The organism is Thiomicrorhabdus sp. Milos-T2, from assembly GCF_000702325.1.
Taxonomy (GTDB): domain Bacteria; phylum Pseudomonadota; class Gammaproteobacteria; order Thiomicrospirales; family Thiomicrospiraceae; genus Thiomicrorhabdus.
This window is the reverse complement of the sequence record NZ_KL370891.1, coordinates 1-57671: the sequence shown is the minus strand read 5'-3', so window position 1 is coordinate 57671 and position 57671 is coordinate 1. Positions and strand designations below refer to the sequence as shown.

General features: G+C 38.8%; 49 protein-coding genes (1 of these 49 running past the window's edge). 21 read left to right on the top strand and 28 right to left on the bottom strand.

Translation table 11 applies throughout. The annotated features are described in order from the left end of the window. The 7 genes from glp to BS34_RS0100220 form a co-directional block, all read right to left on the bottom strand. Positions 1-749, bottom strand: partial view of a molybdopterin molybdotransferase MoeA gene (gene glp, locus BS34_RS0100250; protein WP_029406553.1) — the 5' portion only. 457 nt of this gene lie to the left of the window's left edge; only the first 749 of its 1206 coding nucleotides appear in the window; it begins with the start codon at positions 747-749; its stop codon lies beyond the left edge, outside the window. Positions 750-847: 98 nt separating this feature from the next. Beyond that, the gene (gene moaE, locus BS34_RS0100245; RefSeq protein ID WP_029406552.1) at positions 848-1315 is read right to left on the bottom strand and encodes a molybdopterin synthase catalytic subunit MoaE; all 468 of its coding nucleotides are present in this window, start codon (positions 1313-1315) and stop codon (positions 848-850) included. A gap of 3 nt (positions 1316-1318) precedes the next feature. Continuing rightward, on the bottom strand, positions 1319-1567 hold the full coding sequence (gene moaD / locus BS34_RS0100240; protein ID WP_029406551.1) for a molybdopterin converting factor subunit 1: 249 nt from the start codon (positions 1565-1567) through the stop codon (positions 1319-1321). Positions 1568-1592: 25 nt separating this feature from the next. Then, the gene (gene moaA, locus BS34_RS0100235; protein ID WP_029406550.1) at positions 1593-2594 is read right to left on the bottom strand and encodes a GTP 3',8-cyclase MoaA; all 1002 of its coding nucleotides are present in this window, start codon (positions 2592-2594) and stop codon (positions 1593-1595) included. Between the two features lie 504 nt (positions 2595-3098). Further along, positions 3099-4169 (bottom strand): c-type cytochrome, encoded by a 1071-nt coding sequence (locus BS34_RS0100230; protein ID WP_029406549.1) that lies wholly within the window; start codon positions 4167-4169, stop codon positions 3099-3101. Next, the gene (gene soxC, locus BS34_RS0100225) at positions 4156-5517 is read right to left on the bottom strand and encodes a sulfite dehydrogenase (RefSeq protein WP_029406548.1); all 1362 of its coding nucleotides are present in this window, start codon (positions 5515-5517) and stop codon (positions 4156-4158) included. Before soxC ends, BS34_RS0100230 begins: the two co-directional genes overlap by 14 nt. A gap of 254 nt (positions 5518-5771) precedes the next feature. After that, entirely contained in the window at positions 5772-6221 is a 450-nt protein-coding gene (locus BS34_RS0100220) for a hypothetical protein (protein WP_233993120.1), read from the bottom strand. A 103-nt stretch (positions 6222-6324) separates the two neighbouring features. Here BS34_RS0100220 and hemB point away from each other — a divergent pair, with 103 nt between their 5' ends. The 3 genes from hemB (at position 6325) to BS34_RS0100205 (ending at position 9496) form a co-directional block, all read left to right on the top strand. Next, entirely contained in the window at positions 6325-7335 is a 1011-nt protein-coding gene (hemB, locus tag BS34_RS0100215; RefSeq protein ID WP_029406546.1) for a porphobilinogen synthase, read from the top strand. A 5-nt stretch (positions 7336-7340) separates the two neighbouring features. Further along, positions 7341-8174, top strand: coding sequence for a shikimate dehydrogenase (gene aroE, locus BS34_RS0100210; protein WP_029406545.1), 834 nt, complete (start codon positions 7341-7343; stop codon positions 8172-8174). Between the two features lie 167 nt (positions 8175-8341). Next, a complete protein-coding gene (locus tag BS34_RS0100205) occupies positions 8342-9496 on the top strand; it encodes an IS4 family transposase (RefSeq protein ID WP_051640592.1) in 1155 nt (384 codons plus the stop codon). 96 nt (positions 9497-9592) lie between these two features. Here BS34_RS0100205 and BS34_RS0100200 read toward each other — a convergent pair whose 3' ends face one another. Then, a complete protein-coding gene (locus tag BS34_RS0100200) occupies positions 9593-10852 on the bottom strand; it encodes an MgtC/SapB family protein (protein WP_051640591.1) in 1260 nt (419 codons plus the stop codon). Positions 10853-10879: 27 nt separating this feature from the next. Next, positions 10880-11410 (bottom strand): gamma carbonic anhydrase family protein, encoded by a 531-nt coding sequence (locus BS34_RS0100195; protein WP_199774085.1) that lies wholly within the window; start codon positions 11408-11410, stop codon positions 10880-10882. 209 nt (positions 11411-11619) lie between these two features. On the opposite strand from BS34_RS0100195, the gene BS34_RS0100190 reads away from it, so the two are divergent. The 3 genes from BS34_RS0100190 (at position 11620) to BS34_RS0100180 (ending at position 15045) form a co-directional block, all read left to right on the top strand. Next, positions 11620-11961, top strand: coding sequence for a PilZ domain-containing protein (locus BS34_RS0100190; RefSeq protein WP_029406541.1), 342 nt, complete (start codon positions 11620-11622; stop codon positions 11959-11961). Between the two features lie 107 nt (positions 11962-12068). After that, positions 12069-12425 (top strand): PilZ domain-containing protein, encoded by a 357-nt coding sequence (locus tag BS34_RS0100185; RefSeq protein ID WP_029406540.1) that lies wholly within the window; start codon positions 12069-12071, stop codon positions 12423-12425. A gap of 346 nt (positions 12426-12771) precedes the next feature. Further along, the gene (locus BS34_RS0100180; RefSeq protein WP_029406539.1) at positions 12772-15045 is read left to right on the top strand and encodes a bifunctional diguanylate cyclase/phosphodiesterase; all 2274 of its coding nucleotides are present in this window, start codon (positions 12772-12774) and stop codon (positions 15043-15045) included. A gap of 141 nt (positions 15046-15186) precedes the next feature. Here the strand turns inward: BS34_RS0100180 and gorA are convergent, their stop codons facing one another. The 6 genes from gorA to BS34_RS0100145 form a co-directional block, all read right to left on the bottom strand. Further along, complete coding sequence (gene gorA / locus BS34_RS0100175) at positions 15187-16542, bottom strand: glutathione-disulfide reductase (protein WP_029406538.1); 1356 nt, start codon at positions 16540-16542, stop codon at positions 15187-15189. Between the two features lie 152 nt (positions 16543-16694). Beyond that, on the bottom strand, positions 16695-17432 hold the full coding sequence (locus BS34_RS0100170) for a glutathione peroxidase (protein WP_029406537.1): 738 nt from the start codon (positions 17430-17432) through the stop codon (positions 16695-16697). A gap of 215 nt (positions 17433-17647) precedes the next feature. After that, on the bottom strand, positions 17648-18097 hold the full coding sequence (locus tag BS34_RS0100165; protein ID WP_029406536.1) for a hypothetical protein: 450 nt from the start codon (positions 18095-18097) through the stop codon (positions 17648-17650). A 437-nt stretch (positions 18098-18534) separates the two neighbouring features. Further along, entirely contained in the window at positions 18535-19170 is a 636-nt protein-coding gene (locus BS34_RS0100160; RefSeq protein WP_029406535.1) for a histidine phosphatase family protein, read from the bottom strand. A 153-nt stretch (positions 19171-19323) separates the two neighbouring features. Next, complete coding sequence (locus tag BS34_RS0100155) at positions 19324-20508, bottom strand: BaiN/RdsA family NAD(P)/FAD-dependent oxidoreductase (protein WP_029406534.1); 1185 nt, start codon at positions 20506-20508, stop codon at positions 19324-19326. Positions 20509-20733: 225 nt separating this feature from the next. After that, positions 20734-21477, bottom strand: coding sequence for a competence/damage-inducible protein A (locus BS34_RS0100145; RefSeq protein ID WP_029406532.1), 744 nt, complete (start codon positions 21475-21477; stop codon positions 20734-20736). A 159-nt stretch (positions 21478-21636) separates the two neighbouring features. On the opposite strand from BS34_RS0100145, the gene thiD reads away from it, so the two are divergent. Then, positions 21637-22470, top strand: coding sequence for a bifunctional hydroxymethylpyrimidine kinase/phosphomethylpyrimidine kinase (gene thiD / locus BS34_RS0100140; protein ID WP_029406531.1), 834 nt, complete (start codon positions 21637-21639; stop codon positions 22468-22470). Positions 22471-23093: 623 nt separating this feature from the next. Here thiD and BS34_RS0100135 read toward each other — a convergent pair. The 3 genes from BS34_RS0100135 to mnmC form a co-directional block, all read right to left on the bottom strand. Beyond that, the gene (locus BS34_RS0100135; protein ID WP_029406530.1) at positions 23094-23327 is read right to left on the bottom strand and encodes a hypothetical protein; all 234 of its coding nucleotides are present in this window, start codon (positions 23325-23327) and stop codon (positions 23094-23096) included. Between the two features lie 9 nt (positions 23328-23336). Further along, entirely contained in the window at positions 23337-24188 is an 852-nt protein-coding gene (locus tag BS34_RS0100130) for a hypothetical protein (RefSeq protein WP_158660949.1), read from the bottom strand. 99 nt (positions 24189-24287) lie between these two features. Beyond that, positions 24288-26306, bottom strand: a complete 2019-nt coding sequence (mnmC, locus tag BS34_RS0100125) for a bifunctional tRNA (5-methylaminomethyl-2-thiouridine)(34)-methyltransferase MnmC2/FAD-dependent 5-carboxymethylaminomethyl-2-thiouridine(34) oxidoreductase MnmC1 (protein ID WP_029406528.1) — start codon at positions 26304-26306, stop codon at positions 24288-24290. Between the two features lie 61 nt (positions 26307-26367). On the opposite strand from mnmC, the gene msrB reads away from it, so the two are divergent. From msrB to BS34_RS0100100, 4 genes are all read left to right on the top strand, one after another. Further along, on the top strand, positions 26368-26793 hold the full coding sequence (msrB, locus tag BS34_RS0100120) for a peptide-methionine (R)-S-oxide reductase MsrB (protein WP_038126207.1): 426 nt from the start codon (positions 26368-26370) through the stop codon (positions 26791-26793). Positions 26794-27107: 314 nt separating this feature from the next. Further along, on the top strand, positions 27108-27983 hold the full coding sequence (locus BS34_RS0100110; protein WP_051640590.1) for a sulfurtransferase: 876 nt from the start codon (positions 27108-27110) through the stop codon (positions 27981-27983). A 20-nt stretch (positions 27984-28003) separates the two neighbouring features. Continuing rightward, the gene (locus BS34_RS0100105) at positions 28004-30010 is read left to right on the top strand and encodes an EAL domain-containing protein (protein ID WP_029406525.1); all 2007 of its coding nucleotides are present in this window, start codon (positions 28004-28006) and stop codon (positions 30008-30010) included. 71 nt (positions 30011-30081) lie between these two features. Further along, entirely contained in the window at positions 30082-32367 is a 2286-nt protein-coding gene (locus tag BS34_RS0100100; protein WP_029406524.1) for a GNAT family N-acetyltransferase, read from the top strand. 128 nt (positions 32368-32495) lie between these two features. On the opposite strand, the gene purU is transcribed toward BS34_RS0100100, so the two are convergent. Next, a complete protein-coding gene (purU, locus tag BS34_RS0100095; RefSeq protein WP_029406523.1) occupies positions 32496-33353 on the bottom strand; it encodes a formyltetrahydrofolate deformylase in 858 nt (285 codons plus the stop codon). Between the two features lie 348 nt (positions 33354-33701). Here purU and xthA point away from each other — a divergent pair, with 348 nt between their 5' ends. The 3 genes from xthA (at position 33702) to BS34_RS0100080 (ending at position 36742) form a co-directional block, all read left to right on the top strand. After that, a complete protein-coding gene (gene xthA, locus BS34_RS0100090; RefSeq protein WP_029406522.1) occupies positions 33702-34523 on the top strand; it encodes an exodeoxyribonuclease III in 822 nt (273 codons plus the stop codon). A gap of 9 nt (positions 34524-34532) precedes the next feature. After that, positions 34533-35222 carry an FAD-binding oxidoreductase gene (locus BS34_RS0100085; RefSeq protein WP_051640589.1) on the top strand — a complete coding sequence of 230 codons (690 nt, stop codon included), beginning with the start codon at positions 34533-34535 and terminating at the stop codon, positions 35220-35222. Positions 35223-35374: 152 nt separating this feature from the next. After that, positions 35375-36742 carry a GGDEF domain-containing protein gene (locus BS34_RS0100080; RefSeq protein WP_029406520.1) on the top strand — a complete coding sequence of 456 codons (1368 nt, stop codon included), beginning with the start codon at positions 35375-35377 and terminating at the stop codon, positions 36740-36742. A 216-nt stretch (positions 36743-36958) separates the two neighbouring features. On the opposite strand, the gene BS34_RS0100075 is transcribed toward BS34_RS0100080, so the two are convergent. The 4 genes from BS34_RS0100075 to hemC form a co-directional block, all read right to left on the bottom strand. Next, positions 36959-38134: a heme biosynthesis HemY N-terminal domain-containing protein gene (locus BS34_RS0100075; protein ID WP_029406519.1), complete on the bottom strand. Its 1176-nt coding sequence runs from the start codon at positions 38132-38134 to the stop codon at positions 36959-36961. 70 nt (positions 38135-38204) lie between these two features. Further along, positions 38205-39683, bottom strand: a complete 1479-nt coding sequence (locus BS34_RS0100070) for a coiled-coil domain-containing protein (RefSeq protein ID WP_029406518.1) — start codon at positions 39681-39683, stop codon at positions 38205-38207. Positions 39684-39750: 67 nt separating this feature from the next. After that, positions 39751-40596, bottom strand: a complete 846-nt coding sequence (locus BS34_RS0100065) for a uroporphyrinogen-III synthase (protein WP_029406517.1) — start codon at positions 40594-40596, stop codon at positions 39751-39753. A 28-nt stretch (positions 40597-40624) separates the two neighbouring features. Continuing rightward, on the bottom strand, positions 40625-41569 hold the full coding sequence (gene hemC / locus BS34_RS0100060; protein ID WP_029406516.1) for a hydroxymethylbilane synthase: 945 nt from the start codon (positions 41567-41569) through the stop codon (positions 40625-40627). Between the two features lie 530 nt (positions 41570-42099). Here hemC and BS34_RS0100055 point away from each other — a divergent pair. From BS34_RS0100055 to BS34_RS0100035, 6 genes are all read left to right on the top strand, one after another. Continuing rightward, positions 42100-42660, top strand: coding sequence for a thioredoxin family protein (locus tag BS34_RS0100055; protein WP_029406515.1), 561 nt, complete (start codon positions 42100-42102; stop codon positions 42658-42660). Between the two features lie 101 nt (positions 42661-42761). Further along, the gene (gene argH, locus BS34_RS0100050; protein WP_029406514.1) at positions 42762-44150 is read left to right on the top strand and encodes an argininosuccinate lyase; all 1389 of its coding nucleotides are present in this window, start codon (positions 42762-42764) and stop codon (positions 44148-44150) included. Between the two features lie 321 nt (positions 44151-44471). Further along, complete coding sequence (locus BS34_RS0100045; RefSeq protein ID WP_029406513.1) at positions 44472-45422, top strand: IS110 family RNA-guided transposase; 951 nt, start codon at positions 44472-44474, stop codon at positions 45420-45422. Positions 45423-45546: 124 nt separating this feature from the next. Continuing rightward, complete coding sequence (locus tag BS34_RS0100040) at positions 45547-46248, top strand: pseudouridine synthase (protein ID WP_029406512.1); 702 nt, start codon at positions 45547-45549, stop codon at positions 46246-46248. Positions 46249-46350: 102 nt separating this feature from the next. Then, the gene (locus BS34_RS13190; protein WP_369699479.1) at positions 46351-46476 is read left to right on the top strand and encodes a hypothetical protein; all 126 of its coding nucleotides are present in this window, start codon (positions 46351-46353) and stop codon (positions 46474-46476) included. Further along, positions 46430-46642: a peroxiredoxin family protein gene (locus tag BS34_RS0100035; RefSeq protein ID WP_029406511.1), complete on the top strand. Its 213-nt coding sequence runs from the start codon at positions 46430-46432 to the stop codon at positions 46640-46642. Before BS34_RS13190 ends, BS34_RS0100035 begins: the two co-directional genes overlap by 47 nt. Before the next feature lie 66 nt (positions 46643-46708). On the opposite strand, the gene BS34_RS12415 is transcribed toward BS34_RS0100035, so the two are convergent. From BS34_RS12415 to BS34_RS0100020, 3 genes are all read right to left on the bottom strand, one after another. Beyond that, a complete protein-coding gene (locus tag BS34_RS12415) occupies positions 46709-47914 on the bottom strand; it encodes a diguanylate cyclase domain-containing protein (RefSeq protein WP_051640588.1) in 1206 nt (401 codons plus the stop codon). A 148-nt stretch (positions 47915-48062) separates the two neighbouring features. Further along, positions 48063-49448: a sensor domain-containing diguanylate cyclase gene (locus tag BS34_RS0100025; RefSeq protein WP_029406509.1), complete on the bottom strand. Its 1386-nt coding sequence runs from the start codon at positions 49446-49448 to the stop codon at positions 48063-48065. A gap of 23 nt (positions 49449-49471) precedes the next feature. After that, complete coding sequence (locus BS34_RS0100020; RefSeq protein WP_029406508.1) at positions 49472-49990, bottom strand: adenine phosphoribosyltransferase; 519 nt, start codon at positions 49988-49990, stop codon at positions 49472-49474. Positions 49991-50225: 235 nt separating this feature from the next. On the opposite strand from BS34_RS0100020, the gene BS34_RS0100015 reads away from it, so the two are divergent. After that, positions 50226-50633 (top strand): hypothetical protein, encoded by a 408-nt coding sequence (locus tag BS34_RS0100015; RefSeq protein ID WP_029406507.1) that lies wholly within the window; start codon positions 50226-50228, stop codon positions 50631-50633. 362 nt (positions 50634-50995) lie between these two features. On the opposite strand, the gene BS34_RS0100010 is transcribed toward BS34_RS0100015, so the two are convergent. Further along, positions 50996-52360, bottom strand: coding sequence for a Sel1-like repeat-containing protein kinase family protein (locus tag BS34_RS0100010; RefSeq protein ID WP_029406506.1), 1365 nt, complete (start codon positions 52358-52360; stop codon positions 50996-50998). A 122-nt stretch (positions 52361-52482) separates the two neighbouring features. Further along, positions 52483-57657: a beta strand repeat-containing protein gene (locus BS34_RS0100005; protein WP_233993119.1), complete on the bottom strand. Its 5175-nt coding sequence runs from the start codon at positions 57655-57657 to the stop codon at positions 52483-52485. Positions 57658-57671 lie beyond the last annotated feature (14 nt).

Below are 57671 nucleotides of genomic sequence, written 5' to 3'. Positions count from 1 at the left end.
ACAGAAACGCCTCCTGTTGTAATCACAACATCCGCAAGTGAAGCGGCTTTTTTCATGGCTTCAATGGTCGCTTCAATAGTATCCTCAACTCTTCCAAGATCAACCAATTTAAAGCCTAACTGAGGAACCAGGCCTGCTAATACATAACGGTTAGCATTATAGATTTTACCTGGTTGAGCTACCTCACCTGGTTCTAAAAGTTCATCACCGGTGGTAAATGTAGCAATGGTTAAGGGTTGATAAACGGTAACTTTATCAAAGCCTATAGAGGTGATTAAACCCAAATCTTGGGGACGTAGTTTATGACCCGGTTTTAAAATGGTGGCATTCTCTTGAATATCTTCCCCAATCACTCGAATGTTTTGCCCTAGTTTTGTTGATTTGGCGGTGATTTTTATATAATCATCAGAAAGCACTTCTGTCTCTTCTTGCATTACAACAATATTGGCACCTTCTGGAATGGGTGCGCCAGTAAAAATTCGTGCGGCTGTGCCAGTTTTTAGCACTTGGGGAGTCGTTCCCGCTGGGATTCGCTGACTCACTTCAAAATCGGTATTATGCTCAAGATCAAAACTATGCAAAGCATAGCCATCCATCATACTGTTATCATGCGGAGGAACATTAACTGGTGAAACAATGGGCTTAGCCAATACTCGACCTAATGCATCAAAAATCGAAATCGTTTCCGTTTGATTTGTTGGTGTCGCTTGGGTAATTAAAAAATGCAGCGCTTCATCAAATGTTTTCATAGTATACCTTGGAGATATTTTCTTAAAAAAATCCCTGCTTAAGCAGGGAGATATAAAGTTTATATAAATTTTTATAGGGTTTGGACTATTTCAGCCAGCTATTTCATCCAACGTTTTTCAGCTTCTTTGTCGGTGACTCGGGCATCAACCCAACGCTCTTCACCATCAGGAAAGGTTTCTTTTTTCCAAAATGGCGCATTAGTTTTTAAATAGTCCATTATAAAATGTGAGGCATAAAAAGCATTTTCACGATGTCGACTGGAGACTGCAACCAACACAATTTGGTCCGTTGGATACATTTTGCCAATTCGATGGATTATTAGACTCGATTCTAACTCCCAGCGTTGATGTGCTTCTAGTCTAATCTTTTCTAGCGCTTTTTCAGTCATTTCGGGATAATGCTCGAGCTCTAAAATGCTAACTTCATCACCTTCATTTATATCTCTAACGGTTCCAACAAAACTCACCACAGCACCGATATCTTTATGCCCTTTTCTTAAAGCGGCAACTTCTGAAGTTAAATCAAAATCTTCTTCTTGGATTTTGACGTATGGAAATTCGCTCATCGATTAACCGCCAGTAACAGGTGGGAAAAAGGCGACTTCATCACCGGATTTAATCTGTGTATCTCTTTGCGCTACATCATGATTAACCGCTATTTGTAAATTCTTATTTTCTAGTAACGCTTTTTGCCAGTTTTCGCCACGTGTTGCTAGGCTTTCAATTAAACATTCTACCGTGCTATGCTCCGCATCAATCTGCTCGTTGGCTTTACCTAACATCTCTCTAAAGCTTGCAAAATATAATACATTTACCATTTTATTTTCCTATTCAAAACTGCGGTTAACCGCCTAGTTGAACCATTTGTCTAAATTCTATATTGTGAACATTTTCATTAAAGAAGTGCTTTTCTGGTTTTTTAAGCATGGCATCAGTAATGATTTTTTCTAGCTCTTCATCCGTTACACCATTTCGTAATGGCGTTCTTAAATCTACTGAATCTTCTTGCCCTAAACAGAGTGCTAACACGCCTTTTGCGGTTAACCGAACACGGTTACAGGTTTCGCAAAAATGCTGTGATACCGCCGAAATAACCCCAATTTTGGTATTAGTACCCGATATTAGAAAATTACGGGAAGGTCCATCATGGCTTTTACCAGAAGAGGGAATTAAGTCTGCTCCTACATGTTTTTTAACTCTGGCTAAGATCTTATCTGCAGGATAATGCTGATCCATCATGCTCACGCCAGCAGGGCCAATTGGCATGGTCTCAATAAAACGGACTTCCACCCCTTTTTCTAACCCGTAATCCACCATTGCTTCAATTTCGTCGTCATTGGTACCTTTCATAACGACCATATTGAATTTAACCGGTTTCATGCCAACTTCTAAAGCTTTATCCACACCCGCTAATACCTTAACTAAATCACCGCCACGAGTAATTTTGTTAAAACGCTCCACTTTAAGCGAATCAATTGAAATATTACAACGAGTGATTCCGGCTTTAGTCAAAGCTTCAGCTTCTCGTCCCAAGTGATGCGCATTAGTCGATAACGCAATATCTTCTAACCCTTCATACTCGCTTATTTGTTCAACTAAACTGGATAAATTTTTACGAACTAAAGGTTCACCACCTGTGATTCGAACTTTAGCAACACCAAGATTAACAAACGCTTTAATAATTCTAGCAAGTTCATCATAGGACAGATATTCAGTGTGTGTACCATCTGGATGCACACCTTGTTCAGGCATACAGTAACCACAACGGTAATTACATTTATCCGTTACTGAAACTCTTACATACTCAATTTTTCTGTTAAAGGGATCTATCAATTCTTTACGCATAATTATATCTTTTTTCGTCAGCGTTATAGCCAAGAGGGAATAACGCATTTTACACGAAATTTACATTAGAGTTCAATGATTTATTTTGAGACCTTTGCACGAGATAGGTGCGAAAGAAAAATGAGAGAAAATTTGCCTGGTTGCGGCGAGAAACGCAGTGAATAGCTAGCTATTCACAAGTTTTTCAACAAAAAGCAGGTGAATTTTAACCATTTTTACTCGTACATACTCTCGTGCAAAGGTCTCATTTAAATTAAAACCTTGTTTTTATTGAATTTAGAATCTTACCAGGCCTGGTAACTTAGAAAAGAATACAGAAACAGCAGACATAAAAAAACCCGCAATTACAAAAGTAATAGCGGGTTCTTAAAAAATGTTTTTTAAACTAGCTGAAAGGGTCTTAGTACCGTAAGATCAAGGCAGAATCTAGGAGCTGACATTGGTCAGTGACTAGATTCTAACGATGAGATTGCGGTACTAAGCGACTTTTCAGCCGCTTAAAAATTACATTCCGGCGTGACCTACACCTGGCTTATCTTCATGTAAACGCTGAGGAACGTTGTACTGAGGGGTTCCATCAGGTAGTTTACGTGCTTGACGATAGCTGTGAATATCACCTTTACCGTTACCAACAAGAGCGTCGTCACAGTTCGTCATACAACGAGCATTATGGATAACTGGACGGTGATCACAGAAGAAGTTACCTTGGTTCTTCATGAATTTGTTCATTTTCATAAGAACGTCAGCGTTGAAGAAAGTATCATCTTCTAATTCAGTACCTTCTGCATCCATTGGAACATAGTTAGACTGCAGAATGTAACCAACCATGCCCATGTAACCAGCATCGCCGATGTAAGGCGCATTTGGTGTCCAGAATGGCATTGTACGACGAATGTAATCAAACAATGTCGTAGCATAAGGCCAGTAGTTACCTACTGCTTTCTGTGGTGCTGGATCAGTAAAATCTGAAGTCACTAAATCTTCATCTACTGCTAAAGCTAAATAACCCTTAGCTCCCTCACCAAATTCACCGTGACACATCGCACAGAACTGAACGTAAACCTTACCACCTTCTTCTACAGTCATACCAACTTTAGAATCAGGTAAACCTTTACCATCACCATCAACGCTAATATTCCATTTTGATAAAGCTGCTTCAGCGATTGGCGTACCAAACCCTTTGGCAACAAACTTAGAATCATTGTGGAAGTGTTTATTAGCTGAATCATGCACGTCAACGAAAGCCGCAGGAACTTTACATTGAGAATTACCGTGGTTACCACCATCGATACTGTCTTCAACTTCAAATGAATAAGGGTTAGCAGGATCTAACTTACCTTCTAAACCATTACGACCGTAAGCGGCATCTTTACCAAGAATCGCTTCGATAACTTGAGAATCAAGGTATTTACCGTCTGCATCTTTAATGATTTGCTCATAATTTGCAGCGTATTTACCATCAATTTTTTCACCCGATGCTGCATTAGTGTCTGAATTTCCAGACATAGCTAAAACAGAACCTGAGAATAATGCTGTAACCATAGTTACAACTAACGTTTTTTTAGTACTGAACATTTTCTACCATGCCTCCGCTTTTACCATTTTCCCATGCGTGCACACGCCATGTAACCATAGCTGTACGGTGATAAACGTTGTTAGTACCTTCTAAGTTACGCATTTGCGGCATAGGAGGTTGTACATAACCAGTTTCATCAGTAACACGGCTCATTAAGAATGCTTCTGAACCATCCCATTCCCACTCAACTTCGAAACGTGTCCAAGCTTTATCTAATACAGGAGATGTGAAGTGAGCTTCTTTCCAGTTTTTACCACCGTCAAATGAAACATCAACGTGAGCAACTTTACCACGACCTGACCAAGCTATACCACGAATATAGTATGTACCAGGACCTTGCATTTTAAAGTCCGGAGATGGGTAGGTAATTACTGAGTTTGCTTCCATATACCATGAGAAACGCTGTGCAGTTCCATCAGGCATTAACTCTGTATATTTAGAAGTTTCTTCACGGTGTTGTAAAGGAACATCGTGAACCATGATACGACGTAGGTATTTAACCCACATGTTTGCTTCACAACCAGGAACAACTAAACGAATTGGGTAACCTTGTTCACGACGTAACGCTTCACCGTTCTGAGCATAAGCTACGAAACAATCATCCATAGCTAACTCAAGAGGAAGTGAACGAGACATACCAGATGCATCAGCACCTTCAGGAATAATCCACTTACCTTCTGGCTTAATACCCGCTTCTTTCAATAGGTCAGATAGACGAACACCTGTGTATTCAACACAAGACATCATACCGTGAGTCCACTGAACTGAGTTCAACTGAACACCTTTCCACTCTAATGCTCCGTTAGCAGGACATTCGATGAAGTGAATACGTGATACTGAAGGGAAACGCTTAAGATCATCCATAGTAAAGATTAATGGACGTTCAACAAGACCGTGAATAACTAGACGGTGCTCTTCAGGGTTAATAGTTGGTACACCACCATGGTAACGTTCAAAGTGCAAACCGTTTGGCGTGATAATACCATTTAACTGGTGAATTGGAGACATTGTGATAGACGCCATTGAATCTGGTGTTAACCACTCAAGTGTACGACGCTGAACTTCTTTTTCAAAAGGAGAAGGCATTCCGTATGGATACTTACGAACACCAAAACCAAGAGACTTTCGAGCCGCTCCATCTTGTAATACGGTTGTAATTTCTTCTTTACCAGCATAAGGGGCTACTGCTTTCTTAGCATCATAACCAGCACCTTCTGCTGCACTAGCTGCTTTAGTGAACATCACACCACCAGCTACAGCCGCACTACCTTTTAAAAAGGCGCGTCGACCTTGGTTGCGACTGTCATCAGTCTGTACTGCAACCTTTTCTACGATTTGATCTGTCATTTATTGCTCCTTGATGGCCTTACTTCTTAATTAAGTAACACCCCAGATTCAAGAGTTTACATTATCTTAATAGCCTGATTGCCAATTAGTTGAAAACAACCAAGCCAATACAGTTATTGCTGGCTAGCTATAATAAATATTAAAATTTACAACTGCAAGTCCAAACACAAGAAAAATTAGGATTCTCTTATATAATTTTTTTATAAGGTGTTTGTGTAGTTTCTATAATGTTTAAAATTTACCCTAAAAACACACTATGTAGTGGGTAAGTCTTTGCGAGAACATATTGGCCCCATTTTTGGATTTTCAATATCTTCAGCCACTTGACTTAAAAATTGCTGCAATTCATCAATCGTTAGTACCGATAGAATTTTATTCATAACCTCTGGGTGAATCGCTACTGTGGTAAATTGACCTGACTGAAGCTGAACCTGAACTCCGCAAGCATCAGCAATGGCTCCAGCATCATCATTGCCTTCCACCATCGAAGCTTGTTCTCCAAACAGCATTTCACCATATTCTTCTTCTATTTTTTCAGTCGTCTCTTCACTTAATTCTTCTACAATTTTAATGGTAAAAGAATCATCATCCGTATGAGTCACGTCGGCTTCTAAGTCAGTTTTTATTCCTAATCCATTACAATACTGCTGAAAACGTTTGGCTAAACTTTCATCAAAAAAAACGTATTCCATTAAATTATCCACACTCAGGTTCCTTTATTTTTAATGCTGTGAAAGGTATCATTTGCTTCACAATAAAATCTATTCACTCCAATACAGCCATATATAAAAAAACAAGGTGCAAACCATGATTGATCGCCAATTCCCTATTACGCGTATGCGTCGCATGCGAAAAGATGAGTTCTCTCGCCGCTTAATGCGCGAAAACGTACTGACTAGCAACGACCTGATTTTGCCTATGTTTGTTATCGAAGGTCACAATAGTCGTGAACCTGTCAAATCTATGCCTGGAGTTGAGAGACTGAGTATAGACCTTTTAGTAGCAGAAGCCAAAGAGATTCATGCATTAGGCATTCCAATGATTGCGCTCTTTCCCGTCACACCAACTGAGGTTAAATCTTTAACTGCAGAAGAAGCATACAATCCCGAAGGTTTAGCTCAAAGAGCAGTACGTGCGGTTAAAGCGGCTTGCCCTGATCTAGGGGTTATGACCGATGTGGCTTTGGATCCATTTACTACTCATGGTCAAGATGGCATTATTGATGAAAGTGGCTATGTCTTAAATGACGATACGATTGATGCATTAATGCAACAAGCATTGTCACACGCCGAAGCGGGAGCGGATGTGGTTGCCCCATCAGATATGATGGATGGACGTATTATTGAGATTAGAGAATTGCTTGAAGAACATGGGCATATTAATACTCGCATTATGGCCTATTCTGCCAAATATGCTTCTTCTTTTTACGGCCCTTTCCGCGATGCCGTGGGCTCAGCAGGCAACTTAGGTAAAGGCAATAAAAACACCTACCAAATGGACCCAGCCAATCGTAACGAAGCGCTTCATGAAGTCTCTTTAGATTTAAACGAAGGTGCGGACATGGTGATGATTAAACCCGGTATTCCGTACTTAGATATTGTGCGTGATATTAAAAATGAATTTAAAGCGCCTACCTATGTGTATCACGTAAGTGGTGAATATGCGATGTTAAAAGCGGCATCTCAAAATGGCTGGCTTGATGAAAAAGCAGTGGTGTTAGAAACCTTATTAAGCTGTAAACGTGCTGGCGCAGATGGCATTTTAACTTACTACGCCAAACTAGCTGCGATTTGGTTAAAAGAAGCGCAACAAGGTTAATCATAATGACAGATAAATATGCAGTCGTTGGTTTTCCAATTGGCCATTCAAAGTCACCTCTTATCCATCGGTTATTTGCTGAACAAACTCAACAAGATTTAGTTTATGAAGCCATTTTAATCGATTCTGAAGAAACCTCCTTTAGATGGGAAGTGGCCAATCTTAAAAACCAAGGCTATAAAGGCCTTAATATTACCGTCCCTTACAAATTAGATGGGTTTGAGTTTGCTGATAAATTAAGCAGCCGGGCACAAACAGCTCACGCTGTTAACACCTATACATTTAATGAGGATGGAACCATCTCTGGTGAGAACACTGATGGTATTGGCTTAGTCAATGACATTGAAATCAATGGTCAAACCTCATTTAAAGATAAAAAAGTACTCATTTTAGGCGCAGGAGGTGCCGTTCAAGGTATTTTAGAACCGTTGCTAGAAAAGCAACCAGGCCTGGTACATATTGCAAATCGTACCGCTAAACGGGCTCAAGTTTTAGGTGAGCGTTTTAAAACCCCAACACCCATTACGGCAAGTGGCTGGGAGGATATTCCAGAACACACGTTTGATATTATTATTAATGGAACATCTGCAAGTTTAGAGGGTAAACTGCCACCAATTTCAGATACCGTTATTGGTCAAGATAGCTTAGTCTACGACATGATGTATGGCGCTAAACCAACCATTTTTATGGATTGGGCAAAACAAGCGCAACCTAGCTGTAAAACCATGGATGGTTTAGGCATGCTAGTGGGTCAAGCGGCCGAGGCATTTTATATTTGGCGTGGTGTCAGACCTGAAACAGCAACAATCATAAAACAAGTAAGAGAAACTCTCGTTTAAAAACACCTTACTTGTAACCCTTGCACATTTCTTACTTAAATATAAATTACCAGGCCTGGCACTAGTGTCCGGAATAAATATTAAAAGCCTTGACAAAAAAGCCGTAACTCCTAGGATAGAAGTATTTCCACCACGAAATAGACTTCAAAAACAATGAGATTACGGCTATGTTTAACTCTACCCGATTTGCCCAATTTTTAAAACCCATTCGTACCACTTTTCAATCACTTGTTCATCAATATCAAACCGATAAACACGCCAAAGGGTTTAGTAGCTGGAATCAATTAGTCGCGATGATGTACGCACAACTTAGTGGCACTAAATCATTACGCCAGTTGGTTGAAGGGTTTAACGCCCAATCCTCTCACCACTACCACTTAGGCGTAAAAGAGCTGAAACGCAGCACATTATCTGAAGCAAACCGTAAACGCTCTGCTGATGTCTACCAAGCACTTTGCCAACAACTCATGGCTGGTGTGAATCGACAATTACGAAAAGAACTCCACGCTTTTACCTATCTAATAGACTCTTCTCCAATTCAACTGCTCGGTAAAGGTTTTGACTGGGCAGTACAAGGTTCTCGAGTCACAGGCTTTAAGCTGCATATGCAACTAGAACTATCCAACCAAGTCCCTGTTTGTTTTGAAATCACACAGGCCAATATTCCTGATATTACTCAAGCACGAGAGTGGAATTTAGAACCAGGTTCAACCTATGTGATGGATAAAGGGTACTTAGACTACCTCTGGTGGAAAAAGCTCAATGACCAAAAAATCAAGCTGGTCTGTCGTTTGAAAAAAAGAGCGGCAATTACCGTCATACAATCCTACGAACTCGATGAAAAAGCCCCTCATATTCTTGAAGACCAATGCATTGAGTTTAGTGGTTCAAGCCAGAAAAAACGTCTTGGTCAATTCCAGATGCGCCGTGTTGTTGTCAAACGTGACGATAATAAAGGTGAATTGGTATTGATTACCAATGACTTCGAGCGTTCAGCTCAAGAGATTGCCCATCTATACAAGCAACGCTGGCAAATTGAATTATTTTTTAAATGGATTAAACAACACCTCAAAATCAAAAGCTTCATTGGCCAAAACAGTAATGCTGTTCGTATCCAAGTGCTATCAGCCCTTATTGTGTATCTATTGATTAAGCTTGAACAGATGAAAAATAAGTCAGCAGAACCGTTGAGAGTAACGTTTTGGCGGCTTGCTCATGGGTTGTTTGAAAGACCTATTCAGCAGAGTGAATACTTTAGGCGAAAACAACAACGGGAAGAGTTTAAGAAATACCAACTTCCGCTATGGGAGGCTGGTATATGAATTGTGGTACTGAAATATTATTCCGGACACTAGTGCCAGGCCTGGTCGTTTATATTTAAGAACAGTGCAAAGGTCTCACAAAGCAAGACAATCCTATTACAACTGCCATCCAATGGTAATACTAATCAAGCCAAGTAACACTAACCAAAATGCAGAGTAACGCCCTGCTTTAGGCTCACCTAATACAATTGCATAAATCGCTTTAAGTAAATTATTGGAACCTGCGGCAATTAAAATCGCCCCCGCTATGACGGTGTTTTGAGCCTCATACTGACCATTTAAAATTGAAAGCACAAAAGGATCAATATCGGTAAAGCCCACTAAAGCCGAAAGATATCGAACCCCTGTATCACCATATTGACTCATAACAAACTGAGTAACCACCGCCATCAGCACAAACAAGCCGGCAAAAATAAAGGCCACTTTAAGCTCTAATGGGTTTTGCGCCGCACTACTATCAACGTGCTTATGCTCACCATTGCGCTTTTCAACCTGAATGTAAATAAATGACAAGCCAAAAGCAAGCACACTTAACCCAAGCATAATTGGCAAAAGCTCAAGGGCGACACTCCACATAAATAAAGCGACAATAACCCACAGCCTCACATACATTAAACCCGTTGCAGAAATAATAGCCGCCGTCATTTTGTAACTTAAACGCGGGTATTCAATCGACTTTTTAGCCAAAACAACGGTCGTTGCAGTAGAAGAATATAATCCACCCAAAATCCCTGTTACCATTAACCCTTGGTCTTTTACAAAGAACTTTTGTGAGACATAACCTAAATAAGAGACAGAAGAAACCACCACCACTGCTAACCAAATTTTAAACGGGGAAACAGGAAGCCATTGATTAATGTTCTCTTGAGGTAATAATGGCAATATAACAACACTTAACAAAACCAGTTTAGCTAAGGTGTTTAGCTCTTCATTAGAAACCTTTTGCTCCCAATCATTTAAGACTTGCTTAGAGTTAAGCAATAAAACAATCACCACAAAAACCCCAGAAGCTAACCATAAGGGTTGCATCATAACGAGAGGCGCATAACTATAGGTTAACGCCCACACCAAAAAAGTCAGCAGACTACCGCTTTGAAGTTTTAAACGTTGCCAATATAACAGTGAAAAAAGAACCGCTAGAGCGGCAAAACCCAACAAGTACAGCCATTCGTTAACCAAAAAGAACACACTTGCCATCAACCCGGTTAAAGTCAGGGTTCTTACTGTTCCCAAAGACAATTCTTGCGTGTCCGCGTGAAACTTGTTTTGATAGCCTCTTAACTCAGACCCCGTTAAAAAACTGAATAGTAAAATAAGTATCAATTGAGCCCAAAGCTCATGTTGCAATGCAATCATAGTCTTTCCATGCTATTCAATCTAAAATCACTCTTCGGCCTGGAAATCATTTTTTAGTTTTACATAATGGTTAGCAGAATATTTAAAAAACGCCAACTCCTTTTCATTTAACGGACGAGCTTGCTTTACGGGTGAACCCACATACAAATAACCGCTTTCTAAAACCTTGCCTGGCGGTACTAAACTATTAGCACCAACTAACACGTTTTTTTGTACAACAGCATTATCTAAAACAACTGCACCCATACCAATTAAACACTCATCCTCAATAATGCAACCATGCAACACGGCATTATGCCCAACCGTCACGTCTTTACCCACAATGCATTTTGAGCCTTGCGATATATCACTTTCATGGGTGGTATGAACCACTGCGCCATCTTGAATATTTGAGCGATCACCAATCACAATATCGTTCACATCCCCACGTAAAGTCGCATTGGGCCAAATTCCAACATCCTCACCTAGTACACATTTACCAATTACCACGGCACTTTCATCAACCCAAGCCCCTTCGGATAATTGCGGTTCAATCGATTTATATTTTCTAATTGCCATCATTAACACTCCTTTTAATCTATTTTGATTATAGCCTAGCTTATGGATAGATACTAAGCTTGTAATAATAGATTCATGACTTGCATGTGTAAGATGCTAAACTTATTAATAAAGAACAAAAACCATTTATTAGAATTTTCAAAATATAGAATTTTCAAAAAATTAACCTATAATAAAAACTCAAAGGCTAAGACTAACGAGAATAATATATGACCAATGCCAATCAAGCAGAAAGACGTGAAAACCTGCGTTTACCTTCTAGCAGACCCGTTCTAATGATTATTGATAATAAAAATATCTATGCAACAATGACAGATTTTTCTCGTCATGGTATTGGCTTTATTTCCAGCGAAATGCCAAAAATCCACAGCCGCATTGAAATACACTTTGATATTCCAAGCAGCCAAGAAAATAAAGAAGTGAAACCCTTTCAATTTAAAGCTGAAATTAAACACTGTTTTACTTACAGCAATGAAAGTCATATTGGTGTTAGAATTGAACAACCTAGCCAAGAATATTTAAAATTATTTGACCAACTAACGGCGGCTTAATAAAATCGATAAATAAGTCTATTCACTAATTATAATGTTGAATTAGATTTGCTAAACTATATTGGTTTATTCACTCATTATTACTAACCATTGGATTAATGAAGCTCATGGCAAATAACCCTTTACAACCACTTAATAACAATAAAGACTACGTAGATCGTAGAAGAGAAGCTAGACTTCCTGCTCATTTGCCATCCATACTCATCCAAAAAGACCATACGGTTTACACAACCATTATTAATCTTTCATCAAGTGGCATAGGTTTTTTATCCGCCATTCCGTTAAATGCTGATGAACAAATCGAAATTACTTTTGAACGAAAATCGGCTAATACCATGATTCCTGTTAACCTTAAGGTGCAAGTACACTCATGTCATGAGGTTGATTTTGAGTATTATATTGGTGGTAGCATTGCCAATAAGACTGTTGAATATAAGAAATTTTTTGAAACAATACCTGGATAACACGCCTCCCCTTCTCTCAATATCCTCCCCTCTTCAAACTATTCTCAAGCAAAAAAACCTTAATATATAATTTTAAATATTTTTTGTATAATCGAAAGCGGTTTGCATTTAATTTTAATTACAAATTAGAAGAGACCTTTGCACGAGAGTATGCACGAGTAAAAATGGTTCTAGGTGCCCCTTGAGGGTAAAAATTCACCCGATTTTTGTTGTACCCCAAGGGCACTTCCGTTGGGCGACAACTTGCGAATAGCTAGCTATTCCCTGCGTTTTCCGCCGCAATCAGGCAAATTTTCCCTCATTTTTCTTTCGCACCTATCTCGTGCAAAGGTCTCTAGAAGCTTAAATGACTAAAAACATTTGGACAGTATATTATTTAATACTCCTTATCAGTTGTATTGGGCTGCTGGGATTAGGCTATGCCAAACATTCTCAGCTCTATACGAACCTGTCTTTTAAAAATAAAGCCGATGTTAAACTGGCTAGTAAGAGTATTGAATCGAGCCTAACTGAAAACGAGCTCCTGCTTGATGTTCTCGGCTCACGTTTGCTTGAAAATGGCCTATATAAGAATAAACAACGCGCTCACTTTCTTCTCAAACAAATGCGTACAACCAAACCAGGCCTCGCGGGATTTGGGCTTGCGGATATAAAAGGGAATTTTATTGCGGTAAGTGGCAATTTAGAAGTCCCCAATTTACCCAATCTTTTAGAGCTTCCTGAAACAAGAGAAGACTTTCAAGCCGCTCTTAACAGTCATAATATGGTTATCGGTAGAACCTATTATTTTGAACCTATTAATGAATGGATTATTCCCTTAAGAAAAGCTTTACGTGATGAGCAAGGCAACCCTGTTGCCGTAATGACTACTGGGGTAAAAGTAGAAGATTTAAACAAATTAGTTGGCATTTCAAAACAAGCTGAGACTAACTTAACCATTATCAATGCACGAAATTTCTATCGCACCTTTGTGAACGGTATTGACCTAACCTTATTTTCAAAAGTTTATCTTGAACCTATGTCCAAAGAAGCTAGAAAATCAGTCGACAAAAACCTACTTAACGCCCATCTCCCAACATTAGAACAAGTTAAAACTAAAATACCCAATATTCCTATTAGCGGTGAATCCATCGATACTCTAACCAAAGAGCCGATTGTGGGTGCCTTAATTTATAATTCAAAATATGATCTCTATATTGTCGTCAAACAAACCCTTTTAACTACAAGAAATGATTTTATTAACGCTATTCTTACCTACGTTGTTCTATTTATATTATTTCATACCGTGCTAATTTTACTGGTAAGACGTATCCACATAAATGAATCTACTGCGCGCAAACATTTAAAAGACCAAGTTGAACATGACTCATTAACAGGTCTATACAACCGTTACTACCTTAAACAAGCATTTCACCAGAGCATACCAACGAATGCTACTACAATTAGTCTAATGTTTATTGATTTAGATAACTTTAAGCATATTAATGATACCTTTGGGCACTCTACCGGCGATCAACTTCTTATAGAGGTCTCCAAAAGGCTTAAGTCATTCAAGGCCCATGCCTTACATATTATTCGCTTTGGTGGCGATGAATTCATTATTGTAATGGCTGATAAAAGCCCACAAGATTTTAATATAGCAAAACAAGTCATTGAAACACTTAGCGTAAGTTACTTAATAAATGGAATGAATTTTACGATTGGTGCCAGCATTGGAATCGCAAGAGAAAACGCGGATTCTTGCAATTTAAATACCTTATTAAGTCATGCCGACTTAGCGTTATATGAAGCCAAAAATCGAAAAAATTGGGTAGAAGTCTTTACAGAAAATTTACAAATCAAATCTCAGAAAGTCTCTAAAATAGAACACAATCTAAGAACAGCACTTGAAAACAACGAAATTTATTTAAATTACCAACCACAAGTTAATAAAGATGGAAAACTTCATGGCGTTGAATGTTTAGTAAGATGGAACAGCAAAGGACTAGGATTTGTTCCGCCTGATGAATTCATCTCTGTTGCAGAAGACATTGGTATGATGCCAATTCTAGGCCAGCATATAACCGAAATGGCTCTTACTGAGATGTCCGTCCTGCAAAAAAGGTTGAATCATCACTTCCAAATCTCCATTAACGTCTCTATTAAACAGTTTATGCAAGACCAGTTTTTTGAAGAATTTACAGCTTGTATCGAACAAAGTGGCATTCCTTTTAAATACATTACCATCGAAATCACTGAATCTCTTCTGATTGAAGATATGGACTTTATCTTTTCAATGCTCGAACATTTCCGTAGAAAAGATATCTCAATCTCTTTAGATGATTTTGGTACGGGTTACTCATCATTAAGTTTATTAAGACAACTACCTATTCAAGAACTCAAAATAGACAAAGCGTTTGTTGACGATATTTTAGATGACTCTAAAGATTCAACGTTGGTCAAAAATATTATTAACATTGGTAATGAGTTTGGTATGAATACTTTGGCTGAAGGCGTTGAATTAAAAGAACAACTTGAACAACTTTCAAATTTTGAATGTGACTTATTTCAGGGGTATTTCTTCTCAAAGCCACTCTCCCTTGACGATTTAGAAACTTTCATCAAAACAAAATCTACATAATTGATACTGTGAAATAAAAACTTTCTCTAACTTCAGCTAATAAAAAAGGCCAAATACCAAACGGTATTTGACCTTTTTATAAAATGAATGCAATAAATCTAAGTATACAAAACTTAGTTTTTACGCTAAATATTTTAGTTATTAACGCATAGTCACTAACTCTTCAGAACTTGAAGGGTGAATCGCGATAGTGGCATCTAAATCGGCTTTAGTCGCCCCCATTTGAACAGCAACAGCAAAACCTTGTAACATTTCATCTGCACCATCACCCACAATGTGAATACCCACGACTTTTTCATCTTCACCGGCCACCACCAATTTTAAAGCGGTTTTAATTTGGTGCTTAGTAAAAGCGTAACGCATTGGTGTAAAGCTTGACGAATAGACGTTTACATTATCATGCCCATATTTTTTACGAGCATCATGCTCCGCTAAACCAACCGTTCCTACTGGTGGGTGAGAGAAAATAACCGTAGGTACCGAACTCAAGTCTAATTTGAGATGAGGTTTATTATTATATAAACGTTCAGCTAAATAACGTCCTGCACGAATGGCCACTGGCGTTAATTGAGGTTGACCTGTCACATCACCAATTGCGTAGATATTATCTACCGCCGTTTTGTGATTATCATCAACTTCAATAAAACCTCTACCATTGGCAGAAAGACCCGCATTTTCTAAAGCTAAAGGTTCAATTAATGTTGTACGACCCACCGCCCAAACCACTTGATCAAAGCCATGAATTTCTTGACCATCAGTACTGTATATACTCAAAGAGCCATCATCAGCACGTTCAAGCTTTTTAACGGCAAAATGGTACTCTTTAGTAATTCCACTTTCTAACATAGCATCGGTTAAGGTTTCTCGAATCATGTCATCAAAACCACGTAACACTAAATCTTTACGGCTAATCAAAGTTGTATCTGTACCTAATGCTTGAAACACACCTGCAAGCTCAACCGCTATATAACCACTACCGATAACCGCAACTTTTTTAGGTTGTTCAGTTAAGGCAAAAAAGCCATCTGAACTCATTCCTAAATCAGAATTTTCAGTTTCTTGTGGAATTAATGGCGTACCACCTGGAGCAATCACAATGGTCTCAGCGGTATAGGTTTTACCATCTACTGAAACCGTATTTTTATCAACCAGACTTCCCCAACCTTGTAAAACGTCTACGCCTTTATCAGACATATAACCGTTGTACCAAGTGGTAATATTGCTAATGTATTGTTCACGTTTTTCAACAAGCGTTGCCCAATCAAACCCTTTTTGATCAATATCAAAACCAAAGTCTGGTGCATCACGCAGAGCTTCAGCAATGTGTGCCCCAAACCACATTACTTTTTTAGGTACACAACCAATATTTACACAGGTTCCACCTAATTTTTTCGCTTCTACTACCGCACATTTTTTACCATATTCAGCAGCACGTTCAACAACCGACAAACCGCCGCTTCCTGCACCAATTGCAATTACATCGTAATCAAAACTCATGGTTTTTCCTTTGCTCAAAAAGAGTCTAATACTAATAAAAAAAGCCGATAGCGAGTTATCATTATCGGCTCTTTAAAATAATCATTGCAGATTATTCTAGCCTAAAACTTACCAGGCCTGGTAAGTTTTACGGCGTGTTTAAATTCACTCAATTACTTCGCTAAAAACACTTCTAAATCATCTGAACCACCAATGTGTTCGCCTTCAATAAACACTTGTGGAACCGTGTTTGCCGCAGCAACTGCACGTAATGTTTTAGAGCTTGGCCCGTGATTAGAAATGGTAATTTCTTCATAGTTAATACCGTTATCTGATAATAGCGCTTTGGCTTTTAAGCAGAATGGGCAACCAGGCTTAGTGAAGATAGTCGCAAAACGTGGAGGTTTAGCTTCTGGGTTAATGTAGTTCAACATGGTGTCTGCATCAGAAACTTCAAACGGGTCGCCGTCAACTTCTGGTTCAATAAACATTTTGTCGATAACACCATCTTTTACCAACATAGAATAACGCCACGAACGCATTCCAAAACCAAGGTCAGTTTTGTCAACTAACATCCCCATACCATCGGTAAACTCTCCGTTACCATCAGGGATTAGGGTAACATTGTCAGACTCTTGATCTTCTGCCCAAGCATTCATAACAAACGTATCGTTTACAGACATACAAACAATCTCATCTACGCCATTTGCAGCAAATACCGGTGCTAGCTCATTAAAGCGCGGTAAGTGACTTGAAGAACAAGTTGGTGTAAATGCACCAGGTAGAGAGAATACAACGACTGTCTTACCTTTAAAAATCTCATCTGTTGTTACATTTACCCACTCATCGTTTTGACGAGTACGGAAGACTGCTGCTGGAACGTTTTGACCTTCTTTATTTACTAATGCCATTTTTTACTCCTAGAAGAACAAGTTTGCACATTGTTCAATCGTTGATTAAATTTTTTAACGAGTTGTTCGTTAACTTGCTGACTAGTTTACGGAATATTTTTTAATAAAGGAAATTGATTGTTTTAACCAAGTTGATAGCTTTTAACTATCATCAGTAATTCGCCTGCAATAGAAGTGAGATAGCGCAGGTAAACCAAGGATGAATCCATTTGCTTTTATTGCAATGTCGAACCTTGCAAAGAACGCATAAAAGGCTCTAGTAGATCTTTATCTTGAGCGTATTTCATTAATAAACCCAATATAGCTTGATCTTCATGTTGAGAAGCAATGCGAGCGGTTAACTGATACTCTCTATCTGTTACGCTACCTTTAAACCCTCCCAGTTCTAATAAAGCGGCAACCATACCCACATTTTGCATTAAGCAAGCAGCTTGCAGCGGTTTTACTACTTCACCGGCGGCATCTTTAGCAACTTCTTGCTGAGCAGAAACAAAATGTTCTTGCACCAATACCATGGTCATCCAATAGTTCATCTCAGGGGCTTCTTGGCTTTCAAGTACGTTTAAAAATATCTCACGGGGGTCAATTCCCTTATCGCGAATCAATCCTGCAGCAATTCTGGCAAAAGGGGCACGTTGTGCTACATCTAAGTTTAGTAAGTTCATTGTTATAAAGCTTCTATCATTAATTCATTTTAAGTCGCTGTATTATAACGTCTTGTAAAACAAAAATTTAAAGACCATTTAGACAAGAAAAAGTCAGATAATTCGAAATTTTAAAAAACCACCAATTTTACCTACAAGGATAACCCACAAGCCACCGCAGACGCCCATGCCCATTGAAAGTTAGGTAAAAGGGGTCAGTACCCTTTTGATTGCCAAAAACTACATTTACTGTTTATTTTCAATACGTTATATGAAATAAATAAATTAAAGGGTACTGACCCCTTTTACTCTGAAATAAATAAATTAAAGGGTACTGACCCCTTTTACTCATTCTAAGCTGACCCCCTTTAAATTAAATGAATGAGGCCTAAAAACAGACCCCTGTTTTTTTCATTAACTCTTAAATTAAAATAATTTGGAGGCAGAATCAATTAGATTTATTGGCGTTTCTTGAGTGGTGTTATCAGTTTATATTTACCTTCATCACTCATTTCCATCACTAAAACTTGGCAATTATGTGGGTTTTCTAAACTTTCATACTCTTCAACAGTCCAATGTAACCAGCGCATTAAAAATATTCTTAATGTCATACCATGTGTCACCAACAGGGTGTTTTCAGGGTAATTCTCTTTCTTAAAATCTCGATACAGTGTTTCAAAAAAAACGCTAACTCTATCGTAAACATCCGCGCCCGATTCACCGTCTTTCATACGGTAATAAAACAAGCTGTATTGGTTTCTCTCTTGGACAAGTAGTCGACTATCATCAGGATGACGTAGGTGTCCCCAATCTTGCTCTCTAATTCTTGGGTCTTCATTGCAACCAGATATTCTCTTTTGCAATACCGATTCAATCCCATTGTAGGTTTGGCGTGTTCGGTAGTAGGGCGATATGTAGGCTTGAACTTTACCATCGCCTATAATTGAAAGAATCTCTTTTCCTGCACCAATGGCCTGTTCTTTACCTTTAGGGGTTAGGTTTAAGGCATAATCCGGAACCGTTTCATAGTTAAGGCTATCTTCATTGCCTTCTGATTGCCCGTGTCTCACCAAGATAATTCTTTTTGGTTTCATTTACTGTTCCAGTTGATAGTTAATTTCGGTTTTTAATAGTACAACATTACGAATCATAGCAGGCAGATAAAAAACTCTCGAAAAAGGCTTCGACTTCTAGCTGTTGGTTTTTGGGCACAATGACCAGACAAACTTTATTGTTTTTTCACACATCTACAAAGACAACCCACAAGCCACCGCAGACGCCCATGCCCATTGAAAGTTATAGCCACCTAAATGCCCCGTAACATCCAATACTTCACCGATAAAAAACAGGCCTGGTTGTTTTTTGGATTCAAAGGTTTTGGACGATACTTCATCAGTATCCACCCCTCCCAATGTCACTTCGGCCTTGTCATACCCTGCGGTATCACTCGGGTAAAGTGTCCAGTTTTGTATATGCTCTGCATAATCAGCAAGGGCTTCATCGGTAAGATTTGAAAGTTGATTTTCAATGGGAAACCATTCTAACCAGGCCTGGGTAAATCGTTTTGGCCAATATTGATTAAGCCACTTCTGAATTGATTGCCCTGATTTTTTTAATGCCTTAAGTTCATCCAAGACTACCAGGCCTGGTAATAAGTCAATTTGAATGGTTTTACCTCGTTGCCAGTAGTTAGATATTTGTAATATGCCTGGCCCACTTAATCCATTATGAGTAAACAGAATAGCTTCATTGAAGGCGTGGGTTTCACATGAAACATTTACTTCTAAAGCCAAACCACTCAATGCACTAATTCGCTCTTGCCATTTACCCTCAAACACCAAAGGTACCAGGCCTGGTGAAGTGGCAATCACGTTTATATCAAACTGTTTGGCAATATCATATCCAACCCCAGTAGCTTTGAGTTTAGGAAACGATAGCGCTCCTGTGGCAACAACAAGTTTATCTGCCGTAAAGCAACCTTGCGATGTATGGATGCGGTATTGATTGTTAATAAATTCTACTTGGCTTAAATCACAATGCGTTAAAACTTCCGCACCCGCCCAGTCGCATTCTGTGCGTAAAATTTGAATTAAATCTGAAGCGCGTTGTTTACAGAATAACTTACCTAGCTCGCGCTCTTCAAAGTCTAGACCATGGCGTTCTACCAGTTCAATAAAAGCAGAAGATGGATAACGCGATAAAGCGGATTTTACAAAATGGGGATTCTGACAAATAAAATGATTGGGAGTAACCTCAATATTGGTAAAGTTGCACTTACCTCCGCCAGAAATACGAATTTTAGCGGCCGCTTTAGGTGCATGGTCAATAACCAAAACAGACTTATTCTGATAACCAGCCGTAGCCGCACACATTAGGCCAGAAGCCCCTGCGCCAATAATAATGACATCCCACTTTTGAGGGGTATTAGACATACATACTCTTTTAATTTTGATTTTGACCACGAAGACACGAAGGCACGAAGTTTTTGAAACAGAAGAAAGACAAAAAAACGATTAAATAGCTTTTACTTTTTAGATGAACTTTTTTATATTCTAACCCTTCTAACCCTTCTAACCCTTCTAACCCTTCTAACCCTTCTAACTCTTCGTGTCTTCGTGTCTTCGTGTCTTCGTGGTGCATTAAAACAATCTGCTTATTTACAAAGGTTTCCAATCAGCCTTTCTAGCATTCGCTTCTTCAATAATTGCTTTATAGCCTTGCAACACATCGACCTCTAAACCCTCTACACCTAGATCAATGGTTCGAGTTTCATCTTTATGAATACTGGGCAAGCTAAACAGTCTAAGAGAGGGAAATTGCTTTTCAAACAGTTCCATAAACTCTATCCAGTCTGATTCTTGTCCATTCTGAATTTTTATACCTTTTTCTATGGTTGGACTTTGAAAATAGTCACAATAATAATGGTTTAACACCCATTCCATCATTGGTTTAGCCATCATGGGAAAGCCTGGCATAAAATGATGATTTTGAATTGAAAAGCCAGGTACACGATTATAAAAATTAGGAATAATTTCAGCCCCTTTTGGATATTCTGCCATGTGAATTCTTTGTGGATAAGCTTCTTCACCAAACTGAGCTTCTATCTCAGCAACGGCTTGAGGGTGGCGTTCAATCGGTAAATTCAACGCTTGCGCAGCGCTTTGGCGAGTGCGATCATCTGGCGTCGCGCCAATGCCACCAAAACTAAATACCACCGTATCACTCTTAAAGCTTTCTTTAAGCGTTTGCACTAAAAAATCCGGTTCATCGCCTACAATTTTTACCCAATTAACCGCCAAACCTCTTGGCTGTAATAATGAATTAGCTTGAGCAAGATGTTTATCTTGGCGCTTCCCCGACAATACCTCATCACCAATAATCAGCAACCCAATTTTAAGCATTAGGACAAATTCCTTTTATTTAGCCGTATCATCCAAAGACATAAACACGAGAGTAATCCATGAAAAAAGCACGAATTTAAAGAGTTAATTTATCATAGACTCTATTTAATGAAAGCGTTTAATCCTAGTTGACTCACCAAATTCTGTTACTATTTTGTTATGAAATCACTTCCAACCATCCTGACTATTGCCGGTTCTGACTGCTCTGCCGGGGCAGGGATTCAGGCAGATTTAAAAAGCATTCATGCTAATGGAGGCTATGCCTTAACCGTAGCCACCGCTGTGACCGCTCAAAATAGCCACGGCGTTAAACAAGTCTATGCGCTACCTGCTGAGCAAGTTAAAGCGCAACTTAATGCCATTATTGAAGATTATAAAATAGCGGCTATCAAAATTGGCATGTTAGCCAATGCGCAAATTATGGAGGTGGTGATTGAGTGTTTAAAACCATTACAAGAGGTTCCAATCGTCCTTGATACGGTGCTACTAAGTAGTAGCGGCAAACCTCTACTTGAAGAAAATGCCGTGGAGGTAATGGTTAATAAGCTATTCCCATTGGTAACATTGATTACCCCTAATATTCCTGAAATGCTTAAGTTGCTAAACTTAGAAAGCAATCAAGCAACTAAAAGTTCACTAGAACCCGAGTTTGTTTTAAAGCAACTCAAAATAAAAAAATGGCCAAATTGCTTATTAAAAGGGGGGCATAGCCAGGAAGAACAAGCAATAGATTACTTACTATTAGCGGCAAAAAACCAAGCAATAGACTATGCGTCTCCTAGAATAAAAGCACAACATAATCACGGCACTGGATGCACCTTATCTTCTGCAATTGCCACACAATTAGCCAAAGGGCATTCAATAGAAGATGCGGTAAACGAAGCCAAAAGCTACCTTTTTAAAACGTTAAAAACGGCTCATTTAGCACAACCCAAATACAACAAAGCCTCCGAAGAACGTCACGGAGGCTTGAATCATTTTGTGGATATTTAATTGTAGTAATGGATAGTTGATGATGAATACAGAAAAATGAAAAACGATAACGTTTAAACCAAGACCTACATTTACCAGACCTGTTTACCAGAACTGTTTACCAGGCCTGGTCATTATCCAAAGGCATTCAAATAATAAACATTATTTTATAAACTGTAAAAAGTTGAACTTAACCTGACAGGACAACAGTCAATTACTATTCTAATTTAATAACCAGTAATAATGAGATTTGAATTATTTTTCACTTTTGAATGCTTAATATTGAAGCTAGGGCAAACGCAATAAGTCCCCTTGTAATAAATGGTGCAAGGTTCTTAGCATAGTGAACGGTAAAAAAACGCTGCTGTTTCTCGTCTCTACAGCCGAGTTCTTCGTTTGAGCGTAGCGAGTTCAGCGTTTTCAGTTCACAAGCTTAGAACTTGCCTATTTATGGAGTGGGGTTTGTTTTTTCTTGTCTCTGCAGCCAAGTTCTTCGTTTGGTTACTTTTTGCCAAATTGCAAAAAGTAACGGGAAGCCTGAGTGACAAAATTTAAGGCAAAGGCGTAATATTTTAAAAGGCTTCTCAATCGCTGTACTGTCTGATTAAATCTAAGCTTTTACATATAAAAGTTATTTGATAACACTATTCAGCAACTTTTTCTTTAACGTCTTCTCGAACGGGTTCGCTGCTTTCACTGACGACATCAATCGCGTCTTGCATATAATCGCCCGTCTCAGAGAGTTTTTCAACCGCCGTTTGTGATGAGTCTAAAAGGTTTTCGGCAATATCTCTACTGCCAAACCAATCAAACATGATTGCTGCGGCAATAAAAACAATCGTCCAGATTAAAATGCTGATTTTTCCAAACAAATTCATGTCATTTCCTTAAGTTCTTTTAACCAAATATTCTTTGAGTTTCTCCACCACTTTACTGGCGAGTAAATCAACCGATTTACTTTGTGCCTGCTCTAAACTCGTGGCGTTTTCACTTATGTTTTCGCTAACTTCTACTATGGGTATTTCATATTTTCCAAGTAAACTAATATGCGCATCAAACAACCATTGCCCTTCTTTTTCAGACGTTTTTTCAACTAGAGAGTAATCTAAAATAAAATCGGGTGGAAGTGCTGAAAAGCGTATTCCTTTACTCGCCATTGCTCTCAGCAGTTCAGGCTCATAATCACGGCGCTCTCTTACCAGTGCCTTCATATTAAAAATCAAACCATTTGCTAAAAGGCTAATACGTTTATCAATAAATCTAACTAATCTGGAATTACGCATCCTGGGTACAGAAACCCCCTGTTTTTTTAGCAAACCTTCAATCAAATTACGTTCATTAATATTGTACAAAGCAGGCATTAAACGTTTAAGTTGCTCAAAACGACTAACTCTTTCACTCACTCGAACATATTTAGAGAGCTCTTTATCAAGTTCCTGTAGTCTAGGCTGTAATAACGCCAATAATTTAGTTTTATCCTCCAAATCCTCGGCTGAAATTTTAGGCAGCGTCAACTTGTTTAAAACGGCCTGTCGCAAGTTCTGATTGAACACCCCCTTGTAAACAGGCTGAGTTTGTATCATGTCTTGCCAAGGCTGCTGTTTTACTGAGGCGACTTTTGAGTTAATTTCTTGAGCTTGAACAGTGCTTAATAAAAAAATATTCAATAACACTATCGTCAATAAACCCTTCAGCAAATGTTGCCAAGTAATCAAGACGTTATCTCTAATTATTGTCAATTTTAATATCCCGTTTTGAATAAAATTCAATGAAAACCCGATGATGATACCTGTTTAACGCTATCTAAATAATTATTCATCGATAATCATACCTTATTATTAAGTCTTTTTTAAAGCTTGCTCACCACTGCGCCAGCGACGAATCGCAAAACGCGCAGGGTGACTGGCATGATACAAGGACAAATTTTGTGGTAGCGCTGTCCCCATAATATCGGCAATTAGGCTTTCTGCGGCTAAAAATACAGACATTAAACCTCTTGGTCCATGGCCATTTGAAACATACAGGCCTGGTTGATAACGCTGTTTTTCATAGCGATAAACGGCATGAGTATGCGATTGTGATAAATAGGCTTTTTCTATCCAATCACTATCCGCTACTGCACCAACAATAGGTAAGTGATCAGGCGTTGTTGGTCTAAAAGCAATGCGCCCTTTAAGCACTTTTGTAAGCGCTTTTGCATCAGCGTTTAACCATTCTGGTAAGGCTTTGTTTGTAATCTCTAAATTGGCTTGATGGCTGGACAAGGACATTTCTTCAGTCATATCAGGGGCTTCAAATGTTGCGCCGGTTACTGCCTGATTTTGTCCACACGTTGTTGAATAGCCTTCATGAGTAACCGCTTTTTTTAAAAATGTGCTTTGTTGTTCAGGGGCAATATGGCTGACCTGTCCTTTTACAGGACGAATAGGCAAACCCAGCTTGGTATTAAGTTTATTGTCTAAACTCCCTGTTGCAACCACCACAATATCCGCTTCAAAACCTTGTGTTAGAGTGATCACTTGCCATTGTTTATCTACAAAAGAAATATCGGTAACATTTTGGTTTGTCATCAAGCTAACATTATTATGCTGTAAACAACGTTCCACTAATGCTTTAGGGTATAACCAGCCTCCCCTTGGAAACAACACGCCAGCAACACTGGCTTGAGTGCCAATTAAATCGGTTGCCTGCTGTTGCGAAATTAATTGTGCAAAGTCTTGTGGTAAACCGACTCTTTCGATGGCTTCAGAAACTCGCTTGTCGCTGGTTTGCGTAACCGCTAACTGAACCAGGCCGGTTAAATCACCCAATGTATTTTCAGAGTTATTTGAACTTTCTGAAAACCAAGGTAATACCGCTCTTAAGGTTGCCTCAAATCCTTGTAAATACCATTGACTGCGCAAGTTCCAATCAGCGGTAATTAACGGATGAACTGCCCCGGCTAAATTTCCCGAGGCTTGAGAGGCAATTTCATTTTGCGCCTCTAAGACCGTGACAGACCAGCCTGTTTGAGCCAGTTGATTGACCACCGCGCCCCCAGCTAAACCTGCACCAATCACAATGGCTTTACCAGCTTTTTCTTGTGGTTGAGGCCGACTAAACCAAGGAGCCTTTAAACTATGCGCTCGTTGTTGCTTAAGCTGGCCTGAACAGATTTCGCGTTTTTTGCCAAATCCAGAAGATTTAATCAATTCAAAACCCGCTTTTTCAATGCCTCGCCTAACTTCTCCGGCGGCGGTAAAGGTGGCAAAAGTCGTGTTTAAATGACTTAAACGTGCCATTTGTTGAAAAAGCGCCGGCTGCCACATATCTGGATTTTTGGCCGGTGCAAAGCCATCTAAAAACCAGGCATCGACTTTGCTCACATCGGTTCCATCACACTCAGGCAAACCTTTTAATACATCTCCAAACCACAAGGTTAAACGCACACGTTTATCAAACATCCATACATCGTGCCAACCAGGCAAAATAAACGGATAGTTTTCTTGTAATACCTGACTCACTTCTACCAGGCCTGGTAAAGCTTGATGTGCTTTAATTAAATCGTCGAGATGCAGAGGGTATTTTTCAAAAGAGATAAAATGTAACTGTGCTGATTTGGGTGCAGAAGCGAGCCATAGCTTTGTCGCCATTAAAAAATTCAACCCTGAACCAAAGCCCGTTTCAGCAATTCTAAAAGTGGATTTATCCGCTAAATCCATAAAACGTTTTGGCAAATGATTGGGTTCAATAAAGGTATGTTCAACCTCAGCCATGCCGCCATCAGTCGAAAAATAGAAATCACCAAACTGTTCCGATTTTGGAACCGCTTCATCTGTCCAGCTAACTTGTGCTAAAGTGAGTTTATTCAATGCCATTTATATTTTGGATTCAAAGCTTTATCAAAATTGGTCATTATACGCCTGATAGGAAGTTTCTATGAATGAAGATAATAAAACCTTAACCAAGCCAAATTCATCCAACTTACCAACCGAGAACGATTGGAAGGAAAAGTTAACCCCAGAACAATATGATATTTGTCGTTGTGGAGGAACTGAACGCGCCTTTACCGGTAAATACTGGGATTTAAAAACACCAGGTATTTATTCTTGCGCCTGTTGCCAAGCACCGCTGTTTTCTTCAAATGAAAAATATGATTCGGGTTCCGGTTGGCCTAGCTACTGGCAACCTATCAATAAAGAAGCGATTATTGAAAAAATTGATACCACGCTAGGAATGACGCGAACAGAAGTGCAATGTGCGGTTTGTCACAGCCATTTAGGTCACGTATTTAACGATGGACCCGAACCAACAGGCTTAAGGTTTTGCATTAATTCAGCCAGTTTAGACTTTAGCGCTGCATAAGTTTTTAAAATTATAAGAGACCTTTGCACGAGATAGGTGCAAAAGAAAAATGAGGTAAAATTTGCCTGATTGCGGCGGAAAACGCAGGGAATAGCTAGCTATTCGCAAGTTTTTCAACAAAAATCGGGTAAATTTTAACCATTTTTACTCGCGCATACTCTCGTGCAAAGGTCTCTGTAAATGTTTTTAAAATTATAAATGCTTGCATTAGACCAGAACTGAGCGAAATTTTTTGCAAAACTACAGGTCTTAAAATATGCGCCCGTCACATGATTACGATTAAATTTTACACACTCTTAAAAAGAGGAAACCACATGATTCGCAATAAACTTATCGTTGGATTACAACTTTTAAATTTCATTGTTCTACTCAACCTATCAAGCCTTGCCCTGGCGAGTTCTTCCTTAAGAATTAACGTTCAAGAATTAAACCAACAATTAAACTTACCAGGCCTGGTGATATTAGATACACGTTCAGCCGAAGAATATGCAAAATCGCATATTCCTAATGCGATTAATTTGCCAGAAGAACTTACTTACTTTGATAGAAATAAAGATGGTCGAATTGCACAACCTGCGCAAATTAAACCCCTATTACAAAGCCTTGGTATTGAAAGAACGTCTCCTATCGTTATCTATGACCAGGGAAAAATGATAAAAGCAGCTCGTGTTTTTTGGGCTCTTGAAGTTTATGGCATAGAAAATATAAAAGTCCTTAATAAAGGATTTTACGCTTGGAACGAAGCAATGCTTCCATCAAACGCCCTAACGCCTTCTGTTAAACCGAGCAACTATGTCCCCATCATTAACCATAACCGTCTTGCAACTAAACTAACCACACTAATCGCAACTAAAAACCCAAATAGTGTTATTATCGATGCGCGCTCTAAAGCCGCTTATCAAGGACAAATCTCTTCTGCCGCACGCTATGGCCATATTATTAATGCCATTAATATTCCCGCTATGGATCATTTAATCACCTCTGAAACCGCTTCAACTTTAAAGTCTGCGGAAGAATTAAAAGCACTCTATTCAGGAATTTCCAAAGATCAAAAAATTATTCTATACTGCTCAATAGGTCGAATTTCTTCTACCAATTACCTAACTTTAAGAGAACTCGGATACAATGTCTCTAACTATGATGCCTCCTGGAGTGAATGGGGGAATGACTTCACTTTACCAATTCAATAATCGGCGAGTATATACACAAAATGTGGCGTAAATTAAGTATCCAAATTCAACTCTTTGTTTTGATTTCACTGATGTTGCTCGGCTTTACTATAGCAACCCTTTCAATTTCTTATTATTTAGATTTACAAGAGCGTAAAAAGCTCGCTATCGAGCTCTCTCAAACCTTAAATAATGCCATGAGCCACGATATGCTTAACGCCTTGGTAAGCAATGAAACCGATATTTATTCCGACTTATCTTTCAGACTCTCTAATTTTAACTCTGTGGACAAAGTCTTTCTCTATGATGAAAGTGACCAGCCGGTATATGAATACAACCGCAATAACACAAACCAATACGATCAAATCATTAAACAGGCAACAAGCAAACCCTCATTTAGTGGCGAAGATCTTTATGTCAAACTTCCACTTGAGCTCGATGGACATAAATTTGGTTCTGTAGCCTACATTATTGATATTCATGACTTTACCACCCAATTAAACGAACATTTCTTCTACTTAATCATCGCATTTCCTCTTGAGCTCTTAATCGGTTTTTTATTAACCCTAAGGCTTAGCCGTCTCTACTCACAACCATTTGAGAAGTTAGCGCAAGCCATGAGAGTCAATAAACCAACTCAAAATGAGTTCACCGAACTTAATACCTCCTCAGAAAATGAAGTCAAAGTTTTGTTTAATGGCTTTAACCAGATGATGAATCAAATTTCTGATACGTCTCAGCAATTACGCTACATTGCAGAACATGACCCTCTTACAGGTTGTTTTAATCGTTTTTACATGGAAAACACTCTCAAAAAACTGCTCAAGAAAAACCATCATAATGACAAGCTACAGACCGAATCACATAGTCTTATCAACCTAAATATTGATCAATTTAAAATCATCAACGATACCGTAGGCCATGAATCTGGAGATGAATTACTCAAAATGATTGCGAGCAGTCTCAATAATCATTTACCAGAAGAATCCATTATTGCTCGCATGGAAAGTGATGATTTTTACATCTTATTAAAAGATTTTTCTGAAGAAAAAGGGTTAACTTACGCCAACGATTTATTAAAGCAGTTAAATGATTTTCGTTTTTCATGGGAAGGCCAAGCATTTTCAGTTTCGGCTTCAATCGGTTTTGTTTGCTTTCAGGCTTTTAGCCATAGCCTGCAAGAGCTAACTAAATCGGCAGAAAATGCGCTACATATTGCAAAATCTCAAGGCAAAAATAAGCTACATATCTTTCAGCCTGATGACAATTTAGCTGAGAGATTAAATCAAGAAGTCATAACGGCAGGCTTTATTAAAGGGGCCTTAGCAAAAGAAAACTCGCGTTTTGAATTGCATGCACAATTAATTCAACCCTTACAATATAAAACTGACAAGGTCAGCTACGAAATTTTATTGCGACTATGGGATTCAAACCAAAACTTCATTTCACCAGATAGTTTTTTACCCACCGCTGAACGCTATCAAATGATGGCCGATATAGATGCCTATGTACTTTGGGAATACCTTACTTTAATCACACAATACCCTGAACATATTAATCAACTTCACGTCGTTCATATAAATCTTGCAGGGTCATCCTTAAATCATCCTGACTTTCAGTCTAAGCTAAAACTAGCGATTCAAACTTTTAACTTTCCATGGCATAAACTAGAACTTGAATTAACAGAAACCTCTGCCGTTGGTAACTTTAGCCAAGCACATGAATTTATTAATTGGTTAAAAGAGATTGGCATTGGTTTAGCCTTAGATGATTTTGGAACAGGAATGTCTTCATTTGAATACCTTAAATGTTTACCTTTTGACGTTATTAAAATAGACGGCAGTTTTGTAAAAGACATGCACAAAGATCCAAGTGACAAAATGGTTATTCGCTACATTCAAGAAATTAGCACGCTTAGAAACCAAGAAACCGTAGCAGAATACGTTGAAACAAAAGAAGATGTAGAAGAATTAACACGTATTGGCATTACTTATGGGCAAGGGTATTATCTAGGTAAGCCTAAACCGTTAACTGAATGGCTATATTAAATTAACTTTGCTTTTTCATATACATAAAACAAGCAAGCAAACAAAATTAGCCCAGAGAATTCTTAAAAGACATGACCGACCTTATTGAACTCCGTAAAAACCTGGTTAACGAACGCCACCGAGCTCTAGTGATTTTAAGCGGGGATTCTGACTGGCAAAATCAACAAATAGAATCGCTCTATAAAAGCCACGAAACCGTTTTTTGGGTTGCCTCATCCCTAACTGAAAACGACATTCAAGAAGCTATTTGCATACCTAACGAATTTTTAAAACATCATTTTGAATGCATAGAAGCTAAACGTTTACCCTATTATCTAGGACAAGAAATATCTGGAGCGGTGATTGACGTTAAACAAGGTTTAAGCGCGGATACCTTAGGCATTGTATCCGGCATGATTCAGTCTGGCGGACTACTCATTTTACTAACGCCAAACCTTAAAGAGTGGGCTTCATTAAATAATCCCGAAAACAGTCGATTTTTAAACACCCCATTTACGCTTAGTGATGCTAAAAATACTTTTACAGACCATCTAATTCAAAGCTGGAAAAACTCAAATATTATCTGGCTTGAGCAAGAAAATAGCGACGCATCGACTCGCCGCCTTAATCAAAACCATGGTCATAACCTTAGTCATAACCTTAGTCATTCGGTCGACAGTGTTTATCATCAAATGCTTCCTACAGAAGATCAAACTCATGCCATTAAAGCCATTCATTCCGTAGCTTTTGGACACCGTAAACGCCCACTAGTTATTACTGCAGATCGAGGTCGTGGCAAGAGTAGTGCTTTAGGTATTGCTGCAATTGATTGCTTACTCAATGGTAAACACCATATTGCCATCACCGCTAGCAGACTAGATCAAACCAAAGCGGCATTTAAACATGCTGTAGCCCACTTAGAAACGATTTACAACCCAGAACAAGGTTTGGAAGTTGAAATTATTCACAATAAACCAGGCCTGGTCAGTTTTAAATATAACAATGAACTAAAAACGTTTGAGTTTATTGCACCCGACTATTTGATTTTAAACCCTACTGCCGCAGACTTATTATTGGTTGATGAAGCGGCACATTTGCCAACCCCTTTATTAACCGATCTACTCATGCGCCATCATCGTTTGGCTTTTGCCACAACACAGCATGGTTACGAAGGTTCGGGTAGAGGGTTTGAATTACGTTTTAAAAAACAACTCGATATACTTACACCTAATTGGAAAGCCTGCCACTTAAAAGAACCGATACGCTGGGCAGAAAATGATCCGTTAGAGCTTGCGATCAATCATGCACTGTTACTGGATGCAAGCTTTGCTGACATTGATGAATCTGAAGTTTTTGATACCATTACCCCATTAGATTTAAACTTTGAAAAAATCGAGACCAGTGAACTTCTAGATAATCGTGCAATGCTAGAATCGCTTTTTGGCCTGTTGGTTCAAGCACATTATCAAACTAGTCCAAATGATCTACAGCAACTGCTTAATGCCCCTAACATTCATATTTTAGTCGCTTGTCTACAGCAAGCTGAACAGATGCATATCATTGGAGCGGTACTATGTATAGAAGAAGGTAAATTAAACCCGACACAAACCCGTTCACATGGGCATTTAGTTCCGCAACTACTCACAAAAAACTACGCTCAAAACGATTTTTTACTACTTTCAACCTGGCGAATCATGCGCATTGCTGTGCACCCTGCGTATCAACGCAATGGTATTGGTCAACACTTATTGCAAGAGGTAGAAAAACTAGCCACTTTAGCCGGTATTGACTACCTAAGCAGTAGCTTTGGAGCAAGTGAAGAATTACTTCCTTTTTGGTTTGAACAACACTTTTGGCCCCTACATGTTGGCGTTAAACGAGACAAAGCGAGTGGCAGCCATAATTTAGTGGTCGCCAAACCGCTAACGGCAATGGCACGACAAGCTTTAGCCTTGATACAATCGCGTTTTCAGGAGCAGTTTCCACATATATTATTAGAATCCTTACCACACTTACCCGCCACTCAAGTCTGGCAAATCATTAATACCTTCCGCTTTAAAAAGCGTAATCAAGGTTTAAATAAAGCTTTAATCAACTATCAAAACAATACCCGCCCATATGAATCCATCAGTGGAAAAATATGGGAATGGAGCATTCAGTCTGCCCATACCATTGGTAACGCCTCGATTAGCGAGCAAGCCATTTGGTGCGATAAAGTTCTCAAAAAAGAGAGTTGGCAAACAGTTGCTCATCAACATCATTTAAGTGGTCGAAAAGGGGTTGAAGACGCGCTCAAAGAAATGATTGCAAATTGGATTCCAAAGAATAAAATTGCCAATCAAAATCAAAGTTTTGGCCGGTCTGCCAGACACTATTAAATAGCTAGACTAAAGAATTCGCTTGTATACTTTTATAAAAAAGCCAATGCATCAATAAATACATCGGCTTCTTGAAAAACAAAATATCCAAGTTACCAGGCCTGGTAACTTGATACATACACTCATAATTAAGAGTCAAAAACCACGGTTTTATTACCGTGAATCAGCACTCTGTCTTCTAGGTGATAACGTAACCCACGTGCTAATACGGTTTTTTCTACATCGCGCCCTAAACGTTTAAGGTCGTCAATGGTCTTAGAGTGGTTAACGCGAATCACATCTTGTTCAATAATCGGGCCTTCGTCCAAATCTTCTGTTACATAGTGACAGGTTGCGCCAATTAATTTCACACCTCGTTCACTTGCCTGATGATAAGGTTTTGCCCCAACAAAAGAAGGTAAAAAGCTGTGATGAATGTTAATGACTTGCCCCGCATAATCACGACACATTTTGGGTGGTAATATTTGCATATAACGAGCCAGTACAATCACATCAGCCTGATATTTAGCAGCGGTCACTTCTGCTTCTGTAAATGCTTGAGGCTTAGTATCGGGCGTAACCGGAATATGGTGAAAAGGGACTTTATACCACTCTACCATTGAGCGTAAATCATCATGATTCGCAATCACACAAACCACTTCACCCGGTAATTCACCTTCATGCCATCTATGCAGTAAATCGGCTAAACAATGCGATTCTTTGGAAGCAAATAGAGCAATCTTTTTAGGCTTTTCAGAATCTGAAATATACCATTGCATTTCAAACTCTTTAGCAATGACTTCAAAGCCTTTTTCAAATTCCGCTAACGAAGATGATAAGGAGCTAGCCAAAATTTCGTGGCGCATAAAAAACCAGCCATTACTTGAATCTGTATGATGGTTTGCTTCCACAATTGACCCACCCTGTTCAGCAATATATTTTGCCACTTTGGCAACAATCCCAACTTGATCAGGACAAGAAATAACGAGTCGATATACATGGCTCATAGCAATGAAATTCCTTAATAATTTAAACGTGTTTATTTTTTGTTAACTCATAATATCAAATGCCAAAAAAAAATTCTGTTTAAAGCCTTTTTCTATAAGGCCCTTGACTGTTCTGGTGATGTAAAAAAGTGAACAAATTCTTGAGATTTAGTCTAAAAAACGATATATCAGGCGACTGTTACGTGAGGGTTTTAGGCTGATAACACAAAATTATAGATTTTTTTGTACATTCATCGATTCACAAAAGGATCTCACTAAATATAAAGCAAGTTTAATTAACCAAATTCGTTATAATTTCGGTAATTCACTAAATTAAAAAAACATACATTGTAAAGGCTTCTTGTTTTCATGAAAATTGTTTCATTCAATACTAATAGCGTTAGATTACGCTTACATCAACTTCAAGCTCTAACAGATCAAATTGCACCAGATATTATCGGTTTACAAGAGACCAAGGTTCAGGACCATGAATTCCCATTAGCAGATATTGAAGCCATGGGTTACAACGCTATTTTTATGGGCCAAAAAACCCACTATGGTGTTGCCCTTTTATACCGTAAAGGCATTGAGTTAGTTAACTCGCAACTTGGCTGGAAAACGGATGATGAAACCGCTCAAAAACGCATGGTGATTGGCGACTTTAAATTTGAAAATGGTGAATCCGTTAAAGTGATTAATGGCTATTTCCCACAAGGCGAAAGCCGTGACCATCCTGTAAAATTTCCTGCAAAAGAGAAGTTCTATCAAGATTTAATGGCGTATTTACAACAAGATTGTGACCCAAGCCAACAAATAGCGGTTATTGGCGACTTTAATATTTCACCCACGGACTTAGATATTGGTATTGGGGAACCTAATCGTAAGCGCTGGTTGCGTGATGGTAAAACTAGTTTTTTACCAGAAGAACGTGAATGGTGGCAGCGTCTTTTAGACTGGGGGCTAATCGATACGTTTAGAACGATTCACCCTGATACCAATGATATTTTTAGCTGGTTTGATTATCGCTCTAAAGGTTTTGATCGTGAACCAAGAAGAGGTTTAAGAATTGACACGGTTTTAGCCACTGAATCTCTAAATAACAAAGCCGTTGCAAGTGAAGTTGGCTATGACATTAGAGCAATGGAAAAACCTTCTGATCACGCGCCGATTTGGACTGAATTTAAACTTTAAGGAAGCACCATGCCAACGACTGCAGAACAAACGCATGTAATGAAAGTCATACAAGCTAACTCACTTGCACCGCAAATTATTCAATTGCTTCTTCAACCAGAACATCCAATCACCTATACTTCTGGTGATTATGTCATGCTAGGTTTTGATACCGCTGAACTTAAACCTTTCTCTATTGCTAATGCACCTAGAGAAGACGGCTTAATTGAGTGCCACATTCGTAAACAATCCGACAGCGATTGGATGGAAAAGCTGTTTACAACACAAGCAGGCGATACCCTTGTTATGCAGGGGCCAAAAGCGCAAATGGCATTACATTCAGCGCATGATGCAATACTTTTTGTAGCCGGTGGCACTGGATTTGCACCTATGCGAGCCTTGCTAATTGAATCACTACGTCAACAAATTGAAGTTCCTATTACCTTTTATTGGGGAGCTCGCTCAGTTGAAGATTTATACATGCATAATTGGTTAGTTGATTTAACTCAAAAGCACCCACATATCAATTACGTCCCCGTCTTATCAGAGAGTATTGAAAACTGGAATGGTGAAACCGGTTTAGTTCATGAGATTGTTTTAAAACAACACCCTAGCCTTGATAAAATTACCGTTTATATGTGTGGCCCTTGGCCAATGATTCAAACTGCCAAGCAGGCATTTTACGATGCCGGACTGCCAGAAGATAAATTAATACATTAAGAATCAGCCCAGTTTAATAAGTATTAGTGACTAGCATTAAAAGATAATCAGAAGTCATTAATACCCTTATTAATTTATTGTTGTTTAAATGCCTGAAAAACCTTTATTTCCTAGACTATAATGCAAATGTGAAAAAACTTTAAAAGACAATCATGGCAAAAATTAACTTTAAACAATACACATTCAAATCGGTACTCATACACCAACTTTTTATTGCTATTGCAGTCGCGTTTGCAATTAGTTTGCCTTTAACAGCTATTCCTGCATTTTTTGCACTAAACCATGCGGTTGATTCCGATATTAAGAACTTAGAAAAAGAAAGTTATGGAGCCGTGCATGAATACCTAAATACAGGTTGGCAGCCATACAATATTGATAAAGTTTACCAGCAAATTCGTGAAAAAATGCCTGGCGCGGCACTCTTCCTACAAAAAGCTCCTGAATTTTTAGACCCCGAAGTTGATGATGTTGTCGATCCATCTACGCCAACTACCGCAACATTTCAACGCCTAATAAGAGATGTTGAGCGTAACGAACGTGTTGTAATAGAAACCAATATTATTAGTAGCACAATCAATGCGGCTATCCCCATTAAGTTTCAAAGCCAATGTTTAGTCTGTCACTCTCAAGAGGTTAAAACAGGTCAGGTCTACGCTGGAGCTTTAGCGGGAACAATGGTTCTACAAGTTCCAATGTCAATTAACCAAGTTTCAGCAAGCTCAATCATTCTATTTTTTATCGTGTTTTTAACAATCTTTATTATTGTAGCCACCATTATTACTAATCGATTAGTTCAGATGAACTTACTGGTTCCTTTATCTGGCCTTAATGAACGCGTTAAACGTTTACGTTTAAGTAGCCATGAACAGGAGATTGATTGGGAGCGGACTCCCCAAAAGATGATTGAAATAGATCAAATTGACGAAAGTATTTCAGCCCATATCAATACCATAAAAGGTATTTACGATAAGTTAGATGCTTTAGTGGTCACCGAACATGAAACGGGACTTTTCCATAAAGAACGTTTTAATGAAGTCATGAAATATGAGCTTTTCCGAAGCCATCGTTACCAACATGCATTCTCTTTATTATTGATTAAACTTGTTAATGTTAAGGTTCTGAATTCTACTGCCAAAAACATTGAAATAGAGGCTCCTGGTTCAAAATTTATGGTGTTTGGAGAAATCCTGCATAATGACACTCGTGAAACAGACATGGCCTTTAGATTAGAAGAACACATCTTTGCTATCGTCACGCCTGAAACAGATGAAGTAGGCATTGAAACGGTTAAAAAAGATATCTATAACCGCCTAATTAATAGTGAAGTACCTCAAGATGAGCAACGTAAAATTGCGCGACCTGAATATGAATTTACGATTCAAATTGGGCATGCCACTTATACGGGTGATGATAAAACCGCCAAAGACTTGCTAAAAGAAGCTGTAGTAAAAATGCGTGATTCTGAAGAAATCACTGGGCGCTATCCGCCTTCTAATCAGAAAAAATCCCAACTAGAATGATTAAACAATCACGCTAATTAAATAGTTAAAACCAGCCTTAGAGTTGGTTTTTTTATACCTAAATTTTATAGCAAATGTTTTTAGGTAAGCTTTATAGAGTTTTATTACAGAAAACAAAATAACTTCAGTTACAGGTATGCCTAAAGAGAAGAGAAGAAAACTTAAACAACCTACTAGGCCTGGTAGGTTATGTTTATTAAAATTTTAAAGAGATGGCTACTTCTTTTCTAATTGTAAAATAGCTTCTTTATAAGTTAAAGCCGCTTGATTTTCCTTGCCTTCTGCTTCATAACATTGCGCTAAAGCATGAAACGTTTCCACCTCTGCTCTCAGTTGTAAGCTTTGTTTTAAATAGCTTTGTCCCAGCCCCCATAGTTGGCTCTGACAGGCTAGTCGCCCTAGTGTTAGAAGTAATACCGGGTTACTATCACCTTGCACCGTTTTCCACTTCTCTGCAGTTTTAAGCCTGTCAAAGGCTGGGCCTAATGTTAAACGTCCATACTGATAAACTAGCCTATCATTCCACTGTTTTTTAATCGCTTTAGTTAACAACATTTCTAAAGTGACTTCATCTTTCCAACCTATCCTTTGCTCAACATATTCGGCAAGAATTTCTGGTGCCATCTGCTGCTTTTTAGTTAAATTATTCCAAATAAACTGAAGGGCATCACTATCCACGGCCGAAGCTAACTTACCTGCCCAAAATTGTTGCTCTAACTGTTCATACTCAGCCGGCTCTAAGGCGCGTGTTTTTTTAATATCTGGAAGTAATTCAGCCAAGGTTTCCCAATAGCCTAACTGTTTCAAACCTAAAGCATACTCCGCTAATATCGTTGGGTTTTTAGGTTGTTGTTCATGTAAAGCTTCTAGAACTGCTATAGCCGTTTTGGGCTTATCTTCGGCAAGTAAACGAGCTTCGACTAGACCAATGGTTATGTACTCTTCTGGATACACGTCTCGAGCCTGATCAATATAATTGTCTCTGCGTGAATAGGCTTTTTGGTTATGTGCCATTTTTGCTGCACTTAAATAATGCACCAAACCAGATTCACTGTTTTTAGCACTTTTAATAAGCTCTTTTTCTGCTTTTTGCCAATCCCCATACTCAAGTGCAATCATTCCCTTTGCCATAGCTGTTTCTGCTTTACTGTACTGACGTAAACGACGATGTTTTCGCCAGAATAGAGGAAGATGCCAAATATTAAGTAAAAGGCGAATCAACGCATAACTTAGAATAAAACCAATAATTGAAGCGGCAATTAAAAAACTGACACTAGTTTGTAAAACCCAATCTCCCCAAACCATGGAGACTTGACCATTGTCATAAAGCAACATGGTAGTTAAAGACGTTGCTACAAAAAAGACCGCTGCGAGTATTAAAATTAAACGCATAATCAGGTTATCTCATTGCTATTACATTGAAGCATTAAACTAAAATCGTTAGCTTTAAATAGAACCCTCATTATTTATTTACCTCTTGGTCTAACTTTAAGATTGATAGTGGTTTCTTACTTTCAAACTCAACATTTTCAAAGGGCGTTAATAACAGATTAAATTCTGAATACGACTTAGCGTAATGCGCTTTTACAAAAGCTTTAATTGCGTTACTGGCTTCTTTAACCGTAGCAACCGACTGAGTTTGCATCCCCCAGTCTAAACGGTCAACTAATAAACTCAATCGTTGTAATAGCACATCATTTTTAAGCAAGTCATCGACAGGCGTTACATCCCCATTTTCAGAGCGCTTTTTAATACTAATCATTTGACTAAATTTAGTCATCAGTTTGTCTAAACCACTTTCTGACTGACTCTCGGCGTTAGCTTGGTCAATCTCACGCTGTGAGGCTGTAAACAAGTTTTTAGCACTTAATTGATTTACGGCCTCTTTAAGTGCATCTGTCGATATTTGTGATGGCTTGTTTTGTTTATCTTTTACTTGTTTTAAATAGCCTAAATCTTGACCGATTAATCTTGCTAACGCCGTGGTATGAGAGAAATCACTTAAACTTGCCGCTTGCTCTAAGGCTAGTAACTGTTTTTGAGTTTTATCAACACGACCATTTAAAATCCATTGGGTATTTATCTCAACAATCCACTGTTGGATTTGTAAACTATCTAACGGCATATCTAGCTTTAAAACAGGGGGTTGTTTCGTTAAGACTTGCTGCTCTTCTTTAAATAAGAACAACTCACTTAACTTTTTAGCAAAACCATTAATTTGATTTTGTAAGTTTTTCTCTAAGTCGGCTAAGGCTTTAAGTTGCGCATCATTAGGCTGTAGCTCTTGTTGTGCCTTTTGAGTCATGCTTTGTAGTTGTTTGAGCGCTTGATCTAATTGCTCACTACTCTGTCCGCCTAACTGGGCTACCGTTTCCTTAAGCTGCTTAATTTGTTGTTGTGTTTGTTGCTGAATTTGTGACAAATCGGCTTGAGTGACCGCAGGTGCATTTTCTGGGTCTTGAAGAGATTTTTTAACTTCACTTTTAACGCTGTCAGCAATGATTTGTTGCTGCTCCTTAATTCTTACATCAAGCGCGTTATTATCTTGTCGGAGTTGTGCTACCTGGTTTTGCAATTCATTAATACGTTGTATCTGCCAGCTCATGTCTGGACGAGTAAAGTATAACGTTACCACTACCGCTAAAATGACCGACAACCATAATAATGTCGTTTTATGTCTGCTTAAAAAGCTAACTTTATCAGGATGAGTTTCTGAATCTAACTCAATCCCCTCAGAAATGGGTGCCTGTGGATCAATATCGCCTCCTAAGTCATTTACATCTTCTGGAGAAACCTCTTTATCAAGGTTTGCCTCTTCAGCTTTCTGCTCTGAATAGGCCTTAGCACGTTCAATTTTTTCATCAATACTGGCTAAATTCTCTGGAATCACTTCACCATCAACAATGCGATGTTCAGCATTGGGTTTTATACGTTCAGACATTTTTTCACCTAATTTAAAACACTCTGTAATTCACACTTATGGTGATTCATTTAAAATTACAATCAATTTAATAATCATTGATAGCCTCAATAATGCCTTGATTACTTTGGCTTTTAACTATCGAGATAGGTTGATTAAACCCATCTTGCTGAATATGGTTTGCAATTCTTTGACTCATCACAACGACTAACCTAATTTTTGACCAACATGAATTTTCCATAATTTGTTGATCAATTATATTATAGAGCTTAATAATGCCTGCTAACAGTTTATGCCAACTGTCTAAGCTGGTAATGAGTAACACGGGATTCTTAGATTCTAAAAATCGCTCCCAAGCGTCAACACAAAAGGGTCGAGTTTGACGTTGATAAACATCAAAAGTCTGAACATTTGCACCACGCTGAGTTAAGGTGTCTGCAATTAAGGTTCGTCCTTCTGCACCTTTAACTAACGCAATTTGTTGGCCATCAACAGAGTGCATTTCTGTATGCGCTAAAAAGTGTTCACTATCAAACTGTTTGAGAGACAAGGATTTAAGCGTTAAACCCAATGTCTCTCCTTTTGCTTGTGTTGCTCTGCCAATGGCAAATAAATCAGCATTTAAAAAACAACGTTTATATTCCTGGCTTAACGTTTGACCTGATGTTTGACCTGACGATGGTTTTAAGCGACACCAGCCTTCAACCGCATTGGCGCTGGTAAAAATCACTTTATCAAACGTTAGGCTATTGTTTGATTCTATATTTAAATTTAAGAAAGCAGAATCTAACCATTCAATTTCTATCAAGGGGCAAGAAATAACCTGCCCACCATAAGATTCAAATAAAGCTGACAATTGGCTAGCCTGATGAGCAGGCCTGGTATTTAACAACGTAAAATCGGAGAGATCATCTATTCCATTATTAGCGTTCATTAAATTACCTTAAAATCCCATTCAATTGTTAGCCTTTATGGTGCTCATCATTAGCATATACTTCATCTAAAATAGCTTTTGCACCTTGGTCTAAAAGTTTTTTAGCCAAATTAACACCAAGCTCTTTCGCTTGATTTGCTTTACCTTCAATACTAGCGGTTAAAATTTCAGAACCATCTAAAGCTCCCACTAAACCGCGCATAGATAACTCATCACCGTCTAATTCAGCATAAACACCAATGGGAACTTGACACCCACCTTCTAGGTGATGATTCATTGCACGTTCCGCAATGGTACGAATTTCAGTTTCGCTATGGTTAAGTACTTTAATAATCTCTAAAGTATCGGTATCTTTTGCAAAATATTCAATCCCTAAGGTACCTTGAGTCACCGCAGGCAAACAAACTTCTGGAGTAATTTCATGACGAATACGCTCATCCAGCTCTAATCTCATTAATCCAGAGGTCGCCAACACAATCGCATCATACTCACCTGCATCTAACTTACCTAAACGAGTCCCTACATTACCACGCAAGTCACGCACATCTAAATCGGGTCTTTGCGCTAACAATTGCGCTTTACGACGTAGGCTGGAGGTGCCTAAAATCGCACCCTGCGGTAAAGAATCAAATGTTTCATATTGATTAGATACAAAAGCATCGGTTGGTGCGTGGCGTTCTAAAATGGCTCCTAATGCAAAGCCTTCTGGTAATTCCATGGGAACATCTTTCATAGAATGCACGGCAATATCCGCTTCGCCTTCCATCATGCGGTCTTCTAACTCTTTAGTAAATAAACCTTTACCGCCAATTTTTGCCAAGGGTACGTTTAATATCTTGTCGCCTTTGGTCACCATGGGTAACAAGATAATCTCTAAACCTGGATGGGCTTTTTCTAATTCCGCTTTAACAAATTCTGCTTGCCACATGGCTAGAGGGCTTTTGCGAGTAGCAATTCTTAAGGTTTTTTTCATACTGGCTTCCAATTGTCCGCACCATTTTCAAATAAAGGCATTTGATACAGAAGCGATAAACTCAGCGTTTAAAGCTCAATGCTATTTTTTTTGAAAGATGCGGGTTACGATAATCTTTTGTGTTCATTTATTAATTCCCCCATTTTACTGAAAATCCTCTTAAAGTTTTCGTTAAAATAAGGGCTTAAGTTAATGCTTTATAGCTGATTGTGATGTTTTTACGAGTTTTATTGTAATTTTTTACATTAAAAGAGACCTTAGCACGAGAGTATGTACAAGTAAAAATGGTTCTAGGTGCCCCTTGAGGGTAAAAATTCACCTGATTTTTGTTGTACCCCAAGGGTACTTCCGTTGGGCGACAACTTGCGAATAGCTAGCTATTCCCTACGTTTCCCGCCGCAAACGAAGAACTCGACGCTCGAAGGGGTAAGTCGAGAATCAGGTAAATTTTTCCACATTTTTCTTTCGCACCTATCTAGTGCAAAGGTCTCTAAAAGAGACCTTTGCAAAACGCTTAGAAGGAGCTTACCATGCCAAAGAAACCCTTTGTCTATTTGCTAATACTTGCCATATTGGAATTTATGCCAACATGGGTCAGTGCAAATGCTTCATATAAAGAGCTCACCAATCTGCAGAATTTAGCTGAGCGTTCAAAACAGCAAGGGCTGCCAATCATGTTAATGTTTGGTGCTGAATGGTGTGATTACTGCCATCTTCTTAATGAAGAGGTATTAAACCCCATGACTTACAATGGCCTGTATGAAGGTAAAGTCGTATTTATGCGACATGTTGGTGTGGATGAGCCAAAGCCTTTGATTGATTGGTATGGAAAACCCATAAAAAAAGACAAATGGGCTTATAAACTCAATGCAGACTTAACCCCTACTATGCTCTTCTTTGACGGGTTTGGTAGAGAAGTAGCTCCTCGTATCGTGGGTATTTCTGAAATTACCTTATATGCGAGTGTGATTCATCAGCATATTAATATTGCCTACAAAAATATGGGGCTTAAAAAACAAATTCCGGCTACGCCTGAACAGTTAGAAATTCAGTCGCAAGCCACACAGAACAATCTTGCATTGCCAAAGTGAGACTTTTGCACAAAGTGACTGCATAAATGAAAGCTTTACGCGAAATCTATAATTGTGCAAAGCTCTCAATAAAAATAAATTAAATAAAGTTTGAGACAAGAATGAGTAATCAACACAACCAAGAAAAACTATCTAGTGCACGTTTTAGTGAATCAACCGATGCCTTTGTAGAAGCTTTTACCGCTTCTATTCAGTTTGATAACCGCATGTATAAGCAAGATATTCAAGGCTCTATTGCGCACGCAAAAATGTTAACCAAAGTGGGCATTTTAAATGAGGCAGAACTGAACGACATTATTGGTGGCTTAACTCAAGTTCAACAAGAAATTGAGGCCGGTGAATTTCAGTGGTCAATCAAACAAGAAGATATTCATATGAATATTGAAGCTCGTTTAACCAGCCTAATTGGTATTACCGGTAAAAAACTGCATACCGGTCGCTCTCGTAATGACCAAGTTGCGACGGATATTCGTTTATATATTCGTGACGAAATTGATGCCATCTTACCGGAGCTTAAGCGTTTGCAAGTTGGCTTAGTAGAAATAGCTGAGCGTGAAGCGGATACCATCATGCCTGGTTTTACGCATTTACAAACTGCGCAGCCGGTTACCTTTGGACATCACATGTTGGCTTGGTTTGAAATGATTAAACGTGATGTAGAACGTTTACAAGACTGCCGTAAACGTGTAAATACCATGCCATTAGGTTCAGCCGCCTTAGCCGGAACAACCTACCCCATTGAGCGTGAATATACTGCTGAACTACTTGGGTTTGAACGTATCTCGGAAAACTCTTTAGATGGCGTATCTGACCGAGACTTTGCGATTGAATTTACTCACTTTGCCGCTACCTTATTAATGCATATGTCGCGCTTTTCTGAAGAATTAGTTTTATGGTCTTCAGCACAATTTCAGTTTATTGATTTGCCTGATCGCTTTTGTACCGGTTCTTCAATTATGCCGCAAAAGAAAAACCCCGATGTTCCAGAACTTATACGTGGTAAAACTGGACGTGTTTATGGTCACTTAATGAGTTTGTTAACCTTAATGAAATCTCAGCCATTAGCCTATAACAAAGACAACCAAGAAGATAAAGAACCACTATTTGATACGGTAAATACCGTTAGAGGCTCTTTAAAAGCCTTTGCTGATATGGTGCCTGCTATTCAAGTTAAACGTGAAATGACTTATGCTGCAGCTAAACGAGGTTTTTCTACGGCAACAGATTTAGCGGATTATTTAGTTGGTAAAGGATTGGCTTTCCGTGATTCTCACGAAGTCGTTGGCTTAGCGGTTGCTCACGGTATTCAAACCGGTGAAGATCTTTCTGAAATGTCCTTAGAAACCTTACAAGGTTTCTGTGACAAAATTACGGATGATGTTTTTGAAGTACTCACTTTAGAAGGCTCTGTTGCTGCTCGTAACCATTTAGGAGGAACAGCCCCTAATCAAGTAAGAGCAGCCGTTGCTAGAGCTAAAACAATCTTGTAACTATGTTATAAAAATCTTATAAAGATATGCGTAATTTACGTTAAACCTCAAGTTACCAGGCCTTATATGTTGAAAGTGTTCTCCAGAAGTGGAGAATTTATTAAGGACGCTTAGTAAAGGGATAAAGAGATCTTGCTACCAGGCCAATGACACCCAGAGTGATCCAGGTTATCAGATTAAGACCTTTATCCCCACACACTATAAACTGAACGGTATCTTAGGCAGGACAAGACTCCTAGCCTGTATTCATAAGGTTAGTATAGCCATAGTGTGAACTTACTAAACGAAATTAAATCCTAGCATAAAATAGGTATTTCGAACATGAAAATATACATCGGCATAGACATCAGTAAAGACACCTTTGACGTGGCGGTTTCAACTCAAAAGCAAAGTGTCACTTTTAATAACACCCCAGCGGGGTTTAAAAAGTTTATCAAGTGGCTTAGTGTTTTTGATTCTCCACACATCGCAATGGAAGCCACAGGCAAATACTATTTAGGATTAGCCTTGTATCTTTATGAACAAGAATACCCTGTGTATGTGATCAACCCATTTAAAATCAAACATTATGCTCAATCCAAACTAAAGCGTGTTAAAACCGACAGTGAAGATGCTAAGCTCATCGCAGATTTTTGTGAAGTACACAAACTCAAACCTTGGCAGCCTGACAGTCCGATTATCGCTAAGCTACAAGAGTTCTCAGCACTTCAATCCTTGTTAATTCAAACAAAAACCCGCATTAAAAACCAAATGCAAAGTTTGACAGAAATTGAAGTACAGAAAATTCAAATAGCTCAGATTAAACAGTTAGAAAAGCAGATTGAAAAGATTCAATCTCAAATGAAAGGCTGCGTTCAACAGGATGTTGAATTGGCTAAGCAGATGGCATTATTAACGTCCATTAAAGGACTGGGTGAAAAAACAGCGATTGAACTCATCACTCATATCAAAGACATTTATCGTTTTGATAATGCAAAGGCCTTAGCCTGTTACTCTGGTCTTGTTCCACAAATACAGCAATCGGGTAGTAGTTTAAATCGCTCATCGCTTTCCAAAATGGGCAATGCGAATTTAAGGAAGTGTCTCTACATGCCTGCGGTAAATAGTATTGCATACAACCCTGTCTTAAAAGCCTTTGCAGACAACCTGAGAAAAAGAGGGGTTGCAGGTAAGAAGATAGTTGCCGCGGTAATGCGCAAATTAATTCATCTGGTTTATGCTATTCTGAAGAGTGGTAAACCCTTTGATCCAGAATATAAGATTGGTGCTTGACTATGAAAATCAAACACGGTATCTGGTAACTTGAGCTTAAGCCGCTAATAATTAAAGTATTAGCGGCTTTTTTATTGAATAAATAGAATCTGAAAAAAGAGATTCTAAAGAAAGAGAATATTAGGTGCATTTAGATCGCTACTTAAGCAAATATGCCGGATTAAGCCGTAAATCTATTTTGCGTTTATTGCATCTTGGACAAATTAAGGTGGATGGAAAAACCTGCTTTTCACGAGATCAATCCGTTAGTGATTTTTCTAAAATACACATAGAAGGTCAATTGTTAGAATTGCATAAGCCTGCTCGTTATTTTTTAATGAATAAACCTGCGGGTATTTTAAGTGCCACGATTGATTCTGAGCATAAAACAGCATTAGAGCTTATCGATGAAGCTTATCGGAGTGACTTGCATATTGCTGGCCGTTTAGACCGAGCAACAACCGGTTTATTAATTTTAACCAATAACGGTAAATGGTCACGCCACATTACCGAGCCTGAGCAAAAGATACCCAAAACCTATCGGGTTAAAACTCAATATTCCATTTCACCTGAAACTGAAGCGTTATTCAAAAAAGGGATTTATTTTGCCTATGAAAACATCACCACTAGTCCTGCTGAAATAGAAATATTAACCCCAACACTTTGTAAATTAACCATTTACGAAGGTCGCTACCATCAAGTAAAACGTATGTTTTCTGCCATTGGCAATCGAGTAAAACAACTGCATAGAGAGTCAATTGGAAACATTGTTTTGGAAGAGGCTTTGCAACCGGGAGAATATCGATGTTTAAGCCAAAAAGAGATTGACTCTATCTGGCAAAAATAAAACCTACCAAGCCTTATATATTGAAAGTGTTCTCCAGAAGTGGAGAATTTGCTGAATTATTGGGCAAGTTGGTGTCCACCTGGTGTAAAAGAAATTCCTTCGATGAACCGTTTAGCAACGTCATTTAATGCCGAGGATTTTGAAATTGTGTCGGTTAATTTTAAGGAAACGCCCAAGATCATTGCGTTTTTTAAAGCAAGCGCAAGTCGATTTTCCGGTATTAATTGATCAAGATGGCAAGGTGTCTAACGAATATGAAATTTTTGCTTTTCCCAGCTCTTTCTTAATTAATGCAGAGGGCAGGTTGTCTAAGTCGGTAAACACAGCCATAGAATGGGATGATGCGGAAATTAAGCACATCATTCGTCAAATAATTTCAGAAGAAGTGCCTTAGGGAATAAATAAAGGGAATAAATAAAGCGGATGAAGAGAGCCTGATGAACAAAACCAGCGTTGGCGCTTAACTTTCCGTGCTATCTTCTCCATGGTTTTTGTTCTTTTGAACATACATCATTTGGTCGGCAGTTTCTATGAGTTGGTCACAATCTGTGCCATCCAATGGGTAAATCGCAAAGCCCATGCTACAAGATAAATACAGCTGGTGTTCTTCATCTATTTTAAAAGGCACGCACGTGAGGTTTTTGCTTAGGGTGTCTAACACGTGAGAAGCGGCCTGGTTGGAGATGTTAGGCAGAATTAACATAAATTCGTCCCCACCGGTTCTAAAAATCAAGTCCTCTTTGCGGAAACTTTTTTCTAAAATAGCGGCAAAATGTTTTAACGCATGGTCACCCACCTGGTGACCATAGGTGTCGTTAATCGGCTTAAAGCGGTTTAAATCGAGCATCACCAAAGCGAGGTGGGTTTCATTTTCTTTGGTTTTGATTAATTCTCGCTTTATCACTCGGTCAAAATTTCGACGGTTTCTTAAGCCGGTTAAAGTGTCTGTTTCAGCTGCCGAGACTACTTCAGTAAAAGATTTTGAAAGCTTTTCACTCATGCGGTTAAAGGCGATTCTGATGCCTTCTAATTCATGAACGGGAGAAGGGGTAGGAATGATTTGTAAATCGTTGTGACTTGAGACCTTGTCCATCACGCCTTGTAAATCCATTAGGGGTTTGGCAATCAAACGATGCACCGATAAAAATAGCATTATAAAAATAATCACAAAACCGGTCATGGCGAAAATAACCAGTAACAACAAGACATCTTGCAATGAAAAGAACACATCTTTGATTGGGTAGCGATATTCAATTACGCCTTTTAAATCCCCCACTTTAGCATCAGTGTGACAAGCCAAGCAAGACTGCTCTACTTTTAGTGGATAAGCGAGCTTGATATGGTCATTTTCTTCAATCACTTCAACATCTTTAATAATTTGGAAGTCTTCGGTTTTGAGAGTGACATGGCGGTCAGGAAAAAAGATGTTTAATTTATTGACATAATTTTGCAGTTCAGCAGAGTTGGTGCCTTTTTTCATTAATTCTTGCATGCTGGTAAAGACTAGCTGGGAATTGATGCTACTGTCTTTTTTTAAATAGCTGGTTAGGGTATTACTTCCCCAGAAAAAAATAATCAGGATAATGGCGGTGATTGAACTGAAAAGTGCAAATAAAATCGACTTAATTAAAAGGTTGTTTAGCGATTTTTGTTTTGAGTCTGCCATTATAAAATTCAATAACCTTTTTTAATAAACGTTTTTAATCATAGCAATCATAGATGAATGTTGACACCTATTTGTAGCTTTGGCTCTTTTAAAAGGCTGTTAAATAGATTGTTGAGTGAAATTTACCAGGCCTGGTAGGTTTGTAAAATCAATCAGAATTTTCTAATGAACTGCCGTAGGCTATGGCTTTATTGCGCCCAGACTGTTTAGCTTGATATAGCGCTTGGTCAGCCTTATCAATTAACATGACTTCATCTGCTACTTGAATTTCTGGAAAACCGCAAACTCCTACACTGATGGTAAGGCTAATTTGTTGCTCACCTTCACTAAAGATAGTGTCTTGAACTTGGTGTCGAATTTTTTCACTGACTTGTAATGCATCTTTGGTGTTTGCACCTTGCAAAATCATTAAGAATTCTTCGCCACCGTAGCGAATCACAATATCTCCGTCTCTTAAGGTATTTTTAAGAATAGAGGCAATCAATCTAATGGCTTTATCTCCAACTAAATGACCATAATTGTCATTAATCTTCTTAAAGTGATCAATATCTACCATCATGACACTGAGTTGAGATTGCTCTCTTGATGCACGAGCAAAGTCTTCTTTTAAACGTGTCATGCCAAAGCGACGATTATAAACATTGGTTAAACCGTCGTAAGCAGCAAGTCTTTGGAATTTTGTGTGAATTAAGGCGTTATTTAAGGCAAGCCCCATGCTTCTTGCAAATAAATGTAAGGTCGAGTTGGTTCTATCATCCGCTGTCTTAGCTCCCGTTGCAGCAACTAAAACGCCTAAATGTGAGCCTTTAAACTCAATAGGTTCAACAAAGACTTCTGAGGGCGTAAAGTGCGTTAAAACCCCGTCTAATTGTATTTGTTTAGGCAAGGTAATTCTTTGTGCTTTACCTTTGACTACCGCATCTAGAATACTGCTATGTTCCGTTAAACTCTCTGGATGCAAGATACCTTGCGTGGCTTCGACTTTAACTTCACCATGTTTAAACAGTAATATGGCAGCAGCCTCAATCTTAGTAGACTTAACAAGTAACTCAATGGTCTTTTCAGAAAGCGTGCTAACCTCAAGATTTGCAGACATGACTTTGGTAAATTTATTAAAGACTTCTTCACTTTCATGCGAATCAATCAGCGCTTCTAACAACTGATTATAGGCATGAGCGCTTACTCCAATCTCATCGTTTGATATAACGTCCATATTACAAAGTTGATGATGGCATTTTACGGAATAATCTATAAAATCTTTATCTTGTAGGCTGTTTGCAATATCCTGCATTTTCATGGCTAATTGTTTTAAATGCGGACGAATAACCATCGAAATCATGACGTAGCTGATTAATCCAACCATTTGTCCAGCCACTTGGGTTATTAAGAAAAACTGCCAAGTAAGCACTTCTCTTTCAGGAAAACCATACCCAACAAGAATGAGTGGAAATGATAATCCAATGATCACTCCAATCATTTGCATGTAGAGAAACTGATCTAAAAAAATACTTTTGGTGAGCCTAGGAATCTGCATTCAAAACATCCTGTCTGAATAAATTAATCATTAAATTGTATAACTGAACGAACCTGCATATCGTTATATTTAAAACTGTTTAAACTTGCTAAATCAATTAAGCAAGCCATGCCATAAACATGATAGCCAACCTTTTCGCACAACTCAGCAGCCGCTCCCATTGAGCCACCTGTGGCAATTAAGTCATCCAATAAAACAATATTACTTCCATCGCCTTTTTGCATTTCTAAGCGATCTGTACCGTATTCCAAACCATATTCGATAGAAGCGGCAACATTAGGTAACTTGCCAGGTTTTCTTACCTTAATAAAGCCTTTATTATGCTTGTAAGCTAAAGCTGCAGCAAAAATAAAACCACGTGATTCTATCCCCGCTAAACAATCAATCTCCGCCCACTCTGCTTCAGTATATAGGGCACTCATGGCATCAATTGTTTCTGTAAAGTGGGTTTTTAAAAGAGGAGAGATGTCGCTAAAAAGAATCCCAGGTTTGGGAAAATCGGGAACGGCATCTAAATATTGTGCTAATGGATGTTGGGCCATACTTTTCCTATAACTATATACATTATGTTTGCGGGTTAAAAAACAGGACAATCCATCTTTACTCTAAGGTAATAAATGATTATTCTAACCACTTTACTAGTAACCTCAGCACGAATCAAAGACAATTGAAAAAAGCGAACTTTTTTATTTACTTATAACCTTGTGTCAAGGTCTCTATTAATTAACGATGCTATTATAGACCTAATAAACCAAAAGTTAATCGGCAAACTTCCTTATGCACTTATTAGAAAATAAATATGAAACGGCTGGGCTCTTAAAATTACCGCCGCATGCAAGAGATATTGCTGAACATCTATTAACTCTTACACCATTAAACCAATTGCTTTTAATGCAACAAGCAAATGATCCTGATACCGCCTTGTTAAATGAACATCATGTTCCTATTACATTATGGCCAGACATTCTTAATGCCACACTGTTAGCAAAAACCACTTATTTTTTACCCAACCCTAACTTTAATAAAGAAGAGTTGCTTTACTTAATGAAAGCCGCCTGTTCAAGTATTGGCTTACCACTGAATGTTTATTCGGTAAAAGAGGTAATTGAGATGTCTGCGGAAGAATATCCCGTTTTTAGTGAATGGTTAAACACTTTTGCCAAACAACTTAAGAAAAAGCGTTAACAAGATGAGACTTTTGAAAGGTCTCAAGATAATAAAAGCTTTACACCAACGGCGTGAGACAAAGCTCTTTCCAATTAAATAATATTTACCAGGCCTGGTAAAGATTCAACTAATAGAGGCCTTTGCACGAGAGTATGCACGAGTAAAAATGGTTAAAATTCACCCGAATTTTTGTTGAAAAACTTGCGAATAGCTAGCTATTCCCTACATTTTCCGCCGCAAACGAAGAACTCGACGCCTGAAGGGGTAAGTCGAGAATCAGGCAAATTTTCCCTCATTTTTCTTTCGCACCTATCTCGTGTTTATGCCCTTGGGTGCAAAGGTCTCTAATAAAAAGTCTTAAAAGGGATTTTAAAATTCCCTTAAAGCACTCTTTTAGACTCTTTTAACAACATGCGTATGTTTTTCTTAGCGTCAGAATGACCATACTGTGCTGCCAATCCCAGCCATGATCGCGCTTGTGCAATATTGGCTACAGTACCTCGACCATCTAAATACATCATTGCTAATGCGTTTTGGGCTTGTAAATTGCCTCGAATAGCGGCAAAACGATAGAGCTTAAAGGCATGTTCTACATTTTTTGGCATCCCCAAACCTTTTTCAAACAAACGCCCAAGATTATAAGCCGCATAAGGATTACCCTTTTCAAAAGCTTGTTGGTACATGTTAGCCGCCATAGCGTATGATTGTCTTACCGGTTTCCCTTGCTCATACATACGTCCTAAATTATTTTCTGCACGTGAATAATCTCTAAATGCACAATTTTCATAAAGGTTAAATGCCGTATCTAAATCACCTGAGTTTTCACTTTCCAACGCTTTTTTAAAAATCGGGTACATGTAATGCTCATCTGCCAAAACCGTCATTGGTTCTTCGGGATAAGATTTATCAACCCTAACACTCATTTGCCTAACCCATTCTGGCACAGTCAGGTCTTCCAACCACTGTTTTAAATCAACCAGGCCTGGTCGTTTTGCTGGGTCTTTTTGTGTCATCCAAAATATTAAATAACGCCAAAAAATAGGCAGTTTATTCATCTTATGAACCGTGTGATGAACATGTGCCCAAAGCTGTTTATCTTCATCATTTTCTTTATCTAACCGATAAATATGCTTGCCAGTTAATGCAAAATAAAGTGTACAACCTAAAGAGTAAACATCACCCGCTTCATCAAGTTGACCATTTAAACGTTCCGGTGGGCAATATTTTTTATCGCCTTTTATCATCTCGGTGTCAAAAGAACTTAATGATGGAATCGAATGGCTCCAATCGACTAAATAAGCCTGTTTTTTACCCATAACAATGTTGCTTGGTTCAATATCTCCATGAACAAAACCCACAGAGTGAACACGCTCTAAAATAGCAACCATGTCCTCCAAAAGTTTTTTAGTGGCCCTAGCAGACAAAGAGCCTGACTTTTTGATGGTCTGCTTTAAGTTTCGCTTACCAGCAAAATCAAAGAACTGTAAATAGCTGTATCCAACCTTACGAATCTCATTAAAATGAATAAATTCAGGAAACTGATTTAAGTAGTGCAGTAGATCTTTCTCACGCTTAATCGCTTGATAATTACGAATATCATGCATTACACGCAAAAACTGTTTACGCTCGCCCTTTTCAGTAGTTTGTTTAACCTTATAGACAGATGCAATCGAGCCTTTACTAATAAGCTTAATCTTACTTAAATCAGGTTGTTGTTCTAATATAGGCAAAACCTCATCAGACATACTGTCTTTTCTCCATAATTTTCTACAGGCTTTTTACATTATAACGCGTAACAAAGCTCTTCTAAAAAACAGAATTAAAAAAAAGGGCACTTAATTCGTGCCCTTTAACTCTACCTCAAAAATTAATCGTTTTGGAAGTCGATATTCATATCATTGATATCATTTTCATCTAATAACTGATCCTGAATAATCACTGAAGTGACTGTTCCACCGGCATCAGACTCGCCATTTGAATCAATATTGATTTGAGTCGAATCATCAACAGAATCACCATCCGTATCAACCAGTGCAAAATCTAGATATTCCGCTAAGCTATTGGCGGTAACTTCTGCATCGGTATCAGTAATGACCTCGCTTAAGTCTAGTACGTCATCATAAGGATCAAAATCAATTAGAGTCACATCTTCATCAGAATTAATAATAAACTGCTCAGTTTCACCGTAATTGCCATATAGGAAATCACCTAGATTTACACTAGAATCTGGTGCTGTAATAGCAAAGTCATTAATCCATGCATCTTCATTCCCTGCTGTAGTATTTGTTGCAAGAGTAAGATTAAACTCTCCATTTTCATCCAAGACTACATCAAAAGAATAAGGGTGAGTCCCACCTGTATATGAATCACTATATTGACTTTCGCCATTTACTAATACATTGAAATAATCCGTATAATTTTGAGTGGCATCTTCCCATGCATTTACAACAGTCAGGTTAAAGTCTATAGTCACAACTCTTCCTGCACTCTCTGCACCAAAACTAAAAGTCTTAGAAGCTGTTTCGTCCTGCTCAATCAACATGCCATTTGTAGTAGCGCTAACTTGACTTCCCCAACCTGTAACACTATTAGTTAAATCTTCTGAATAATTAATTGCTGGAATATTTTCAATTCCTGCGGCACTCAGTTTCAAGTTCAACGACTGGCTATCACCATTACTGTCACTTGCTGTTACAACAAATATTTCATTAGCCGAAGCTGTGCCTGCGGCGTTGTCAAACGTATAACTTCCTGTTGTGAAATCAAATAATAAAGAGCCTCCATTCGTCATTGAGATAGTAGTTGTTCCAGCAGGATAATCCACAGCATTGTAGACAGCGCCATTATAGGCAATAGAGTCAATTTGACCTGCTCCATCTGGACCAAAGTCAATATTATCCAGCACTGTACCAGACACCACTTTTGATGGATTTTGAGAGGTGACCATATTCACTTCATCCACCGTACTTGGGCCTGAGTAACCTTGTTTAGAGACATTAAACGCGACTAAAGCACCCGCTGTATCACCATCATTATCGGATACTTCAAAAGAGACTCTATCGGTATAAGGCTCAGACTTATAAGGGTTGCCATTGAAGGTGTAGTCCCCATCATCCAAGTCAACAATCAACGAACTGCCTTTAGCGGTAGTAATGTAAATAGTCTTACTGTTAGCATCAAAGCTGTAATTAGCATTACCTTGTGCCGTCACCGTAGAGCCATCAAATAAGTAAGTCGCACCGCCTACGGAAATGGTACTTACAAAGCCTCCATCGGCGCCAATGCTAAATCCACTGTCTTGAATGTTTCCGGTTATTAAATCACCACTTAGTGCAGGTGGAACTGTACCTGCTAAAGCGGCATCCAAACCACTAGCACCATCAATGGCAGGACGTTCAACATTGTTTTCACCATCAAATGCAATCGGTTCTAATTCTGCTAATGCTGCACCACCGAAGCCAACGGCATAAGAGTCAATTTGGTTAGTTACTAAGAAGTTTTCCCAAAAACTTTTTTCAGTTGTATCAATACCTTCGTCTTCATTAACATCAGTTACACCATTGTTTGAAATTAATTGACCCGTTGTACCATCACTTGCTGTTGGTGAACCATCCGATAAGAAGTAAGAAATATCCTGAACACCTGTGGTTGTAATTTTTCCAGCTGTTTCTGCATAGGCCGTCATCGCTTCCGCTAAAGCCGCATCATAGTTGGTCATATTACTCAAGCTATCGCCATCTAAAACCGCATCGGTTAGATTTTCGATATATGTAATGGCATCTTGGGCAGTAACCCAACCGCCATCGTTTTCGATTTCTGCTCGGGTTGCGAAATTAACGATTTGAACCGCAACATCACCTAACGCTGAATATAAATTCAGCGTGTTCACAACCGCTTCTTTCATATCAACTAAGTTCTGACCTTTCATACTTCCAGATAAGTCTAAAATGAGCATGACATTAAAGTTTTGAGTTCCCATAACAACATCTTTAGAAACATCTGCCGCCACTGGCGCATCATCTTCAACCTTAACAGTAAGCTCTGTAGTCGCCACATTGGTTCCATCAGAAACCGCTATGCCAATATTCACATTAAGAACATCTTCACCTGCAGTATTTGGGTGATCGACGGGGCCTGTCAGCGTGACCGTGTAATCTCCATTATTATTAAGAGTAACCGTCATGACATCAATACCATTTGCTGAGCCAACCAGAGTGCCTATACCGTCACCTGTCCAGGTAATGGCTTGACCATTTGAAGTATAGGTTTCTGTAGGTGCAACTAAAGTGGCTGTTAAAGGATCATTATCAGGATCTGATAATCCTAAATTACCCGACGCAATGGTTAGATTAGTGGTGTCATCACCAGCATTTAAGCCATCTGCATCGACGATACCATTAACTAAACCTTCCTCAGAAACATAGCTAACAGGGTCTAGGTTCTGAATAATCGGACCAGTATAGCCTTCACGAATGACATTGAAAGTGACTTCTCCACTAGCTTGGTCACCGTCATTATCAACTAGGGTAAAGTTAGCATATTCGTTATATGGAGATAACAATAATGGATTAGCGTTAAACTCATATTCACCACCATCCATATCGACAACAATTTTACTGCCTTTAACTGTGTTGATAGTTAATGTATTGGTTGTGCTATCAAAGCTATAAGAGCCATTACCCGAACCGGTTATAGTTAAATTAGTACCATCAAAGGTATAAGTATTACCATCTAATAAGATTTCGCTAACATAGCCTCCGTCAGCACCTACACCAAATCCGCTTGTGTTGAAGTTTCCTGTTAATAGGTCACCCGTTAATGGAGCAGGTACAGTAACGACTAAACTATCTGCAAGGTCTGCATAATCAGCAATCACCAACGCATTAGTGTCTACAGCATTAATTCCATCATAAGCAATCGGGTTTAAATAAGTCTCAGGAACATTAGCACCTAATCCAACAGAGTATGAATTAATATCATTCAGCGTTAAGAAATCTATCCAAGCCGCTTCTTCTGTTGCGCTAATACCATCGCCAAGTTCTGTTTGGGTGGTACCACCATTCTGAGTAACCGTGACATTTGGATCATCTAAGCTCTGATAGTCTTGATTATAATTTGGCGCGTAGTCAGAAACAGTTGGTACACCGTCTGAGAAGAAATAACTGATGTTTTGACCATCGACCAACTTGCCAGAGGTACCAAACATAGTTTCAAGGCCATCTAAACCATAGTCATAGTTTGTTGCACCACCTGCAGTAAGCGTGTCTATATAGGTTTTTGCATCAGCTACAGACATCCAGACTATATTTGTATCTAAAGTATCAGAGAATACACCAACCTGAACACGCACCTCTCCCATAGCATCATAGTTATCAAGCATTTCACTAATTGCCTGCTTAGCAACATCTAAACGCGACAACTCGTTACCGCTCGAATCAAAGACGCCCGTATCAACAATCCCCATACTTCCGGATACATCCAACATCACCATGACATTAGAATTGGTAAGCGGCACAATAACTTCTTGAACAATATCGTTTGCCGTTGGCATATCGTCTTCAATACGAACAGCTAGATTAGTCTGAGCCGAACCACCATTGCCATCAGTAACTGTCACGCTAGAGTTGAACGATAAAACATCCTCAACAGAATTAGTAGGATGGTCAACTGGCGCATGTAATGTCACGGTATAAGCCCCTGTAGTGGCTACATTGATGGTTGCCACTAGGCTTCCACCTGCACCCGCCGTACCGGTTAGAGTTGCCGAACCATCAGTATTGGTTACACTGTTCCATACAACCTGTACTCCACCAGAAGTTATCACTTCAGTTGGATTAGACAAGCTAACCGTCAATGCATCACCATCAACATCACTTAATCCTAAAGTACCCGTATAAATAGCACTATCAGTAGTATCATCTCCAGCATTCTCACCAGTAGTATCTGCAATACCTGATGCTAAACCTTCCTCAGAAACCGCAGCAATGACATTAATATTATCAATAGTAGGGTTGTCATTACTTCCTGTAACATTAAACGTTACCGTTGTGTTAGAGAAGTCGCCATCGCTGTCTTTTAACGTGTAGCTAAAGGTGTCAACACCAGTTTCAGTATCTTGCAGAGTCTGAGCATTTGCATTCAATACATAGTCATAAGAACCATCAGATTGAAGCGTCAAAGTTCCATAAGTACCCGCTATTGGAGTATTTAAACCTGTTGTAATTTCTGCAGTGCCTGGATCATTTAACTGCACACCTGTCACAGTCGCATCATCCGCACCTAAGGCATCCTTAGTTGCATTAATACCTTCAACCACATTACCAGCCAAACTAACAGCATCCTCAGTCAACGTCTGACTATCCGCTAATGCTGTTGGTTCAGTGTCAGTAATATTGATTGTAACTGTAGACCACTCAGATAGATTAGTGCCATCAGATGCCTTATATTCAAAACTATCTACATCTGGTACAGCATCACTGTGATTTCGAACGGGAGCAGTATAAGTATAAGATCCATCAGACTGCATAACGACTGTACCACCTAAGACAGTTGTGAATGTCACAGGCCCAGAAACTAGCTGTTCAGTTCTAGAACCATCTTTGACAAAACCAACACTTAGTGGATCGTTGTCACCATCTGAGTCATTATTTAATACCGTAGTAAAGTTTAAAGTTGACCCTTCAGTCGCAGAAACCGAGTCATCAACACCAATAGGTGAGTAATCATCATCACTGATCGTTCCTGTTACTTCATCCGCGGCTGTGTCAATCACCAACGCTTCGAAGCTGTCATTCACTGTGCCCACGCCTGTCAAGGTCGCTGTGTAGAATTCGTTGTTTTCATCGAACACGTCATCATCCGTCGCAACACTCACTGTCCCTGTGCTTTGACCTGCACCTATCGTCACACTCGTATCTTGCGTGTAGTCTCCTGATCCCGCTGTGTCCGTACCGTCTTGGTTGTAGCCAATCGTTACCGTCACGGTTTCGCCTGCTGGCACCTCCACTGGAATTTCAGTTCCATTTTCATCGAATGAGTACAACTCGACTGTGTGCG

Bases quoted from the DNA above. Each gene is read 5' to 3' on its own strand.
- hemB (WP_029406546.1), top strand. From the start codon at position 6,325: ATGATTGATCGCCAATTCCCTATTACGCGTATGCGTCGCATGCGAAAA.
- BS34_RS0100145 (WP_029406532.1), bottom strand. From the start codon at position 21,477: ATGCTTAAAATTGGGTTGCTGATTATTGGTGATGAGGTATTGTCGGGG.
- BS34_RS0100155 (WP_029406534.1), bottom strand. From the start codon at position 20,508: ATGTCTAATACCCCTCAAAAGTGGGATGTCATTATTATTGGCGCAGGG.
- BS34_RS0100200 (WP_051640591.1), bottom strand. From the start codon at position 10,852: ATGATTGCATTGCAACATGAGCTTTGGGCTCAATTGATACTTATTTTA.
- BS34_RS0100080 (WP_029406520.1), top strand. From the start codon at position 35,375: ATGGCAAAAATTAACTTTAAACAATACACATTCAAATCGGTACTCATA.
- purU (WP_029406523.1), bottom strand. From the start codon at position 33,353: ATGAGCCATGTATATCGACTCGTTATTTCTTGTCCTGATCAAGTTGGG.
- BS34_RS0100025 (WP_029406509.1), bottom strand. From the start codon at position 49,448: ATGCAGATTCCTAGGCTCACCAAAAGTATTTTTTTAGATCAGTTTCTC.
- thiD (WP_029406531.1), top strand. From the start codon at position 21,637: ATGAAATCACTTCCAACCATCCTGACTATTGCCGGTTCTGACTGCTCT.
- BS34_RS0100135 (WP_029406530.1), bottom strand. From the start codon at position 23,327: ATGAATTTGTTTGGAAAAATCAGCATTTTAATCTGGACGATTGTTTTT.
- BS34_RS0100055 (WP_029406515.1), top strand. From the start codon at position 42,100: ATGCCAAAGAAACCCTTTGTCTATTTGCTAATACTTGCCATATTGGAA.
- moaE (WP_029406552.1), bottom strand. From the start codon at position 1,315: ATGAGCGAATTTCCATACGTCAAAATCCAAGAAGAAGATTTTGATTTA.
- msrB (WP_038126207.1), top strand. From the start codon at position 26,368: ATGAATGAAGATAATAAAACCTTAACCAAGCCAAATTCATCCAACTTA.
- soxC (WP_029406548.1), bottom strand. From the start codon at position 5,517: ATGACAGATCAAATCGTAGAAAAGGTTGCAGTACAGACTGATGACAGT.
- moaA (WP_029406550.1), bottom strand. From the start codon at position 2,594: ATGCGTAAAGAATTGATAGATCCCTTTAACAGAAAAATTGAGTATGTA.
- BS34_RS0100015 (WP_029406507.1), top strand. From the start codon at position 50,226: ATGCACTTATTAGAAAATAAATATGAAACGGCTGGGCTCTTAAAATTA.
- BS34_RS0100205 (WP_051640592.1), top strand. From the start codon at position 8,342: ATGTTTAACTCTACCCGATTTGCCCAATTTTTAAAACCCATTCGTACC.
- BS34_RS0100100 (WP_029406524.1), top strand. From the start codon at position 30,082: ATGACCGACCTTATTGAACTCCGTAAAAACCTGGTTAACGAACGCCAC.
- BS34_RS0100020 (WP_029406508.1), bottom strand. From the start codon at position 49,990: ATGGCCCAACATCCATTAGCACAATATTTAGATGCCGTTCCCGATTTT.
- BS34_RS0100190 (WP_029406541.1), top strand. From the start codon at position 11,620: ATGACCAATGCCAATCAAGCAGAAAGACGTGAAAACCTGCGTTTACCT.
- BS34_RS0100230 (WP_029406549.1), bottom strand. From the start codon at position 4,169: ATGTTCAGTACTAAAAAAACGTTAGTTGTAACTATGGTTACAGCATTA.
- BS34_RS0100075 (WP_029406519.1), bottom strand. From the start codon at position 38,134: ATGCGTTTAATTTTAATACTCGCAGCGGTCTTTTTTGTAGCAACGTCT.
- mnmC (WP_029406528.1), bottom strand. From the start codon at position 26,306: ATGGCATTGAATAAACTCACTTTAGCACAAGTTAGCTGGACAGATGAA.
- BS34_RS0100180 (WP_029406539.1), top strand. From the start codon at position 12,772: ATGACTAAAAACATTTGGACAGTATATTATTTAATACTCCTTATCAGT.
- BS34_RS0100045 (WP_029406513.1), top strand. From the start codon at position 44,472: ATGAAAATATACATCGGCATAGACATCAGTAAAGACACCTTTGACGTG.
- aroE (WP_029406545.1), top strand. From the start codon at position 7,341: ATGACAGATAAATATGCAGTCGTTGGTTTTCCAATTGGCCATTCAAAG.
- BS34_RS12415 (WP_051640588.1), bottom strand. From the start codon at position 47,914: ATGGCAGACTCAAAACAAAAATCGCTAAACAACCTTTTAATTAAGTCG.
- BS34_RS0100170 (WP_029406537.1), bottom strand. From the start codon at position 17,432: ATGGCATTAGTAAATAAAGAAGGTCAAAACGTTCCAGCAGCAGTCTTC.
- moaD (WP_029406551.1), bottom strand. From the start codon at position 1,567: ATGGTAAATGTATTATATTTTGCAAGCTTTAGAGAGATGTTAGGTAAA.
- BS34_RS13190 (WP_369699479.1), top strand. From the start codon at position 46,351: ATGAACCGTTTAGCAACGTCATTTAATGCCGAGGATTTTGAAATTGTG.
- BS34_RS0100195 (WP_199774085.1), bottom strand. From the start codon at position 11,410: ATGGCAATTAGAAAATATAAATCGATTGAACCGCAATTATCCGAAGGG.
- xthA (WP_029406522.1), top strand. From the start codon at position 33,702: ATGAAAATTGTTTCATTCAATACTAATAGCGTTAGATTACGCTTACAT.
- BS34_RS0100105 (WP_029406525.1), top strand. From the start codon at position 28,004: ATGTGGCGTAAATTAAGTATCCAAATTCAACTCTTTGTTTTGATTTCA.
- BS34_RS0100165 (WP_029406536.1), bottom strand. From the start codon at position 18,097: ATGAACTTACTAAACTTAGATGTAGCACAACGTGCCCCTTTTGCCAGA.
- BS34_RS0100010 (WP_029406506.1), bottom strand. From the start codon at position 52,360: ATGTCTGATGAGGTTTTGCCTATATTAGAACAACAACCTGATTTAAGT.
- BS34_RS0100160 (WP_029406535.1), bottom strand. From the start codon at position 19,170: ATGAAACCAAAAAGAATTATCTTGGTGAGACACGGGCAATCAGAAGGC.
- BS34_RS0100110 (WP_051640590.1), top strand. From the start codon at position 27,108: ATGATTCGCAATAAACTTATCGTTGGATTACAACTTTTAAATTTCATT.
- argH (WP_029406514.1), top strand. From the start codon at position 42,762: ATGAGTAATCAACACAACCAAGAAAAACTATCTAGTGCACGTTTTAGT.
- BS34_RS0100085 (WP_051640589.1), top strand. From the start codon at position 34,533: ATGCCAACGACTGCAGAACAAACGCATGTAATGAAAGTCATACAAGCT.
- BS34_RS0100185 (WP_029406540.1), top strand. From the start codon at position 12,069: ATGGCAAATAACCCTTTACAACCACTTAATAACAATAAAGACTACGTA.
- hemC (WP_029406516.1), bottom strand. From the start codon at position 41,569: ATGAAAAAAACCTTAAGAATTGCTACTCGCAAAAGCCCTCTAGCCATG.
- gorA (WP_029406538.1), bottom strand. From the start codon at position 16,542: ATGAGTTTTGATTACGATGTAATTGCAATTGGTGCAGGAAGCGGCGGT.
- BS34_RS0100065 (WP_029406517.1), bottom strand. From the start codon at position 40,596: ATGAACGCTAATAATGGAATAGATGATCTCTCCGATTTTACGTTGTTA.
- BS34_RS0100070 (WP_029406518.1), bottom strand. From the start codon at position 39,683: ATGTCTGAACGTATAAAACCCAATGCTGAACATCGCATTGTTGATGGT.